General features: G+C 70.0%; 46 protein-coding genes and 2 pseudogenes (1 of these 48 running past the window's edge). 23 read left to right on the forward strand and 25 right to left on the reverse strand.

Annotated elements, in window-relative coordinates; all coding sequences use genetic code 11:
- Together cysN and cysD are read right to left on the reverse strand one after the other, a co-directional pair.
- Window positions 1-973: the 5' portion of a sulfate adenylyltransferase subunit CysN gene (cysN, locus tag G6N16_RS18320; RefSeq protein WP_083029124.1), read on the reverse strand. Its footprint begins 905 nt before the window's first position; the window shows 973 of its 1,878 coding nt (coding positions 1-973); it begins with the start codon at window positions 971-973; its stop codon lies beyond the left edge, outside the window.
- Window positions 973-1,902, reverse strand: coding sequence for a sulfate adenylyltransferase subunit CysD (gene cysD / locus G6N16_RS18325; RefSeq protein WP_083029125.1), 930 nt, complete (start codon window positions 1,900-1,902; stop codon window positions 973-975). Before cysD ends, cysN begins: the two co-directional genes overlap by 1 nt.
- A gap of 176 nt (window positions 1,903-2,078) precedes the next feature.
- Here cysD and G6N16_RS18330 point away from each other — a divergent pair, with 176 nt between their 5' ends.
- The 4 genes from G6N16_RS18330 to G6N16_RS18345 are packed head-to-tail and all read left to right on the forward strand — an operon-like array spanning window position 2,079 to window position 7,566.
- The gene (locus tag G6N16_RS18330; RefSeq protein ID WP_083029126.1) at window positions 2,079-3,056 is read left to right on the forward strand and encodes an oligopeptide ABC transporter permease OppB; all 978 of its coding nucleotides are present in this window, start codon (window positions 2,079-2,081) and stop codon (window positions 3,054-3,056) included.
- The gene (locus G6N16_RS18335; protein WP_083029127.1) at window positions 3,053-4,003 is read left to right on the forward strand and encodes an oligopeptide ABC transporter permease OppC; all 951 of its coding nucleotides are present in this window, start codon (window positions 3,053-3,055) and stop codon (window positions 4,001-4,003) included. The genes G6N16_RS18330 and G6N16_RS18335 overlap by 4 nt, the downstream gene beginning before the upstream one ends.
- Window positions 4,000-5,865 (forward strand): oligopeptide ABC transporter ATP-binding protein OppD, encoded by a 1,866-nt coding sequence (locus tag G6N16_RS18340; RefSeq protein WP_179961217.1) that lies wholly within the window; start codon window positions 4,000-4,002, stop codon window positions 5,863-5,865. Before G6N16_RS18335 ends, G6N16_RS18340 begins: the two co-directional genes overlap by 4 nt.
- 33 nt (window positions 5,866-5,898) lie before the next feature.
- A complete protein-coding gene (locus tag G6N16_RS18345; protein ID WP_083029128.1) occupies window positions 5,899-7,566 on the forward strand; it encodes an oligopeptide ABC transporter substrate-binding protein OppA in 1,668 nt (555 codons plus the stop codon).
- Window positions 7,567-7,569: 3 nt separating this feature from the next.
- Here G6N16_RS18345 and G6N16_RS18350 read toward each other — a convergent pair whose 3' ends face one another.
- From G6N16_RS18350 to G6N16_RS18360, 3 genes are read right to left on the reverse strand one after another with little or no spacing between them, the layout of a single operon-like run.
- Entirely contained in the window at window positions 7,570-8,829 is a 1,260-nt protein-coding gene (locus G6N16_RS18350; RefSeq protein ID WP_083029129.1) for an alpha/beta fold hydrolase, read from the reverse strand.
- A gap of 26 nt (window positions 8,830-8,855) precedes the next feature.
- The gene (locus tag G6N16_RS18355) at window positions 8,856-11,483 is read right to left on the reverse strand and encodes an AAA family ATPase (protein ID WP_083029130.1); all 2,628 of its coding nucleotides are present in this window, start codon (window positions 11,481-11,483) and stop codon (window positions 8,856-8,858) included.
- Window positions 11,484-11,514: 31 nt separating this feature from the next.
- Window positions 11,515-12,669 (reverse strand): metallophosphoesterase family protein, encoded by a 1,155-nt coding sequence (locus G6N16_RS18360; protein WP_268948452.1) that lies wholly within the window; start codon window positions 12,667-12,669, stop codon window positions 11,515-11,517.
- A 157-nt stretch (window positions 12,670-12,826) separates the two neighbouring features.
- On the opposite strand from G6N16_RS18360, the gene G6N16_RS18365 reads away from it, so the two are divergent.
- Window positions 12,827-13,357, forward strand: coding sequence for a SixA phosphatase family protein (locus G6N16_RS18365; RefSeq protein ID WP_083029206.1), 531 nt, complete (start codon window positions 12,827-12,829; stop codon window positions 13,355-13,357).
- Window positions 13,358-13,393: 36 nt separating this feature from the next.
- On the opposite strand, the gene G6N16_RS18370 is transcribed toward G6N16_RS18365, so the two are convergent.
- Both G6N16_RS18370 and G6N16_RS18375 read right to left on the reverse strand, forming a co-directional pair.
- A complete protein-coding gene (locus tag G6N16_RS18370) occupies window positions 13,394-13,948 on the reverse strand; it encodes a DUF3558 domain-containing protein (RefSeq protein WP_179961218.1) in 555 nt (184 codons plus the stop codon).
- Between the two features lie 8 nt (window positions 13,949-13,956).
- Complete coding sequence (locus G6N16_RS18375) at window positions 13,957-14,511, reverse strand: DUF3558 domain-containing protein (protein ID WP_110810703.1); 555 nt, start codon at window positions 14,509-14,511, stop codon at window positions 13,957-13,959.
- Window positions 14,512-14,621: 110 nt separating this feature from the next.
- Here G6N16_RS18375 and G6N16_RS18380 point away from each other — a divergent pair, with 110 nt between their 5' ends.
- Window positions 14,622-16,355 (forward strand): ABC transporter ATP-binding protein, encoded by a 1,734-nt coding sequence (locus tag G6N16_RS18380; protein WP_083029131.1) that lies wholly within the window; start codon window positions 14,622-14,624, stop codon window positions 16,353-16,355.
- A 65-nt stretch (window positions 16,356-16,420) separates the two neighbouring features.
- Window positions 16,421-18,304 (forward strand): ABC transporter ATP-binding protein, encoded by a 1,884-nt coding sequence (locus G6N16_RS18385; RefSeq protein WP_110810704.1) that lies wholly within the window; start codon window positions 16,421-16,423, stop codon window positions 18,302-18,304.
- Here the strand turns inward: G6N16_RS18385 and G6N16_RS18390 are convergent.
- Complete coding sequence (locus G6N16_RS18390; protein WP_083029133.1) at window positions 18,252-19,373, reverse strand: adenylate/guanylate cyclase domain-containing protein; 1,122 nt, start codon at window positions 19,371-19,373, stop codon at window positions 18,252-18,254. The genes G6N16_RS18385 and G6N16_RS18390 overlap by 53 nt on opposite strands.
- Before the next feature lie 33 nt (window positions 19,374-19,406).
- Window positions 19,407-20,804, reverse strand: a complete 1,398-nt coding sequence (locus tag G6N16_RS18395) for an amidase (RefSeq protein ID WP_083029134.1) — start codon at window positions 20,802-20,804, stop codon at window positions 19,407-19,409.
- Between the two features lie 56 nt (window positions 20,805-20,860).
- Between G6N16_RS18395 and G6N16_RS18400 the strand changes: the two genes are divergently transcribed.
- Window positions 20,861-21,280 (forward strand): HIT family protein, encoded by a 420-nt coding sequence (locus G6N16_RS18400; protein WP_083029135.1) that lies wholly within the window; start codon window positions 20,861-20,863, stop codon window positions 21,278-21,280.
- Here the strand turns inward: G6N16_RS18400 and G6N16_RS18405 are convergent.
- Together G6N16_RS18405 and G6N16_RS18410 are read right to left on the reverse strand one after the other, a co-directional pair.
- Window positions 21,277-22,326, reverse strand: coding sequence for an LLM class flavin-dependent oxidoreductase (locus G6N16_RS18405; RefSeq protein WP_083029136.1), 1,050 nt, complete (start codon window positions 22,324-22,326; stop codon window positions 21,277-21,279). The two genes, G6N16_RS18400 and G6N16_RS18405, sit on opposite strands and share 4 nt — an antisense overlap.
- 38 nt (window positions 22,327-22,364) lie before the next feature.
- A complete protein-coding gene (locus G6N16_RS18410; RefSeq protein WP_083029209.1) occupies window positions 22,365-23,207 on the reverse strand; it encodes a uracil-DNA glycosylase in 843 nt (280 codons plus the stop codon).
- Window positions 23,208-23,287: 80 nt separating this feature from the next.
- On the opposite strand from G6N16_RS18410, the gene G6N16_RS18415 reads away from it, so the two are divergent.
- The 3 genes from G6N16_RS18415 to G6N16_RS18425 all read left to right on the forward strand — a co-directional run bounded on the left by G6N16_RS18415 (window position 23,288) and on the right by G6N16_RS18425 (window position 26,711).
- A complete protein-coding gene (locus tag G6N16_RS18415) occupies window positions 23,288-24,520 on the forward strand; it encodes a multidrug efflux MFS transporter Tap (protein WP_083029137.1) in 1,233 nt (410 codons plus the stop codon).
- Between the two features lie 11 nt (window positions 24,521-24,531).
- Window positions 24,532-25,899: an FAD-binding oxidoreductase gene (locus G6N16_RS18420; protein WP_083029210.1), complete on the forward strand. Its 1,368-nt coding sequence runs from the start codon at window positions 24,532-24,534 to the stop codon at window positions 25,897-25,899.
- An 80-nt stretch (window positions 25,900-25,979) separates the two neighbouring features.
- Complete coding sequence (locus tag G6N16_RS18425) at window positions 25,980-26,711, forward strand: siderophore-interacting protein (RefSeq protein ID WP_083029138.1); 732 nt, start codon at window positions 25,980-25,982, stop codon at window positions 26,709-26,711.
- Window positions 26,712-26,741: 30 nt separating this feature from the next.
- Here the strand turns inward: G6N16_RS18425 and G6N16_RS18430 are convergent, their stop codons facing one another.
- From G6N16_RS18430 to G6N16_RS18445, 4 genes are read right to left on the reverse strand one after another with little or no spacing between them, the layout of a single operon-like run.
- Window positions 26,742-27,338 (reverse strand): TetR/AcrR family transcriptional regulator, encoded by a 597-nt coding sequence (locus tag G6N16_RS18430; protein ID WP_083029139.1) that lies wholly within the window; start codon window positions 27,336-27,338, stop codon window positions 26,742-26,744.
- The gene (locus tag G6N16_RS18435) at window positions 27,338-28,573 is read right to left on the reverse strand and encodes a cytochrome P450 (protein WP_083029140.1); all 1,236 of its coding nucleotides are present in this window, start codon (window positions 28,571-28,573) and stop codon (window positions 27,338-27,340) included. The genes G6N16_RS18430 and G6N16_RS18435 overlap by 1 nt, the downstream gene beginning before the upstream one ends.
- Window positions 28,574-28,604: 31 nt before the next feature.
- Window positions 28,605-29,738: an acyltransferase family protein gene (locus G6N16_RS18440; protein WP_083029141.1), complete on the reverse strand. Its 1,134-nt coding sequence runs from the start codon at window positions 29,736-29,738 to the stop codon at window positions 28,605-28,607.
- Window positions 29,738-31,909, reverse strand: coding sequence for a DEAD/DEAH box helicase (locus tag G6N16_RS18445; protein WP_234805704.1), 2,172 nt, complete (start codon window positions 31,907-31,909; stop codon window positions 29,738-29,740). The genes G6N16_RS18440 and G6N16_RS18445 overlap by 1 nt, the downstream gene beginning before the upstream one ends.
- A gap of 78 nt (window positions 31,910-31,987) precedes the next feature.
- Between G6N16_RS18445 and G6N16_RS18450 the strand changes: the two genes are divergently transcribed.
- On the forward strand, window positions 31,988-32,548 hold the full coding sequence (locus G6N16_RS18450; RefSeq protein ID WP_083029142.1) for an LppP/LprE family lipoprotein: 561 nt from the start codon (window positions 31,988-31,990) through the stop codon (window positions 32,546-32,548).
- Between the two features lie 23 nt (window positions 32,549-32,571).
- Window positions 32,572-33,918 (forward strand): annotated as a pseudogene (locus tag G6N16_RS18455) (FAD-binding oxidoreductase); the annotation flags it as partial.
- Window positions 33,919-34,069: 151 nt separating this feature from the next.
- Here G6N16_RS18455 and G6N16_RS18460 read toward each other — a convergent pair.
- Window positions 34,070-36,349, reverse strand: a complete 2,280-nt coding sequence (locus G6N16_RS18460) for an MFS transporter (protein ID WP_110810698.1) — start codon at window positions 36,347-36,349, stop codon at window positions 34,070-34,072.
- Between G6N16_RS18460 and G6N16_RS18465 the strand changes: the two genes are divergently transcribed.
- The 4 genes from G6N16_RS18465 to G6N16_RS18480 all read left to right on the forward strand — a co-directional run bounded on the left by G6N16_RS18465 (window position 36,270) and on the right by G6N16_RS18480 (window position 42,136).
- On the forward strand, window positions 36,270-36,467 hold the full coding sequence (locus G6N16_RS18465; protein ID WP_163787705.1) for a hypothetical protein: 198 nt from the start codon (window positions 36,270-36,272) through the stop codon (window positions 36,465-36,467). The two genes, G6N16_RS18460 and G6N16_RS18465, sit on opposite strands and share 80 nt — an antisense overlap.
- A 108-nt stretch (window positions 36,468-36,575) precedes the next feature.
- Window positions 36,576-37,346, forward strand: coding sequence for a hypothetical protein (locus G6N16_RS18470; RefSeq protein WP_083029144.1), 771 nt, complete (start codon window positions 36,576-36,578; stop codon window positions 37,344-37,346).
- Window positions 37,347-37,529: 183 nt separating this feature from the next.
- Window positions 37,530-41,204, forward strand: a complete 3,675-nt coding sequence (locus tag G6N16_RS18475) for a multifunctional oxoglutarate decarboxylase/oxoglutarate dehydrogenase thiamine pyrophosphate-binding subunit/dihydrolipoyllysine-residue succinyltransferase subunit (RefSeq protein WP_083029145.1) — start codon at window positions 37,530-37,532, stop codon at window positions 41,202-41,204.
- A 98-nt stretch (window positions 41,205-41,302) separates the two neighbouring features.
- Window positions 41,303-42,136 (forward strand): SDR family NAD(P)-dependent oxidoreductase, encoded by an 834-nt coding sequence (locus tag G6N16_RS18480; protein ID WP_083029212.1) that lies wholly within the window; start codon window positions 41,303-41,305, stop codon window positions 42,134-42,136.
- Window positions 42,137-42,184: 48 nt separating this feature from the next.
- Here the strand turns inward: G6N16_RS18480 and G6N16_RS18485 are convergent, their stop codons facing one another.
- Window positions 42,185-43,057 (reverse strand): glycine betaine ABC transporter substrate-binding protein, encoded by an 873-nt coding sequence (locus G6N16_RS18485; protein ID WP_083029146.1) that lies wholly within the window; start codon window positions 43,055-43,057, stop codon window positions 42,185-42,187.
- Complete coding sequence (locus G6N16_RS18490) at window positions 43,041-44,219, reverse strand: NAD(P)-dependent malic enzyme (RefSeq protein WP_083029213.1); 1,179 nt, start codon at window positions 44,217-44,219, stop codon at window positions 43,041-43,043. The genes G6N16_RS18485 and G6N16_RS18490 overlap by 17 nt, the downstream gene beginning before the upstream one ends.
- A gap of 138 nt (window positions 44,220-44,357) precedes the next feature.
- Between G6N16_RS18490 and G6N16_RS18495 the strand changes: the two genes are divergently transcribed.
- Window positions 44,358-45,452 (forward strand): magnesium and cobalt transport protein CorA, encoded by a 1,095-nt coding sequence (locus G6N16_RS18495; protein ID WP_083029214.1) that lies wholly within the window; start codon window positions 44,358-44,360, stop codon window positions 45,450-45,452.
- Window positions 45,453-45,473: 21 nt separating this feature from the next.
- Here G6N16_RS18495 and G6N16_RS18500 read toward each other — a convergent pair whose 3' ends face one another.
- From G6N16_RS18500 to G6N16_RS18525, 6 genes are all read right to left on the reverse strand, one after another.
- The gene (locus tag G6N16_RS18500) at window positions 45,474-46,085 is read right to left on the reverse strand and encodes a suppressor of fused domain protein (protein ID WP_179961219.1); all 612 of its coding nucleotides are present in this window, start codon (window positions 46,083-46,085) and stop codon (window positions 45,474-45,476) included.
- Window positions 46,082-47,263, reverse strand: a complete 1,182-nt coding sequence (locus G6N16_RS18505) for an ABC transporter ATP-binding protein (RefSeq protein WP_083029148.1) — start codon at window positions 47,261-47,263, stop codon at window positions 46,082-46,084. The genes G6N16_RS18500 and G6N16_RS18505 overlap by 4 nt, the downstream gene beginning before the upstream one ends.
- Before the next feature lie 2 nt (window positions 47,264-47,265).
- Window positions 47,266-48,096: a carbohydrate ABC transporter permease gene (locus G6N16_RS18510; protein WP_083029149.1), complete on the reverse strand. Its 831-nt coding sequence runs from the start codon at window positions 48,094-48,096 to the stop codon at window positions 47,266-47,268.
- Complete coding sequence (locus G6N16_RS18515; protein ID WP_083029150.1) at window positions 48,093-48,983, reverse strand: carbohydrate ABC transporter permease; 891 nt, start codon at window positions 48,981-48,983, stop codon at window positions 48,093-48,095. The genes G6N16_RS18510 and G6N16_RS18515 overlap by 4 nt, the downstream gene beginning before the upstream one ends.
- Window positions 48,980-50,413 carry an ABC transporter substrate-binding protein gene (locus G6N16_RS18520; protein WP_179961220.1) on the reverse strand — a complete coding sequence of 478 codons (1,434 nt, stop codon included), beginning with the start codon at window positions 50,411-50,413 and terminating at the stop codon, window positions 48,980-48,982. The genes G6N16_RS18515 and G6N16_RS18520 overlap by 4 nt, the downstream gene beginning before the upstream one ends.
- 110 nt (window positions 50,414-50,523) lie before the next feature.
- Entirely contained in the window at window positions 50,524-51,033 is a 510-nt protein-coding gene (locus tag G6N16_RS18525; RefSeq protein WP_083029216.1) for a YflT domain-containing protein, read from the reverse strand.
- A 195-nt stretch (window positions 51,034-51,228) separates the two neighbouring features.
- Here G6N16_RS18525 and G6N16_RS18530 point away from each other — a divergent pair, with 195 nt between their 5' ends.
- Window positions 51,229-51,720 carry a DUF4190 domain-containing protein gene (locus tag G6N16_RS18530; protein ID WP_083029151.1) on the forward strand — a complete coding sequence of 164 codons (492 nt, stop codon included), beginning with the start codon at window positions 51,229-51,231 and terminating at the stop codon, window positions 51,718-51,720.
- Here G6N16_RS18530 and G6N16_RS18535 read toward each other — a convergent pair whose 3' ends face one another.
- Window positions 51,721-52,725, reverse strand: a complete 1,005-nt coding sequence (locus tag G6N16_RS18535) for an HpcH/HpaI aldolase/citrate lyase family protein (protein WP_264026559.1) — start codon at window positions 52,723-52,725, stop codon at window positions 51,721-51,723. It lies immediately after the preceding gene.
- Between the two features lie 23 nt (window positions 52,726-52,748).
- On the opposite strand from G6N16_RS18535, the gene G6N16_RS18540 reads away from it, so the two are divergent.
- The 4 genes and pseudogenes from G6N16_RS18540 (at window position 52,749) to G6N16_RS18555 (ending at window position 57,655) form a co-directional block, all read left to right on the forward strand.
- On the forward strand, window positions 52,749-54,044 hold the full coding sequence (locus tag G6N16_RS18540; protein ID WP_083029152.1) for a magnesium transporter MgtE N-terminal domain-containing protein: 1,296 nt from the start codon (window positions 52,749-52,751) through the stop codon (window positions 54,042-54,044).
- 404 nt (window positions 54,045-54,448) lie between these two features.
- Window positions 54,449-54,862, forward strand: a pseudogene (locus G6N16_RS18545) (DUF1003 domain-containing protein); the annotation flags it as partial.
- A 306-nt stretch (window positions 54,863-55,168) separates the two neighbouring features.
- The gene (locus tag G6N16_RS18550) at window positions 55,169-56,443 is read left to right on the forward strand and encodes a lytic transglycosylase domain-containing protein (RefSeq protein WP_083029154.1); all 1,275 of its coding nucleotides are present in this window, start codon (window positions 55,169-55,171) and stop codon (window positions 56,441-56,443) included.
- 81 nt (window positions 56,444-56,524) lie between these two features.
- Entirely contained in the window at window positions 56,525-57,655 is a 1,131-nt protein-coding gene (locus G6N16_RS18555) for an Mrp/NBP35 family ATP-binding protein (protein WP_083029155.1), read from the forward strand.
- Window positions 57,656-57,671: the final 16 nt, after the last annotated feature.

Here is a 57,671-nt window from a genome sequence, read left to right on the forward strand (position 1 = left end):
CATCGAATTCGGTTGTGGCCGTGGGCTGGTTGTTGGGTCGGGCCAGCATGTCGCCGCGGGAGATGTCGATGTCGTCGGCCAGGCTGATCGACACCGCCATCGGCGGGTAGGCCTCCTGTACCGGGCCGGTGGGGCCGTCGATGGTGGTGATCCGGCTGGGCTTGCCGCTGGGCAGCACCACCACCTCGTCGCCCGGGCGCAGTACGCCGCTGGCGACGGTGCCGGCGTAGCTACGGTGGTCGGCGTGCTCGTGGGTCTGCGGCCGGATCACGTACTGCACCGGGAAGCGGGGGTCCATGAGGTTGCGGTCGCCGGCGATGTACACCTCTTCGAGGTGGCTCAGCAGCGCGGGCCCGTCGTACCACGGGGTCTTGTCACTCTTGGTGACGACGTTGTCGCCGGTCAGCGCGGACAGCGGGATGCTGGTGACGTCGTGGACGTCGAGCCGGGCGGCGAACGCGTGGAACTCATCGCGAATCCAGTTGAACCGCTCCTGATCCCAGTCGATCAGGTCCATCTTGTTGACGGCCAGCACGATGTGGCGCACACCCAGCAGCGACGCCAGGAAGGCGTGCCGGCGGGACTGCTCGAGCAGGCCGTGGCGGGCATCCACCAGCACGATGGCCAGTTGCGCGGTCGAGGTTCCGGTCACCATGTTGCGGGTGTACTGGATGTGACCAGGGGTGTCGGCGATGATGAATTTGCGCTTGGCCGTGGCGAAGTAGCGGTACGCGACGTCGATGGTGATGCCCTGCTCGCGTTCGGCCCGCAATCCGTCGGTGACCAGCGCCAGGTCGGTGTAGTCGTTGCCGCGTTCCTTCGAGGTGCGCTCGACGGCGGCCAGCTGATCCTCCATGACGGCCTTGGAGTCGAACAGCAGCCGGCCGATCAGGGTGGATTTGCCGTCGTCGACCGAACCGGCCGTCGCGATGCGCAGCAAGGTGGTGGCGGTATCCGGTGCAGCCGTGGCCATCAGAAGTACCCCTCTCGCTTGCGGTCCTCCATGCCGGCCTCCGATATCCGGTCGTCGGCCCGGGTGGCCCCGCGCTCGGTCAGCCTCGACACGGCGGTCTCGGCGATGATCTCCTCGACGGTGGCGGCGACCGATTCCACGCAGCCGGTGCAGGTGACGTCGCCGACGGTCCGGAACCGCACCGAGGTTTCGAACACCTCCTCGCCGTCGCGGGGCGCCATGAACCGGTGCACGGCCAGCAGCATGCCGTCACGCTCGAACACTTCGCGGGTGTGCGCGTAGTAGATCGACGGCAGCTCGATGCCCTCGGCGCCGATGTAGGCCCAGATGTCGTACTCGGTCCAGTTCGACAGCGGGAACGCCCGGATGTGCTCGCCCTTGCGGTGGCGTCCGTTGTAGAGGTTCCACAGTTCCGGGCGCTGCGCCTTGGGGTCCCACTGGCCGAATTCGTCGCGGAAGCTGAACACCCGCTCCTTGGCGCGGGCCTTCTCCTCGTCGCGCCGGGCCCCGCCGAAGGCGGCGTCGAAGGCGTTCTCGGAGATGCCGCGCAGCAGGGTGACGGTCTGCAGCGGGTTGCGCGACGGGCCTTTGTCGACGACGCGGCCGGCGTCGATGTCGTCCTGCACGCTGGCCACCACCAGCCGCACCCCGTGCCGATCGACCAGCATGTCGCGGGTGGAGATCACCTCGTCGAAGTTGTGGCCGGTGTCGACATGCATCACCGGGAAGGGCACCCGCCCCGGCGCGAAGGCCTTGATGGCCAGGTGCAGCATGACGATGGAGTCCTTGCCACCGGAGAACAGCAGCACGGGTCGTTCGAACTCGGCGGCCACCTCCCGGATGATGTGGATGGCCTCGGCCTCCAGCGAACGCAGATGACTGAGTTCGTAGTGACCGGCCACCGGTTGCGCGGCGGCGGGAGCGTTCATGAGGCGAATCTCCGTTAAGTTGGGTAAATTAACCAGGATTAATACCTGGCATACTTCCAGGGTCGCGGCCAACCGTCAAGCGAGCCCGGGGCGCGCCGAAACCCGTCCTGAGCAGCCTGTGCACCGGGTCATCTCATACCCTGTTGCTCATGCAGACCGGCCGGAGCACCCGCTAGATGACGAGGTTTCTGCTGCGCCGCCTGCTCAACTATCTGCTGCTGCTGGCACTCGCGTCGTTTCTCACCTTTGCCCTGACCTCGTTGACCTTCGCGCCGCTGGACGGCCTCGAGCAGCGCAGTCCGCGCCCTCCGCAGGCGGTGATCGACGCCAAGGCCGCCGAGCTGAACCTCGACAAGCCGATCCCGGTGCGCTACCTGGACTGGGCCGGGGGTGCGGTCCGCGGGGACTTCGGCACCACCGTGGCCGGTCAGCCGGTCGGCGAGGAACTGGGCCGGCGGATCGGGGTGAGCCTGCGTCTGCTGATCCTCGGCACCCTCATCGGCGCGGTGAGCGGCGTGGTGCTCGGCGCCTGGGGTGCGGTCCGCCAGTACCGGCTGTCGGACCGGGTGATCACCATGGTGTCGCTGCTGCTGCTGTCCATCCCGACGTTCGTCATCGCCAACCTGCTGATCCTGGCCGCACTGAAGGTCAATTCGATATTCGGCGTGCAACTCTTCGCGTTCATCGGCGAGACGTCGCCGGACGTCGTCGGCGGCGCCTGGGCACAGTTCGCCGACCGGCTGCAGCACCTGATGCTGCCGACGCTGACGCTGGCCCTGGGGGCGATGGCCGGCTACAGCCGCTACCAGCGCAACGCCATGCTCGACGTGCTGGGCCAGGACTTCATCCGCACCGCCCGCGCCAAGGGCCTGACGCGCCGGCGCGCGCTGTTCAAACACGGGTTGCGCACCGCCCTGATCCCGATGGCCACCCTGTTCGCCTACGGAGTCAGCGGCCTGGTCACCGGGGCGGTGTTCGTCGAGAAGATCTTCGGCTGGCACGGGATGGGCGAGTGGGTGGTCCAGGGCGTGGCCACCCAGGACACCAACATCATCGCCGCCATCACGGTGTTCTCCGGCGCGGCGATCCTGTGTGCGGGCCTGTTGTCCGACGTCATCTACGCCGCGCTCGATCCCCGGGTGAGGGTGCAATGAGCCAACCCCTCCCCGATGAGAGCCCGGCCGCGGCGTTCCCGGTGGACGCCGGGCCCGCGGACGTCGTCGCGCCGACGGCCTTCACCTCGCGGCGCGCCCTGGTGTGGCGCCGGTTCCTGCGCAACCGCCCCGCGGTGGCGGCCGTCGTCGTGCTGGTGGTGATGTTCGTCGCGTGCTACGCACTGCCGCCGCTGCTGCCCTTCAGTAACACCGACATGGACTACTACCACCTGCAGCAGCCGCCCACCCCGACGCACTGGTTCGGCACCAACGCGCTCGGCCAGGATCTGTTCGCGCTGACCCTGCGCGGGATGCAGAAGTCCATGCTGATCGGGTTGTGCGTGGCGGTGATCTCGGCGGTGATCGCCGCGACCGTCGGGTCGGTGGCCGGTTATTTCGGCGGCTGGCGCGACCGGGTGCTGATGTGGGTGGTGGACCTGCTGCTGGTGGTGCCCAGTTTCATCCTGATCGCCGTCGTCACCCCGCGCATCCGCGGGTCATCGACGATGCTCGCGCTGATCCTGCTGCTGGCCGCGTTCAGTTGGATGATCAGCTCCCGCATGGTGCGCGGCATGACGATGAGCCTGCGGGAGCGTGAATTCATCACCGCTGCCCGCTATCTCGGAGTACCGAGCCACCAGATCATCACCCGTCACATCCTGCCGAACGTCGCCTCGATCCTGATCATCGACACCGCGCTGAACGTCGGGCTGGCGATCCTGGCCGAAACCGGGCTCAGCTTCCTCGGTTTCGGCATCCAGCCGCCGGACATCTCACTGGGCACCCTGATCGCCGCCGGCACCCCGTCGGCCACCACCTTTCCGTGGGTCTTCCTGTTCCCGGCCGGCGTGCTGGTGGCGATCATCCTGTGCGCCAACCTGATCGGCGACGGCCTGCGCGACGCCGTCGACCCCGGCGCGCACACGCTGCGCGGAGGTCGCTCGTGAGCACCGCACCGCCGCTGCTGGAAATCACCGACCTGACGGTGCGCTTCCCCACCGACCGGTCCGTGGTGCACGCCGTGCGCGGGGTGAACCTTTCGGTGCAGCCCGGCGAGGTGGTGGCCGTCGTCGGCGAATCCGGTTCCGGAAAATCGGCGACCGCAATGGCCGTCATCGGGCTGCTGCCCGAATACGCGCAGGTCAGCGGCTCGGTGCGGTTGCACGGACGCGAGCTGCTCGGCGAGTCCGACACCGCGTTGTCGGCGGTGCGCGGCAAGGCGATCGGCACGGTGTTCCAGGACCCGATGTCCGCGCTGACCCCGGTCTATCCGGTGGGCGCGCAGATCGCCGAGGCCATCGAGGTGCACGACCCGGCCGCCCGTGGTCGCCGCGGCCGTGACGCGGCACGCCGGCGCGCGGTGGAGCTGATGGACCTGGTCGGCATCGTGTCCCCGGACAAGCGAGCCCGCGCCTTCCCCCACGAACTGTCCGGCGGGGAGCGCCAGCGGGTGGTGATCGCGATGGCCATCGCCAACGATCCGGACCTGCTGATCTGCGACGAACCGACCACCGCGCTGGACGTCACCGTGCAGGCGCAGATCCTCGAGGTGCTCAAGACGGCGCGCGACGTCACCGGCGCCGGGGTGCTGGTCATCACCCACGATCTGGGGGTGGTCGCCGAGTTCGCCGACCGTGCCGCCGTCATGTACGCCGGGCGCGCGGTGGAGACCGCACCCGTGCACACGCTCTACACCGACCGCCGGATGCCCTACACCGCCGGCCTGCTGGGCTCGGTACCGCGCCTCGACGCACCGCAGGGCACCCGGCTGGTTCCCATCCCGGGGGCTCCCCCGGCGCTGACCGCCGACGTCACCGGGTGCCCGTTCGCCCCGCGCTGCCCCCTGGTGATCGAGGCCTGCCGCACCGCCGAGCCCGGCCTGACGCTGCTTGCCGCCGACCACCGGGTGGCCTGCATCCGGGCCGACGAGGTCGCCGGCCGCAGTGCCGCCGACATCTTCGGGGTATCCACCGCCCCGGTCGGCCAACCCGCGGTGGCCACCGATGACGCGCCCGTCGTCGAAGTCCGGGATCTGGTCAAGACCTACCCGCTGACCAAGGGCGCGATCCTGCGGCGCAAGGTCGGCGAGCTGCGGGCGGTCGACGGGGTCGACTTCACCCTGCGGCGCGGCCGCACCCTGGGCATCGTCGGCGAATCCGGCTCCGGAAAATCGACCACGCTGCGCGAGATCCTGGAGCTGCGCGCCCCGCAGTCGGGGTCCATCGCGGTGCTGGGCACCGACGTCGCCACCCTCAACAACACGCAGCGACGCCGGCTGCGCGGTGACCTGCAGGTGGTGTTCCAGGACCCGGTCGCGGCGCTGGACCCGCGACTTCCGGTGGCCGATGTGATCGCAGAGCCGCTGCGCGCCAACGGGTTCGGCAAGAAGGAGACCGCCGACCGGGTCGGCGAACTGCTCGACCTGGTCGGGCTGCGCCGGGCCGACGCGGACCGCTACCCGGCGGACTTCTCCGGCGGACAGAAGCAACGCATCGGCATCGCCCGGGCGCTGGCGCTGCAGCCGCAGATCCTCGCCCTCGACGAACCGGTGTCGGCGCTGGACGTGTCCATCCAGGCCGGGATCCTCAATTTGCTGCTGGATCTGCAACAGCAGTTCGGCCTGTCCTACCTGTTCGTGTCGCACGACCTGGCGGTGGTCAAACACCTCGCCCACGATGTCGCGGTGATGTACCGCGGCACGATCGTCGAGCACGGGCCCGCCGAGGAGGTTTTCGGCAACCCGCGCCACGAGTACACCCGCGCCCTGCTCGCGGCGGTGCCGGGCAGCGACGCCCCCGCCTCCCACTAGCGCGAGCGAATGACGGGACTAGCATCGGGTGCCATGTGGCTACGGCGTGGTATCTACGCGATGCTGATCGGATCGTTGGCGTTGACCGGCTGTTCGGGCGGCACCACGACCCCGCCGCCGGCCGGCGGCACCTCCGAGTTGGGCAACACCGCCGACATCAACCCGCATCCGGTGTCCGACCTGCGCCAGGGGGGCAACCTGCGACTGCCGCTGAGCGGCTTCCCGTCGAACTTCAACACCCTGCACATCGACGGCAACGACATCGACACCAACCGCGTCCTCAAACCCACCCTGCCGCACGCGTTCCGGATCGCCCCCGACGGAACACCCTCGGTCGACACCGACTACTTCACCAGCGTCGAGCTCACCAGCACCTCCCCGCAGGTGGTGACCTACACCATCAACCCCAAGGCGGTCTGGTCCGATGGCTCCCCGATCACCTGGGAGGACATCAAGTTCCAGATCCAGGCCACCAACGGCAAGAACAAGGACTTCGCCATCGCCAACACCAACGGCAGCGACCGCGTCGCCTCGGTGACCCGTGGCGTCGACGACCGGCAGGCCGTGATGACCTTCGCCCACCCGTATTCGGAGTGGCGCGGCATGTTCGCCGGCAACGGTTCCCTGCTGCCGAAGGCGATGACGTCGAATCCGGCCGCCTTCAACACCGGGTTCCTGGCCGGCCCCGGTCTGGCCGCCGGGCCGTTCGTGGTGTCCAACATCGACCGCACCGCGCAGCGGATCACCTTGAGCCGCAACCCGAAATGGTGGGGGACCCCGCCGGTGCTGGACACCATCACCTTCACCGTGCTCGACGACTCCGCCCGGATCCCGGCGCTGCAGGACGGCACCATCGACGCCACCGGCCTGGGCACGCTCGACGAGATGTCCACCGTCCGCAACAACCCGCAGGTGGCCCTGCGACGCGCACCGGCCAATCAGTGGTCGCATCTAACCTTCAACGGCGCGCCCGGGGCGATCCTGGCCGACCGGGAACTGCGGCTGGCCATCTGCCGGGGCATCGACCGCAACCTGATCGCCAGCGTGTCCCAGCACGGACTCACCGACAACCCGGTCCCGCTCAACAACCACATCTTCGTGCGCGGCCAGCAGGGTTACCAGGACAACAGTGACATCGTCGCCTTCGACCCGGACCAGGCCCGCGCCGACCTCGACCGGCTCGGCTGGACCCTCAACGGCCAATACCGGGAGAAGGACGGCCGCCAGCTGGTGCTGCGCGACCTCCTCTACGACGGCCAGACGTCGAAGAACATCGGCCAGATCGCCCAGAACAGCCTGGCCCAGATCGGAGTGAAGCTGGAGCTGCTGTCCAAACCGGGCACCGGGTTTTTCGCCAAGTACGTCATCCCCGGCGATTTCGACGTCGCCCAGTTCGGCTGGTCCGGCGACGCGTTCCCGCTGTCCAGCCTGAACCAGATCTTCGCCTCCTCCGGCGAATCCAATTTCGGCAAGATCGGCAGCCCGGAAATCGACGCCAAGATCGAGCAGGTGCTCAACGAGCTCGACCCGGCCAAGGCACTGACGTTGGCCAACGAGCTGGACAAGATGGTGTGGGCCGAAGGTTTCAGCCTGCCGCTGACCCAGACCCCGGGGAATATGGCGGTGCGCACCAAGCTGGCCAACTACGGCCCGGCCGGGCTCGGCGACCTGGACTACACCACCATCGGCTTCCTGAAGTAGCGCTCATCGCCACCACCGGCCCGGGATCAGTTGCTCGGCGGTGCTGACGGCCGTCAGAGCGACGCCGGCCAGCCTGACCGACGCGTTGGCCGGCAGGGCATCGAGTTCGGCCCCGCGGCCGGCCAGCCCCACCAGGTCGGGCACCACCGACTCCCGGCCGGTGAACACCGTTTCGGCGACCCGCAGGGCGGCCCGTTCGCGGGTGTCAAGCAGGCTGTGCGCGGCCGTCGGCAGCGTCACCAGCACCGCTCCGGGGATCAACGCGGCCACCCGCGCGGCGATCGCCGGCGGAGTGGTCAGGTCCCGCCCGCCCGACAGCACCGCGGTGGGCCAGTCGAAGGCCGGCATCGCCGCCGGCAGATCGTAGGGCTCACCTTCGAAATCCGGTATGGCGCCGGGCATCAACTCCGCCCACCGATCCATGCCGGCCGACGGGTCCAGCGGCAGGCCATCGGGTCGGCCCAGATAGTCCAGCTCCCGGAACGCGATCCGGTTCACCAGGTCCATCTCGTTGTGGTACGGCACCACCCGCATGGCGACACCGCCAAGGTGCTCCAGGGCCCGCCACAGCACCGTCCGGCCGTCGAGCAACAGGTCCAGCTGGCGGCTCAGCGCCGCGGGCCCGCCCACCTCGTACACCGTCGCCGCCACCTGGGTGTGTGCGGAATCCCAGCGGCCGCTCGCCAGCAACCGATGCACCTTCGCCTGCAACTGCGCCCCCGCCGGCCCGGACGACGACAGCAGCACCGACCGGATCGCCGTGCGCACATCGATCATGTCGCGGGCGGACAGCACGGGTGAATCCAGCACCATCGCGGCGACCCGATCGGGGTGGCGCACACCGATACCGGCGGCCAGATAGCTGCCGTAGGACGTGCCGTAGATCGCGGCCTTGTCGACCCCGAGTGCGTCGAGCACCGCGGCGGCGTCGTTGACGACCTGGTCGACGGTCATCGCCTCCGGCGGCAGGTCGGCGCCGTCGTCGCCACACCGAGACAGGCCCACGCCGCGGTGCTCCATCATCACCACGTCGACGCCGCGCGCGGCCAGCGATCGCCGCAGACCGCGGTAGGTCTGCACCGACGCGACGCCGGGGCCGCCGGGGATCACCAGCAGCGGCACTTCCGACGGCGGGCCGCTGCGCACGTAGTACAGGTCGAAGCTCTCTCGGGCGTCCGGGGTCACCGGTCGGCGTACCGCGCCCACGTCCGGGTTCGCGGCCAGCCGCTCGTCGATCCGGCGCCGCAGAGACTTCCTCGCCATAGCGCCTCCATTGTGCTCCCGCTCAGTTAGGCGCTGAGTTCCACCCGGTGGGCGGTCGGCACCGAGTCGAACCGTGACGGCGAGCAGGTGAGAACGATGACCTGTCCCCCAGAGCCGGCCAGGTCGAAGACCGCCCCCATCCGGGACAGCCGCTGCGGGTCGGTGAACCCCAGCGCATCGTCGATGAGCACCGGGACGGCGTCATCCTGGCCGACGAGTGCGGCCACCGCCAGCCGGGTGAGGATGCCCAGTTGTTCCTTTGCCCCACCGGACAGGGATTCATAGGGCACCGTGGCGCCGTCCAGGGTGCGATTGCGGATCCGCAGATCCGGATCGATCTCGACCTCGAATGTCGGACCGAACACGCTGCGCCCCAGCCGCTGAACCTCGTTGCGGAACGGCTCGACGTAGCGCAGCTGGGTGTTGCTGCGGTGCCGTGTCATCACCGACCGCAGGGTCTGCACCGAACGGGCCCGGTCACCGATCCGAGCGTGGTCGCGGGTCGCGTGCTCCAGGGCCATCTCGGCGGCGTCGAGCCGGCTGGTACGTCCCTCGGTGCCGAACAGGGCCAGCTCGACGGTCACGTCCCGCAACGCGGCCTGCCGGTCGGTCAGCGCATCGTCGAGCTGATGCGCCCGGTCCTCGGCCGCATCCAGTTCCGCTGCCACCGTCTCCGGGTGCGCCGCGGCCAGTTCGAGCTGCAATCGATGCAGGTCCTGCTCGGCGGTCGATGCCGTCTCGGTCGCCGAAGCGGCGACCGCGGCCAGCTCGTCGTCGCCGCGTTCTGTTCGGGCCTGCGCCAGCCGGTGGTCGGCGGCGGTTCGCTCGACGGTCGCGGTCTGTACCGCGGCGAGGGCGACCGCGGCCTGCGCAACCCGCTCGTTGAGCCGCGCGGTCGCCTCGGCGGTGGCCGCACGGGCCACATCGAGCCGGCGGGTCGCGGCGGCGAGTTCGGCCGCCGCGGCCTCGGATGCCGCCCGGGCCTCCGCCAGATCCATGGGTTCCGTCGTGTCCGTCGGTGCCAGCTCCGCGCGCAGGACGGCGAGTTGCTCGCGCAACCGGTCCGGATCCTCGTCGGCGCACAGCCCGGTCACCGCGGCCCGCAGCCCGGCGCAGCGCGCGTCGAGTTCGCGACGCTCATCGTGGCGCGCGGCAGCGGCGACGACGTCGGCGACCCCGGCGGCGGCCAGGACGTCGGCGAGCCGGGTGCCAGCGGCGACCAGCCGGGCATGGCCCTCGGCCGCCGCGGCCGGTGGGGTGATTCGGATCGTCAGCCCACCGGGCACCCGGAGTTCGGTGGCCGCACCGAGGCGCATCGCCCGGGCGCTGCCCGGGGCCAGATGCAGCGGCGTGCCATCCAGCTCGACGTCGACATCCGTCTCTGCGGTCAGTTCCAGGCCGGTGGCGGTGACGTCGGCCTGCGCCTCGGCCGTCCGGACCGCGGAGTCGGCGGCTTCGATTTCCCGAAATCGACTGTCGGTCAGCGTGTTTACAGACAGCAGCGCCTCGGCCGCAGCCAGCTCGGCACGCGCGGCGTCGATTCGCTCCAGACGGCCGGCCAGCCGTTCGGCGTCGTCGCGGCGACGGAGCCGCTCCAGCTGCTCGGCCGCGGCCGCCGCGCGGGCGGTCACCGCGGCGAGCTCGGCGGCGGCCAGCTCGGCTTCCGCGGCGGCGGCGTCGGTGACCTGGCGGGCGGTGTCCTCGGCCTCGCCGGCGACGGTCGCGGCGGCACGGACGGCCCGCTCGGCGGTGCATCGCTCGGCGGCTTCGGTGCACAGCCGCAGCCGGTCGGCGTGGCCGGTCGCGGCGATGGTCGCCGTCGCACGCGCGGTGGTCGCGGCGGTCGCCGCGGCGTCGCACCGCCCGGCCAGTGCCGCCGTCGCGGCGGCTGCCTTCCGCGCGGCTGCCAGCCGGTCCGCGACCGCTTCCCGGTCTCCGCGCAGGGTGGTGATCTGCTCGGTCAGTTCGGCGTGGCTGTGCAGCCGGGCGTCGACCTCGGCGACGGCGGCGGCGCACCGGCCCACCTCTGCGCGGGCGGCATCCAGGTCGGCGATGGCCTTGGCCCACTCGCCGGTCGGCCGGCCGGTGGCGGTGAAGTAGCGGGCGTACTCGGCGTCGATGCGGTCCAGCAACGCGGGCTCGTCACCGGAGAGCACGGCCTCATCGAGGTCACCCGCGGCCAGGTCCAGGGCTCGGGTCAGGGCGTCGCAGGACGCCAAATCGACCGGGGCCGTCGAGGCCGACTGCAACACCCGCTGGGCCTGCCACAACCCGGTGTCCACGGTCTCGGCCAGGATCGCGCGCACCCGGTCGTGGGCCTCGTCTCCGGTCACCTGCTCGCGCGCGGGCGCCAACACCGTCAGACTCGTCTCGGCCTGCTTGTGGAACCGCTTGCGATACACGAAACGATAGGGGCCCGAGCTGATTTCGGCCTCGACCTCGGCACCGGCATCCAGATGCGTCGGCTTGACGGCCTTGACCTCTTTCTTGGTCGACCGGTCCTTGACCTCCAGCAGCAGATCCAGCGCCTCGATCATGGAGGACTTGCCGATCTCGTTCGCGCCGGACACCAGCGTGACGCCGCGCTCGGCGAAGGTGACCTCACGGCGGCCGATCCCCCGGTAGTTCGTCAGTGTCAACCGGTGAATGATCATCGCGCCACCCGCTCGCCCCGGCCCCCGGCGCTCATGCCGCGGCCCGCCCGGCCAGCCGCAGCAGCAATGCCAAGGCCCCCTGGGCGGCCTGGGCGTCCGCGGCGTCGGCCGAGCGCGCCGTCGCCACCAGCTCCTCGACCGCCGACGCCGTGAAACCGCCGAACCCCAGGTCGGTGAACTCGCCGTCGGCCGGCACCACCGCGAGGTCGCAGTGCGACTCCCACCGGCCCAGCCAGCCGAACAGCCGGGCGTAGCGATCCAGGCAGGCGTCCAGCCGGGCCCGGTCGGTCACCGTCAGGGTGCCGGTGAGCACCAGGCGCACGACGGTGCGTTCCTTGTCCGGCAGCTGGTCGAGGTTCAGGTCCAGGTCGGCGATGTCGCGGTCGTCGTCCAGGCGGCAGTCCAGCGTGACGAACCGCCACCGGCCCACCCGTCGGGAGTCCACGGTGACCCGACGCTGGGGCGCGGTCTCGTCGATATCGACGATCAGCACGTGGCCGGAGTCCGATTCGACGTCGTCGAAGTTGGTCACCTCGGGCGAACCGGAGTACCAGATCCGGCCGGTATCGCCCACCCGGGTGCGAGAGTGCTTGTCACCCAGCGCCACATAGTGGATGACGCCGTCGGCCAGCTCCCGCTCCAGCGGCCCGGTCCGGATCAGCGACGCCCGGCCGGGGTCCGGGTCGAGGGTGTCCACGCCGCCGTGGGCGACCAGGATCCGGGTGGTCCCGTCGGGCAGCAGGCCGTGCACCGCGGCGGTGGCGAGATCGGTGGTGGGGTGCTTGCTGCGCCACGGCGCGGCGACGATCTGCAGCCCGGGCCGGACGTCGAACACCCCGCTGCGGTCCAGCACGGTGACGTTCGGCGGACACTCGGCGTCGAACAGCGCGCTGGTGTAGACCGACGAGGCGTCCAGCTGGTCGTGGTTGCCCGGCAGCAGGTACACCGGGATCCCGATCGCCCGCATGGCCTCCAGTGAGGTGGACACCACCCGCGGATCGAGCTGGTTGAACTCGAAGACATCGCCGGCCACCACGACGAACTCCGCCCCGGTGTCTGCGGCGAGGTCACCGAGCTTCGCGACCGCCTCGCGGCGGGCCGCCGAGTAGCGCGGTTGCGCATCGCCGGCCAGGAAGTGCCGGGTCATGCCCAGCTGCCAGTCGGCGGTGTGCAGAAAGCGGGTCACGGTGGTGCCTTTTCGGTGCGGAGCGCCGTTCCCGGCGTCCTGGGTTTGCCTGTTGCGGGGAGTCTAAGACGGCCCACCGACAACTCCTCGGACCTCGCCCGGCCCGTTGCCCGGACCGCGCCGGACAACCCGGGTGGCCTGGGCCTACGCTGACGAGATGACCGACCGATCACGCACCCTCGTGCTGTTGCGGCACGCCAAGTCGGCCTATCCGCCCGGCGTCGGCGACCACGCCCGTCCGCTGGCCGCCCGCGGGATCCGGGAGGCGGCGCTGGCCGGCGACTGGCTGCGATCGGCGGCGGGACCGGACCCGGCGGTGCAAGCGGTGCTGTGTTCGACGGCCACCCGGACCCGCCAGACGCTGGAGCGCACCGGGATCGAGGCACCGGTGAGTTTCATCGACGACCTCTACGACGCCACCCCCGGTGCGGTCATCGAAACCGTCAACGGGATCGGCGACTACGGCCTCGGCGTGGACCCGCTCACCCTGCTGGTGGTCTGCCACGAGCCGGCCGTGTCGTCGACCGCGCTGATCCTGGCCGGCGCGCCCGGCACCGACGACGACGCCATCGACGAGATCACCTGCAAGTACCCGACCTCGGCACTGGCCGTCCTCCGGTTCGACGGCGACTGGTCGGCGCTGGAGCCGGGTTCGGCGGCCCTGACCACCTTCCACATCCCGCGGTAGGCGTGCGCAGGACCTGCTCAGGCGCGCAGGACCTGCTCAGGCTGCGGTTTGCAGGGACAGTTCCATCAGCTTGATGGCCTGACCGCAGGCGTCGACGCCGGGTGACTGTGGGTTGACCCACCAGCTGACGACGCCCTCGGCGTCACTGGCCACCCCGCAGGAACCGTTGGGATCGTTGGCCCGCATGACGATCGACGACACCCCGGCCACCGACCGGTTCTCGATCTTGTACTGCATCTGCTCGGCGACCTTGCGCTCGTTGTCGAGACTGCCCTGCTCGAACCACATCAGAGTGAGATCGACGATCACATTCGCCTTGTTGAGCAGCTGCCAGCGGCACACGGCCCCGACGAAGGTGCTCTGGATGTTCAGCGGGTCCGCGTCGACGGACTGCCCGATCAGCGTGTTGTCGAGCTTGTCGCATTCCTTGAGCAGATTCGGGTAGGTGTCCTGGGGCCGGCTGCCCCTGTCGCTGGCGCCGGCACGCATCGGGGTACCGGTGATCGCGCGGCTACAGGCACCCAGGGCGAACACGGACACCACGACGAGAACCGCGACCAGCAGTCGTCGCGCAATAGCGGGTGCGAACATGCGCGCGCTCATTTCGAGTTCACAATCGACTGTTTGGTCAGTTCCTTGGCGACGTCACACGGATCGGGGAACGGCTTGCTGGCGAAGCTGATCGACCATTCGATGAAGTCGTCGTCGAACTGAATGCCGATCTCGCACAGGGGGTTGTCCGCGTCGACGTCCGAGCCCTTGGCGATGAATCCGCTGTGGCCCTCGATGGTGATGTCCTCGGTGCTGGCCCGGGTGAGTTCCTCGGTCTTGCGTTCCCGGCCGATCGGGCTGCCGCGGTACCAGGTGAAGGAGAAGTGCGGGCCCAGGATTCCGCCGTTGACCAGCCACACGCAGCCTCCGGGGTTCTTGGCGGTACCGACCACCCCGGACACCTGGGTCAGCTGGGCGACCGTCTGGTCACTGATGCCACCGCACTCCGGGAAGAACGGACCGTGTTTGGCCTGCGCCGCGTCCGCCGGCGCGCCGCCGCCGGCCGGCTGCGCCGGGCCGTTGTCTTCCGAACACCCCGCGACCAGGGAAACGGCGGACACCGCGGCGAACAAGGCGGCGGCGAGCCCGGATCTCTTCGTCACCCCGTCACTGTAGCCGCAGCCGTTGTCCACGACGGGGAACACCGTACTGACCTGCCGTTATGGCGTGTCCATCAGATCGCGCCGACGCCGGGATGTGCGAGAGTAACGGGATGCTGACGGCGCTGGTGCTCCGCTACCTGCGGCCCTACCGGCGTCCGGTCGCCGCCGTCGTCGCGCTGCAGTCGATCACCACCCTGGCCGCGCTCTACCTGCCGACGCTCAACGCCGCGATCATCGACGACGGCGTCATCGTCGGGAACACCGCGGTGATCGTCCGGCTGGGCGCGGTGATGCTGGCGATCAGCGGGCTGGCGGTGGCCTGTTCGGTCGGCGCGGTGTTCTTCGGCTCCCGGGCGGCGATGGGCTTCGGGCGGGATCTGCGCGCCGCCGTGTTCGACCGGGTGACCGAATTCTCCCTCGCCGAAACCACCCGCCTCGGTCCCGCGACGTTGCTGACCCGGACCACCAACGACGTCGGCCAGATCCAGGCGCTGGCCCAGATGACGTTCACCACGCTGGTCACCGCGCCGATCATGTGCGTGGGGGGCATCGCCATGGCCATCCACCAGGACGCCGGGCTGGCCTGGATCCTGCTGGTCAGCGTTCCCGTGCTGGCGTTTTCCAACGGCGCGGTGGTGATCCGGTTGCTGCCGGTGTTCCGGCGGATGCAGACCCTGATCGACGGCATCAACCGGGTGCTGCGCGAGCAGCTGGCCGGGATCCGGGTGATCCGCGCCTTCGGCCGGGAGTCCTTCGAACAGGACCGATTCGGCGCCGCGAACGCCGAGCTGCGCGACACCGCCACCGCGGCCGGGGCGCGCCAGGCGTTGCTGCTGCCGATCGCGACGCTGACCATCAACATCTCCAGCGTCGCGCTGATCTGGTTCGGCGGCAAGCGCATCGACGCCGGTGCCATGGCGGTCGGATCGCTGGTGGCGTTCCTGTCTTACTTCCTGCTGATCCTGATGGCCGTGCTGATGACCACGATGTTCCTGACCGCGCTGCCGCGGGCCGCGGCGTGTGCCGAACGGGTCACCGAGGTGCTGGACACCGTCCCCGCCGTCTCCGAGCCCCCCGACCCCCGCGTCCCCGCTGGTCCCGTGACCGGCGTGCTGGAGTGCACCGACGTCGGCTTCGGCTATCCAGGAGCCGAGGAGCCGGTGCTGGCCGGGGTGAGTTTCACCGCGCTGCCCGGCACCACGACCGCGATCGTGGGTGGCACCGGGTCCGGCAAGTCGACACTGGTGGCGCTGCTGTCCCGGCTCTACGACGCCGATGCCGGCGGCGTCCGGCTCGACGGTATCGACGTCCGCGACTGGCCCACCGACTGTCTGTGGGCAGCCCTGGGTGTGGTGCCTCAGCGCGGCTACCTGTTCTCCGGGACGGTCGCCGACAATCTGCGCTACGGGCGACCCGATGCCACCGAGGAGCAGATGTGGGCGGCGCTGCGCATCGCCTGCGCCGAGGAGTTCGTCGCCGCCGATCCGGACGGGCTGGCGATGCCGGTGGCCCAGGGCGGCGCGAATTTCTCCGGCGGTCAGCGTCAGCGGCTGGCGATCGCCCGGGCGGTGATCCGCCGCCCCGCGGTCTACCTGTTCGACGACGCCTTCTCCGCCCTGGACGTGCACACCGACGCGGCGGTGCGCGCACGCCTGCGCGAGGCGGCCGCGGATGCGACGGTCGTCATCGTGGCCCAGCGCATCTCCACGGTCGTCGAGGCCGACCGGATCGTGGTGCTGCAGGACGGCAGGGTGGTCGGGCTCGGGCGCCACGAGCAGCTGCTCGACGATTGCCCGGCGTACCGGTCGCTGGCCGATTCCCAGGACCCGGCGGTAGCCCGGTGACTCCCCCGCTCCGCGGCACTCAGGAGAACTCCGGGGAACGCGCCCGCAACCTGTCGGGCACCGCCATGCGGATGCTGCGCCGGCTGGCGCCGATGCGGTTCACGGTCATCGCGATCCTGGCGTTGTCGGTCAGCGGGATCGCCATCACCGCGATCAGCCCACGGATCCTCGGGCACGCCACCGATCTGATCTTCGACGGGGTGATCGGCGCCCGGTTGCCGTCGGGCATCGACAAGGCCCAGGCGGTGGCCGAGGCGCGGGCGCGTGGCGATGCCAACCTCGCCGACATGCTGTCGGCGATGAACGTCGTTCCGGGGCGCGGGGTGGACTTCACCGCCGTCGCGCACACCCTGTCCTGGGCGTTGCTGCTCTATCTGGTTGCCGCGCTGTTGATCTGGATCCAGGCCAGGTTGCTCAACGTGCTGGTGCAACGCACCCTGGCCGGGCTGCGTACCGAGGTCGAAGCCAAGGTGCACCGTGTCCCGGTGCGCTACTTCGACTCCCGGCCGCGCGGCGAGCTGATGTCGCGGGTCACCAACGACGTCGACAACATCGCCGTCTCGGTGTCGATGACGGTCAACCAGCTGCTGTCCTCGATGCTCACCCTGCTCACCGTGCTGGTCATGATGGCCACCATTTCCCCGATGCTGACCGCGATCGCGGTGGTTTCGGTGCCGCTCACCTTGTGGGCCAGTCGCGCGATCACCCGTCGTTCCCGCAAACTCTTTGCCGCGCAGTGGCGCAACACCGGTCTGCTCAACGCGCACGCCGAGGAGACCTACAGCGGGTACGCCGTCGTGTCGACCTACGGGCATCGACAGGCGGCACGGGAACGCTTCGCCGAGCGCAACGACGAGCTGTACCGCTCGGGCCTGGGCGCACAGTTCGTCTCCGGGCTGATCGGGCCCGCCACCACGTTTGTGGGCAATCTGAGCTACGTGGTGGTCGCGGTGGTCGGCGGAGTCCAGGTGGCCACCGGCCAGATCACCCTGGGCGGCATCCAGGCGTTCATCACCTACGTCCGGCAGTTCAACCAGCCGCTGAGCCAGATCGCCGGAATGTACACTCTGCTGCAATCCGGGCTGGCCAGTGCGGAAAGAGTTTTCGAGTTCCTCGACGAGCCGGAAGTCGACGAGCCGGAGGAGGACGCCGACGGCGGGGGTGCCCCGCCGGGGCCCGCGGGCAGCGCACCGCGGATCGAGTTCTCCGACGTCGAGTTCGGCTACCGCAGCGGCCGCCCGGTGCTGCGCGGGCTGTCGCTGACTGCCGAGGCCGGCAGCACCGTCGGGATCGTCGGCCCGACGGGTGCCGGAAAGACCACCGTGGTCAACCTCTTGATGCGATTCTATGATCCAGACGGCGGCCGGATCTACTACGACGGCGTAGACATCGGCGACGTCGACCGGGCCGAGCTGCGCTCCCGGATCGCGTTGGTGAGCCAGGACACCTGGCTGTTCGACGGCACCATCGCCGACAACATCGGCTACTCCCGACTGGGCGCCGGGCGAGACGAGATCGAGGCCGCCGCACGGTCGGCGTTCGTCGATCACTTTGCCGCGACGTTGCCCAAGGGCTATGACACCGCGGTCGGCGAAAGCACGCTCAGCACCGGACAGCGCCAGCTGATCAGCCTCGCCCGCGCGTTCCTGGCCCACCCCGACGTCCTGGTTCTCGACGAGGCCACCAGTTCGGTGGACACCCGCACCGAACTGGCCGTCCAGCGGGCGCTGACCGAACTGCGCAGGAACCGAACCTGTTTCATCATCGCGCACCGGCTCTCCACCGTTCGCGACGCCGACGCGATCGTCGTCGTCGAGGGTGGACGGGTGGTCGAATCCGGTCCGCCTGCGGCGCTGCTGGCCCGCGGCGGCGCCTACCGCGACATGGTGCGCCGGGCTACTGCGCCGGTTCGACCCGACGAGCCCGATACACCTTCGTATCGCCGCTGATCCCTTTGAGCCGACGGGCGCCGGCGAACGACCAGGTGAGGTCGTCGCGATCGCCCACCTGCTCCCGGAATGCCTCGGTGACCAGCACCGTATCCGGCCGGGCGGCGCTGGTGACCCGGCTGGCCAGGTTCACCGGACTGCCGAACCAGTCCCCGGATCGGCCGACCGCCGGCCCCCACGCCAGTCCGGTGCGAAGCCGCGGCAACCCCTCCTCCGCACGGGCCGCATCGGAGAGGTCGAGCATGGCCTTCAACAACAACAGTGGATCCGGGGACACAACCATCACCGCATCGCCGATGGTCTTGACCAGCCGCACCGGCGGATCGACGACGTCGCGGGCGATGTCGAACAGCCGCAGCGCCATCTGCTCGATCTGCTCCGGCGGCATCATCTCCCCCAGCCGGGTGAAGTCGACCAGGTCGGCGAATCCCACGGCGATGTCCTCGGCGCCCGGGGGGACGCCCTGGGCGCGTTCCTCCGCGCTGACCGCCCGGGTCCGCAGCACGTCGCGCAGTTTCACCATGAGCAGGCCGGTCACCATCGGCCCGACCAGCGGCAGCGAGGACTCCAGCAGCGTCTCCGACCGCTGCGCGACGTCCAATTCCGTTGCACCGGGGCGGATCACCAGGTTCAGCGCGGCGTTGCGCATCAACTCGGCGACCGGCGCCATCCCCTCGGCCAGAGTGCGTACCGTGCGGACGAGTTCACCGGGGCTCACGCCGAGCCTGACGAACTCCGCGATCTGCACGGCCGCCTCGCCGTCGGCGCGCAGGTAGACCCGCTCGTCGGGACTGTCGGTGTGCGGCAGCCCGATCGCTCGCAGCAGTCGTTCGGTCAACGCCAGATCGAGGTCGGCCCGCTCGGCGACATCGCGGACGCTGACGAGTTCACCGTCGTCACCGAAGATCCGTCGGGACACCAACAGCGTCGGGGCCACCGCCGAACGGATCTGTTCGACGGAGACCCCCTTGGTCAGCAGCCAATCGACCAGTTCGGCCCGCTCGGCACGAGCCGGGCCGGTAAGCCCGTCGAGCAGACCGGATTCCTCAATCGTGTGATCGTCGGCCACGGTAGTCAACGTACCGCCCGGGTATCGATCGGATCAGCTGATCGACGGTCGCCGCTGCGCCCAGGGCCGGTCGGCCTCGATCTCGGCACTCAAGGCCAACAGGGTGGCCTCGTCGAACGGGCGCCCCACCAACTGGATCGACAGCGGCAACCCGGCGCGGTCCAGGCCCCACGGCAGCACCGCGGCCGGCTGACCGGTGGCGTTGAAGACGGCCTGGTACGGCACCCGCGCGGCGACCAGTGACATCGTCGTGACGCCGCCGAGCCGACGGTAGGCGCCGACCTTCGAGGGCCCGGCCGCGCACCCCGGGGTGATGACCACATCGACGTCGTCGAAGATCGTGTTGATCCGGGCGGCGATCTCCGATTCGGCGGCGCGGACTTTGGCGATCAGCCGGTCGGAGATCAGCTGGCCGATCCGGGCCACGCCGCGGGTGCGCGAGTCGAGGCGTTCGGGGTGCGGCAGTTCCTGGACGGCGTCGTACACGCCGCGGTACATCCGGGGCAGGAAGTGGCCGTACACGGCGAACGTCGGGTAGTCGATTTCCCGCTCGGTCACATCGTGGCCGAGTTCGCGTAGCAAATCGCCGGCCTGGGCGACGGCCGCGCGCTGCTCATGGTTGCGGTGCGCGGTGACCAACGGCGGAACCTGGGTGCTCAGTGCGATCCGCAGCCGCTTGGGTGGTTGCGCCACGGCGTGCAGGAACCCGCCATCGGGACCGGGCATGGCGGGGTCGGATGTCACGTCCAGGAACAGCGCCGCGTCCTCGACGGTCCGGGTCAGAGGTCCCAGGTGCGCCAGGCCGCACCAGCCGTCGGTCATCGGCGCGGTCGGTATGCGGCCGCGCTGAGGTTTGATGCCGTACAGCCCGCACCAGGTCGCCGGGATGCGGATCGACCCGCCCCCGTCGGTCCCCAGCGCGAACGGCGCGAGGCCCGCGGCGACGGCCGCCGCGCTGCCGCCGCTGCTGCCACCGGGGGTGCACGATACGTCCCACGGGTTGTGGGTGGCGCCGAAGGAGACCGATTCGGTGAACGGCCACACCATCATCTCCGGCACCGCCGTCTTGCCCAGGATGATCGCGCCGGCCTCGCGCAGTCGGGTCACCACCTCGGCGTCGGCGGTCGCCGCCGGGCCGTGCGCGTTGCTGCCGAAGCAGGTCAGTTCCCCGGCCACATCCGTGTCGTCCTTGATGGCGATCGGCACGCCGAGCAGGGGCGCGCTTTCCCCCGCATCGAGGCGTTCCTGTGCCGCGATGGCGGCTTCCCTGGCGTGATCCGCCATCACCGTCCGGTAGGACCGTAGTTCCGGATCGAGCCGGGCGATGCGCTCCAGGTACAGCTCGATCAGCTCCGGAGCGGTGATCTCACCGGCCGCCAGCAGCCGGGCCTGTTCTGCGGCACCGGCAAACGCCACATCGATGGAATCCATGGCCCGAACATTAGTCGCGGTATCTGGACGCGGGCCGGGCATCTACGGTGGTCGGCATGTCTTGTGTGTTCTGCGCCATCGTCGCCGGCGAAGCCCCGGCGGTCCGGATCTACGAGGACGACGACTACCTGGCGTTCCTGGATATCCGCCCGATGGTCCGCGGCCACACGCTGATCATTCCCAAGGATCACCACATCGATCTGACCGACACCCCGGCGCCGGTGCTGGGCGGGATGATCGCGCTCGGCCAGCGGGTGGCGCAGGCCGCCCGGGTCTCCGGTCTGCACGCCGACGGTAGCAACGTCGTCATCAACGACGGAAAGGCGGCGTTCCAGTCGGTGTTCCACATCCACCTGCACGTCGCTCCGCGTCGCTTCGGTGACAAACTGCGGTTCGCCAAGGGGATGCTGCTGCGCCGGGATCCGGACCGCGAGGAGTCGGGGCGGCTGCTGCGCGAGGCGATGGCGGGGCTTTAGAGCAGTTCCTTGGCCAGCAGTTCCAGCGTCTGGATCCGCGCGGGCGCCGTCGCCGGATCGGTACCGCGCAGCGCGGAGCCGACGGGGTTGATCATCACCTCGTCGACGCCGAACCGGTCGGCCAGTTTCCGCACTGCGTCGGCCGCCTCGCCGGGGGCGCCGACGATCGCGGCGGCGCGGGCGGCCTCGACCGTCGCTCGTTCGACGGCGGAGAGCGCCAGCGCCTCGGCGTCCTCGACGAGGTAGATCGGCCGGATCGGTTTGCCGGTCCGCAGCCACGACATCATGATCAGGTTCGGCAGCAGCAGGCGCTCGGCCTCCTCCCGGGTGGGCGCCACCGAAGCGTTGACGGTCAGGAAGGTCACCGGTTCGGGTGTGGTCTCCGAGGGCACGAACTCGTCGCGGTACACCGCCAGTGCCTCCGCGGTACCGTGCCCGGAGAAGTGGTGGGCGAACACGTACGGCAGGCCCTTGGCGGCCGCCAGGTGCGCGGAGTACATCGACGACCCCAGCAGCCACATCCGCGGTTGCCCGTCGGCGACCGGGGTCGCCTTGAGAACGTAGTCGTCCCGGGAGCGCAGCGCGACGTGGGCACCGTGCGGACTCATCAGCGCGGCCACCTCGTCGAGATAGTTCGGGAACTCGTCGATGCGGCGGCGTTCGGCCTCCACGTCGACGGTCCAGCCGCGCATTGCCGCCGAGGTCACCGGATCGGAGCCGGGCGCCCGCCCGATGCCGAGGTCGATGCGCCCGGGTGCGGCGGCCTCCAGCAGCGCGAACTGTTCGGCGACGGCCAGCGGGGCGTGGTTGGGCAGCATGACCCCGCCCGACCCGAGTCGGATGCGGCGGGTCTGGGCGGCCAGATAGGCGATCACCACCGGTGGGCTGGTGGCGGCCACCGGCGGCATGTTGTGGTGTTCGGCCAGCCAGTACCGGGTGTAGCCCAGGTCGTCGGCGGTCTGCGCGAGCGCCACGGTGGCCGCCAGCGCGTCCGCGGTGCGCTGATCGGAGCGCACCGGGACCAGGTCGAGAACGGAAAGCTGCATGCCGGAGTGCAACAACGTGGGTCCCGGAATGTTCCCGTTCAGCCGGCGAGCGTGATCGCGGTGGCCATCACGTCGTCGATCATGGCCGGGGTGAGGCGCCCGGTGAACATGTTCTGCTGGCTGGGGTGGTAGCAGCCGAGCAGCTTCACGCCGTCGAGATCGGCGACGGCCCCGTGGCCGAATTTCGGTTTGGGCCCGTCGAGCCGATCGGCGAGCATGTGCAGCGCGACCTGCCAGGCGAAGCCGCCCAGGGCGATCACCACGCGGACGTCGTCGGCGATCAGCCGCCACTCCGCAGCCAGCCACGGATCGCAGGTGTGACGCTCGTCGGGCGTCGGCGCATTGGCCGGCGGAGCGCAGCGCACCGGTGAGCCGATCCGGACGCCCGTCGCCGTCAACCCGTCGGCGGCATCGAGGCTCTCCGGGGCGCTGACCAGCCCGGCCCGATGCAGCGCCGCGAACAGCTGGTCCCCGGAGCGGTCGCCGGTGAAGATCCGGCCGGTGCGGTTCGCGCCGTGCGCCGCGGGCGCCAGGCCGACGATGAAGATGCCGGGGTGCTCGTCGCCCCAACCCGGCACCGGGCGACCCCAGTACGGCTGACCGGCGAACGCCCGGCGCTTGTCGACGGCGACCTGCTCGCGCCAGGCGACCAGCCGCGGGCAGGCGCGGCACACGCTGATCTCGGCGTCCAGTTCGGCCAGGGTCGATGCCTTGCGGGCCCGTCGTGCCACCGCGGCCTTGGTGGTGGTGACCGGGGTGGTCACGTCCGCCGGGTCGCCGGGCCAGCCGGCACCGGGCGGCACCGGCGAGGCGAAGAGCTCTTCGGTCCGCGGGTGCGGCAGCAACCGGGGCTGTGCCTCCGTCAGGGGCTGTGGGTCCATCACGGTTGATTGTGCGCCCGTGCTCTGGGCGGGAAAACGGCTGGCCCCGGGTGATCGCGGCGGCTTAGCCTTCTCCTGCCATGAAACGCACCCGACGTCCGCTGCTGCTGTTGCTGTTCGCCACCCTGGCCGCCGGCGCCGGCAACGGCGTGACGATCGTCGCCTTCCCGTGGCTTGCCTTGCAGCGCAACGGTTCCGCAGCCGACGCCGCCGTGGTGGCGATGGCCGGAACGGTACCGCTGCTGGCGTCGACGCTGCTGGCCGGCGCCGCGGTGGACTACCTGGGCCGGCGACGGGTGTCGATACTTTCCGATGCGTTGTCCGGCCTGTCGGTGGCGATGGTTCCGCTGCTGGCTCTGCTGCTCGGCGATGGCGCGATCAACGTGGTGTCGCTGTCGGCCCTGGCCGCCCTGGGCGCGGTCTTCGATCCGGCCGGAATGACGGCGCGGATATCGATGGTGCCCGAGGCCGCCGAGCAGGCCGGCTGGTCGCTGGACCACGCCAACAGCGGCTATCAGGCGGCGTTCAACCTCGCCTATATCGTCGGGCCCGGTATCGGTGGGCTTCTGATCGCCACGCTCGGCGGGGTGCAGACCATGTGGGTGACCGCGGTGCTGTTCGCGGCGGCGATGCTGGCCGTCGCGGCGATCCGGCTGGCCGGGGCGGGCCTCCCCGACCGGGCGAAGCTGCCCGACCGGCTGTGGCCGGGGATCGTCGAGGGGCTGCGGTTCGTCTGGCACAGCCGGGTACTGCGCACGCTGGCCGCGATCGATCTGATCGTCAACGGGCTCTACGTACCGATCGAATCGGTGCTTTTTCCCAAGTACTTCACCGACCGCGACGAGCCTCGGCAGCTCGGCTGGGTGCTGATGGCGCTGGCCGCCGGAGGTCTCGTCGGGGCGCTCGGATACGCCGTGACCTCGCGTTACCTGGCTCGTCGCAGCACGCTGATCGTCGCCACCCTCACCCTCGGAGCGACGACGGCGGTGATCGCCTTCCTGCCGCCGCTGCCGCTGATCCTGGCGCTGTCACTGCTGGTCGGTCTGGTTTACGGGCCGATCGGGCCGATCTACAACTATGTGATGCAGACCCGGGCTCCGGCGCAGCTGCGCGGGCGGGTGGTGGGCGTGATGGGATCGCTGGCCTATGCCGCGGGACCGGTCGGCCTGATCGTCGCGGGCCCGCTGGCCGACGCCGCGGGGCTGACGGTGACCTTCCTGGCGCTGGCCGTGCCGATGCTGGTGGTCGGGTTGGTGTCGGTGGTATTGCCGCAGCTGCGGGAGCTGGACTCGCCTGCTCCAGACGGTCCGTAGGATTGCGTTCCGTGTCCAATCCGCAGATCACAGCCCTGATCGCCGAATTGCCCGACGGCGTCGTCGTCACCGACCCCGACATCGTGGCGTCCTACCGACAGGACCGCGCCGCCGACCCGGATGCCGGCACCCCGATGGCAGTGGTGCGCCCGTCCAACACCGAGCAGGTGCAGACCGTGTTGCGCTGGGCCACCGCCCACCGCATCCCGGTGGTGCCGCGTGGTGCGGGCACCGGCCTGTCCGGCGGCGCGACGGCCGTCGACGGCGGGATCGTGCTGTCGACGGAGAAGATGCGCGATATCACCGTCGACCCGGTGACCCGCACCGCGGTCGTGCAGCCGGGGCTGCTCAACGCGGAGGTCAAGGCGGCCGTCGCCGCGCACGGCCTGTGGTATCCGCCGGACCCGTCGTCGTTCGAGATCTGTTCCATCGGCGGCAATATCGCGACCAACGCCGGCGGGCTGTGCTGCGTCAAATACGGGGTGACCACCGACTACGTGCTCGGCTTGCAGGTGGTGCTGGCCGACGGCACCGCGGTGCGCCTCGGCGGTCCGCGGCTCAAGGACGTCGCGGGCCTGTCGCTGACCAAATTGTTCGTCGGCTCCGAGGGCACCCTGGGCGTCATCACCGAGGTGACGCTGCGGCTGCTGCCCGCTCAGCCGGCGTCCAGCACGGTGGTGGCTACCTTCAGCTCGGTGCGTGCGGCCTGCGACTCGGTGGTCACCATCACCGGGCGGATCCGCCCGGCCATGCTGGAGTTCATGGACGCCGTCTCGATCAACGCGGTCGAGGACAAACTCCGCATGGGGCTGGACCGTTCCGCCGCGGCGATGATGGTGGCGGCTTCCGACGAGCGCGGCGGCGCCGGTGCGGCCGACGCCGAATACATGGCCGAGGTTTTCGCCGAATACGGTGCCACCGAGGTGTTTTCGACATCCGACCCGGCCGAGGGCGAGGCGTTCGTCGTCGCCCGCCGGTACGCCATCCCGGCTGTCGAGGCCAAGGGTGCGCTGCTACTGGAGGATGTCGGTGTGCCACTGCCGGCCCTGGCCGATCTGGTCGCTGGGATCGAGGCGCTGGCCGCGCACCGCGACTTGGTGATCTCGGTGATCGCCCACGCCGGCGACGGCAACACCCACCCGCTGATCGTGTTCGATCCCACCGATGCCGACATGACTCGGCGCGCGGAGCTGGTGTTCGGCGAGATCATGGATCTCGCGGTCGGCCTGGGCGGAACCATCACCGGTGAGCACGGTGTCGGCCGGCTGAAGAAGCCGTGGCTGGCCGGTCAGATCGGGCCCGAGGCGATGGAGCTGAACCGCCGGGTGAAGAGAGCCCTGGACCCCGACGGCATCCTCAACCCCGGCGCCTTGATCTGAGACCTGGTCGCGCGCGCAGGGACCGAACCACCAGCCCCAAAGTAAGGGTACCCTTACTGTAAATTCGGGAAAGGGTGGCGATGGCGCAACACAGCACCTCACGCGGGCTGACCGGGTCGCTCGTGCGCCTGTGCGGCGGCGACGACCACACACTCACGGTGACCGGTCGCACCCAGCTCACCCCGCACTACCTGCGACTGCATTTCGACTCCGGTTCGCTGCTGCGGTCGCGCCCGGTGCACCCGACGATGTGGGTCCGCGGCTGGTTCCCCGACGGTCCCAAGGTGCACCAGCGCGGTTACACGCTGGTCAACCCGGATCCGGCCGGTGGCACCGTCGACATCGACTTCGCCATGCACGACGGCATCGCCACCCGCTGGGCACGTCACGCCGCACCCGGGGACACGCTGGAGGTCACCGTGCTCGGCAGCAGCTTCGCCCTGCCGCGCCCGGCTCCGGCGGGCTACCTGTTGGTCGGGGACACCGCATCGCTGCCGGCCATCAACTCGCTGCTGGCGGCCGTCGGCGAGACGCCGGCGTGGGTGTTCCTGGAGGCCGCCCACGATGACGATCGGGAGCTTCCGGTGCAGATCCCCGCCGTTGCCACCGGGACCGAAGTCTTCTGGGTGGACCGGCGCGACGACGGGCAGGTCCTCGTCGACACGGTCCGCGACAGCGCCTTCGACGCATCGGATCACTTTGCCTGGGTGGCGTGCGACACCCGCACCACCCGTCGCGTCGCCAAGATCCTGCGAGAGGAATTCTCGGTGCCACGCAACCAGATCAAGGCCCAGGCCTACTGGGCAGCCTGACCCCGTCGGCACGAATCAAGCGGCGGGCGGCTACCGAGTCGCCGGGGCCGGCAGCAGAACCGGCACCAGGAATTCCTCGATCATCGCGCGTTCCTCATCGGCGTCGCGCCCGGGCATGATCAGCAACGACGTCAGCGCGCGCAGCAACCAGCGGGCGCGTCGGTCGACGACATCGGCCGGTCCGGGAGCGCCGAGCGTCGTGACGAACGCGGTGGCCATCGCGACGATCACCGCGGACCCCTCGGCGATCTCGGCGCCCAGCGGCGGGCCGGCCGCGGCGAACCAGGACCGCAACGCCGGGTCGGCGCGCACCAGGTCCAGCGCGTGCAGGAATCCGGTGGTCAGCCGACGCCGCGGATCGTCGATTCCGGCGAGCTCAATTCCGAGGCGGCGGTGGACTTCTCGCGCCTGCCGGTGCACGTAGGCCGCGTGCAGGGCCTCGCGGTTCTCGAAGTACCGGTATAGGGTCGCCCTCGAACACCCCGCCGCCCGGGCGATGTCGTTCATCCCGACCGTCGCCGGGCCTTGGCGGGCGAACAGTTCGCCGGCCGCGGCCAGGATGCGTTCGGCACCGAGTTCGCCGCGCGATCCCGACAGCCAGTCCCCGCGACGTGCGGCCCCCGTCATCAGAGCACCGTGAACGGGACCGACAGCGGACGTCGCACGTAGCCACCGCCGGCCCAGGTGATTCCGTCCTCATCGACGCTGAATTCCGGGCAACGAGACAGTAATTCGGTGAGTGCGACGCGCGATTGCATCCGTGCAGCCGCCGCCCCGAGACAGTGGTGCGCACCGTGGCTGAAGGTGAGGATGTTGCGCGGATTGCGGGTGACGTCGAGTTCACCGGCGTCGGGACCGTACTGGCGTTCGTCGCGGTTGCCCGAGCCGTAGAGCAGCAGCACCTTGCGCCCCGCCGGGATGGTGGTGTTCTCAACGGTGACATCGCAGGTGGTGGTGCGGGCCAGACCCTGTACCGGTGAGGTGAGGCGCAGGAACTCGTCGACGGAATCCGGTATCAGATCCGGGGTTTCGACCAGCAGTCGGCGTTGATCGGGTCGCTGGTGCAACAGTTGCACGGTGCCGCCGAGCATTCCGGTGGTGGTGTCGTTGCCGCCGGTGACCATGGTGAAGGTGAACGCAAGGATGGCCAGGTTCCCGGCCAGGTCGGCGTCGTCGGCACCGACGCCGCCGGCCACCAGATGCGAGACGGTGTCGTCGCCCGGGTCGGTGCGGCGACGGGCGATCAGCCCGGTGAAGTAGCCCATCATCTCGCCCAGGGCCGCGCCAAGGGTCTCCAGCGCCGATCCGATGCCGCCCTCGGAAGTGTTGGCGGCGACGATCGCCTCGGTCCAGCCGTCGAACTGGTCGCGGTCCTCCTCGGGTACCCCGAGGTAGTGCGCGACGACCATCGACGGCAGCGGCTTGAACAGTTCGGCGACGATGTCCCCGCCGCCGTTGGCGCGCAGGCGTTCCAATCGCTGCACCACGAATGCGCGGACCTTGGGTTCGACCGCCTCGACCTGGCGCGGCGTGAATCCACGGGATACCAGTCGCCGGAACGCGGTGTGCGCCGGCGGGTCCTGCATCACCATCGGCGGGTTGTCCTGCAAGCCGATGAGTTCGAGTTCGCGGTAGTTGACCGTCAGCCCGGACGCCGAGGAGAACCGCTGGTGGTCGCGTGCCGCGGTGAAGATGTCCTCGTGCCGGGACAGCACGTAGTAGTCGTCCTCGGGGCGGTCGGCGGGGACGACGCGGTGGACGGGGTCGTGGTCGCGCAGCGCCCGGTACATGGGCCAGGGATCGGCCCAGCTGTCGGCATGGCAGAGCTCAAACCGCGCCTCGTGAGACACACCAGTTATCATGTCTCAGTATTGGGGCGTTTGACGGGAAATGTCAATGACGGACGTCGACGGCGCTCGGCACCGGTGTCTCGTCGCGCACCCGGGTGAGCCGGTGCAGCAGCCAGGCCACCGGAATGGTCAGCGCCATCGTGGTGAAGAACAGCTGCGTCATCGAACCGGTGTAGACCGGCTTGTGCAGGATCTCGACCATCGCGATCTCCATCAGCACCAGGTGCACCAGGAAGATCTCGTAGGAGATCTCACCGAGCCAGACCATCGGCCGGCTGCCGAGAAACGCCGCGTACCAGCCCCGGTTGCCCAGTGCCAGCGGCGCGATCAGCAGCACCGAGATGATGGCGTAGAAGGCGATCTTGAACAGCGCCTCGTAGAGCTGTTTGGGCGACGTCGTGGGCTCGCCGGCGATCGGCGTGGAGACCACCAGGTAACACAGCAACGCCAGCGGCACCGCGACGAATCCGTACCCGCGGGCTCGCACCTGGGCCAGCACGGTCAGCACCATCCCGCCGAGGAACCACACCAGATACGTCGGCGGCCACAGCCGGGCAGCCTCGGGCAGCCAGTCGACGGTGTGGAACAGCACCAGCCAGGCCGGGGAGATCAGCGAGAGCGCGCCGATGCCGGCCAGCAGCAGCCCCGGACGCCATTGACGACGGCACAACAGCACCATCAGCACATAGGCGATGGTTGGCAACAGGATGTAGAACCCGACCTCGACGGCCAGGCTCCACATCTGGGTCATCCCCTGATGCAGGAAATCCGAATAGTTTTCGGTGTAGATCTGGGTGAGGGTGAGGTTGCGCAGCAGCCCCATCCAGGTATGGCCGGGATTGGGCTGCACATCGCGGAAGTGATAAACGATGTAGGCGGCGATCACCGTCACCGCATACGGCGGCATGATGCGGCGCACCCGGTGCCAGGCATAGCGCCGCAGCGACGGGTCCGGTCCCCCGGTGGCGGCGGCCTTGACCCACGGCCGGAACAGCAGATAGCCCGACAGCGCGAAGAAGATCGGCACACCGATCTCCATCCGGGACAGAAACAACCCCCGGTAGTCGGTGGTGTAGTTACCCGTCGTGTAGGCGGCGTGGGTGGCGACGACCAGCAGCGCGGCGACCGCGCGAATGCCCGTCAGCGAGTCGACCCGCTGGGACACCGGCGCGAACATCAGTGCTTCTTGTTTTTGAACGATTTCTTGTCCGGTTTGCCGTCCTTGGACCACGGCGCCTTGCCGCCCCGGCCGGCCCGCTCGCCTGCACTCGAGCCGGAGCCCGACGACCAGTCGGACTTGCCGGAGCCCGACGACCAGTCGGACGTGCCGTCCTTGTGGTGGCCGCGTTTGCCCGAAGCACCGCGGTCCCGATCCTTGCCGCGGTCCCGGTCGCGATCCGGGCCCCGGCCGCCGTCGCGGCTGAACCCGCCGCCGGTGTCGGGGCGCAGGTTGATCGGCACACCCTGGATACGGGTGTTGCGCAGCGCCTTGACCGTCTCCGGCGGCAGCTTCGGCGGCAATTCCACCAGGGAGAAGTCCATCCGGATGCTGATGTGGCCGAAGTCGCTGCGGTGCAGACCGCCCTCGTTGGCCAGTGCGCCGACGATGGCACCGGGCATCACCTTGTGCCGTTTGCCGACGTCGATGCGGTAGGTGGCGTAGCCCTCCCCCGGGCGGCGCACCGGGCCCCGATCGGAACCGTCGCGCCGGTCCCGCTCGCGGCGCGGCGGCGGGGGCGGCTCGGGGGACATCAGGAATTCCCCACCGTCGCGGGTCTGCAGCGCCAGCGCCGCCGCGATATCGGCCATCGGGACGTCGTTCTCGCGCTCGTAGTCCTCGATCAGCCGGCGGAAAAGCTCCAGGCCGGGGGCGCTGAGCGCCGAGGTGATCGAGTCGCGGAACTTCGCGACGCGCTGCGCGTTGACGTCGTCGACGGTCGGCAGCTCGGCCTCGACCAGCTTGGACCGGGTGGCCTTCTCGATCGCCTTGAGCAGGTGGCGTTCCCGCGGTGACACGAACAGCACGGCGGTACCGGACCGTCCGGCGCGACCGGTCCGGCCGATGCGGTGCACATAGGACTCGGTGTCGTGCGGGATGTCGTAGTTGAGCACGTGGCTGATCCGGTCGACGTCAAGACCGCGGGCGGCGACATCGGTGGCGACCAGGATGTCCAGGCCGCCGTCCTTGAGGGCGGTGATGGTGCGTTCCCGCATGGACTGCGGGATGTCGCCGTTGATTGCCGCGGCAGAGAATCCGCGGGACCGCAACCGGTCGGCCACCTCCTCGGTGGCCTGCTTGGTCCGGACGAAGACGATCATCGCCTCGAACGGTTCGGTCTCCAGGATCCGGGTCAGCGCATCCATCTTCCGGGGTCCGGCGACCTGGATGTAGCGCTGCGAAATATTCTCCGCGGTGGCGGTTTTCGCCTTGACGGTGACCTCGACCGGGTCGTGCAGATATTTGGTGGTGATCTTGCGGATGGCCGGCGGCATGGTGGCCGAGAACAGGGCGACCTGCTTGTACTCGGGGGTGTCGGCCAGGATCCGCTCGACGTCCTCGGCGAAGCCCATCTGCAGCATCTCGTCGGCCTCGTCGAGCACCAGGTAGTCCAGCTTCGACAGGTCCAGGGTGCCGCGCTCCAGGTGGTCGATGACCCGCCCGGGGGTGCCGACGACGACCTGCGCGCCGCGGCGTAGTCCGTTGAGCTGCACGGTGTAGGACGAGCCGCCGTAGATCGGCAGCACGGTCAGGCGCGGCAGGTGCGCGCTGTACCGGCCGAACGCCTCGGCGACCTGCAGCGCCAGCTCTCGGGTCGGCGCCAGCACCAGGGCCTGGGTGGCCGAGCTGGTCGGGTCGATCTTCGACAGGATCGGCACCGCGAACGCCGCGGTCTTGCCGGTGCCGGTCTGCGCCAGCCCGACGACGTCGGATCCGGCCATCAGCGCCGGGATGGTGGCGGCCTGGATCGCCGACGGGGTCTCGTAGCCGACGTCGGTCAGCGCGCGCAGCACGTCGGGGTGGATCCCGAGGTCGGCGAAGGCGGGTTCGCCGTCGAGCGCGGGAGCCGCAGCGGGTGCGACGGCTGCGGGTTCGGGTGCGACGGGCTCGGGTGCGACGGGCTCCGGCGCCGGCTCTTCGGCAACGGGCTCGTCGGCAACAACGGGCTCATCCGCCACGGTCTGAGGTTCGACGGGCTCGGCCTCAACGGCCGGGGCGGGCTCGGCCTCAACTGCGGGCTCAACGGCCTCGGCGGGCTCGGCCTCGGTGGCAGGCTCAACGGCCTCGCCGGGTTCGGCCGGCGGGGCGGACACAGGTTCGCCGGGAAACTCCGGCTGGGACTCGGTCATCGGGGCAAAAGTCTAGTCGCAGCCCAGGCCGTCCCGCCCCCTCGGTGAGAAACCGGTGACAGCCGGTAACCTGCGGCGGTGCGTTACTTGCCGGCCGCGACCTCCCTGGCGGCACTGCTGCTGGTCGGGTTGACCGGCTGCGGCTCCGGTGACTCCACCGTCGCCATCACCCCGGAACCGACGTCGACCGCCGCGGCGGCACCGGCTTCTCCGTCGGCCGCCGCTCCCGCACCCGCGCCCACCACCAAGGCGGGCGCCCCGGACCCGTGCGCGGTCAACCTGGCCGCACCGGCGATCGCGCGGGCGGTCTCCGACCTGCCCAAAGACCCGCGCAGCGGACAGGGCTGGAACTCCGAGCCGCTGGCCGGCAACTACAACGAATGCGCGCAGCTGTCGGCGGTCATCGTCAAGGCCAACACCAACTCCGCCAACCCGAATACCCGCGCCGTGCTGTTTCACCAGGGCAAGTTCATTTCCTCGGGCGCACCGGACACCTTCGGCTTCAACGGTCTCGACGCGTCCCAGAGCACCGGGGACACCGTCGCGCTGACCTATTCCAGCGGCGTCGGCGGACTCAGCTCGACGGTCAAGTTCCGCTGGAACGGGTCGGCCGTCGAACTCGTCGCGAACACTCCCTGAGCGCTCCCCTCTAACCTGATCCGGTGACCGTTTCCGTCCTCGACGAGCTCGCCACGGTGGTCGGGCCGTCGTTCCTCAGCACCGATCCCGACGTCCTGGCCGGCCGCAGCGTCGACCACACCGGCCGCTACACCGGCCGGGCCAGCGCGCTGGTGCGGCCCGGTTCGGCCGAGGAGGTCGCCGCCGTGCTGCGCTGCTGCCGCGACGCGGGCGTGCACGTCACCGTGCAGGGCGGGCGCACCTCGCTGGTCGCCGGCACTGTGCCCGAGCACGACGACGTGTTGCTGTCCACCGAGCGGCTCATCGAGATCGGCGCCGTGGACACCGTCGAGCGCCGGGTCCGGGTGGGAGCCGGGGTGACCGCCGCCGCGCTGCAGGCCGCCGCGCACGCGGCCGGGCTGGTCTTCGGGGTCGATCTGGCGTCGCGGGACACCGCAACCCTGGGCGGCATGGCCTCGACCAACGCGGGCGGGTTGCGCACCGTGCGCTACGGGAACACCGGCGAGCAGATCCTCGGCCTGGACGTGGCGCTGCCCGACGGGTCCCGGCTGCACCGGCACAGCGACGTGCGCCGCGACAACACCGGCTACGACCTGTCGGCCCTGTTGGTCGGCGCCGAGGGCACCCTGGGTGTCATCACCGCGCTCGACATCCGGTTGCACCCCGCGCCGCGGCACCGGGTGACCGCGATCGCGGGGTTCGACACCCTGGGCGAGCTGGTCGACGCCGGCCGGATCCTGCGCGACGTGGAGACGATCGCGGCGCTGGAGCTCATCGACGCGCGCGGCGCCCAGATTGCCGCCGACCGGCTCGGGGTGCCCGTTCCGGTTTCGGCGCGCTGGATGCTGCTGATCGAACTGGCCGGCGACGACGACCAGACCGCGCGGCTCGCGGATCTGCTGGAGCAGCTGCCGCTGGCCGGCGAACCTGCCGTCGGTATCGACGCGAGCTCGTGCGCGCGGCTGTGGCGGGTGCGCGAATCCGTCAACGAGATCCTGGCCGCATTCGGTCCGCCGCTGAAATTCGATGTGTCACTGCCACTTTCGCAGGTACAGCCGTTCGAGGAGGCGGCTGCGGAGCTTTTGGCGCGGGAGGTGCCCGACGCGATCCCGGTGTTGTTCGGACACGTCGGCGAGGGCAACCTGCACCTGAACGTGCTGCGCTGCCGACCGGAATCCGAACGTGCGCTGTACACGCAGATGATGGATCTCATTGCGGCCCACCACGGCAACGTCAGCTCCGAGCACGGCGTGGGCAGCCGAAAGCGCGACTATCTGTCGCTGGCCCGCGATCAGGTCGACATCGCGGCCATGCGCACGATCAAGTCGGCGTTCGACCCGGACGGCTACCTCAACGCCGCCGTGCTGTTCCCGGGCGGTTCGGCGAGCGCGGAGGAGCCCGCGGGGCCGACGCTGGCCGGATCCGACCATCAATGCGGTGGAGGTGGCGCGAGCGAAGCGAGTGCCGGCGGAGCCGAAGCGACACCGGGACCGTCCGCAAACAATCCGGGCTAGAAATCGCTTACGCGTCGGGCCGGTAGTGGCGGCCGGAGACCTGCGGGTTGACCGGTTCCTCACGGTAATGACGGTTGGCTCGCGGTCCGGCGGCCGAATGCCGGCCGCTCGCCTGCGGATCGACGTACTCGTGCGGCGCGGCCGGGGGCGCGACCGGCGGCGCCTGCCAGGAGTACCTGCCGACGAACCCGTTGTTGACCAGCTCTTCGGGAGGCAGATCGATCGGGTCGAACAGCGGATCGGGTCGGCGCGCACCGTCGGGGGACACCCGGATCGGCAGCGGCCCGGTGTCCGGGTCGAGCTCCGGTTGCGCCTGCACCGGTGGAACGGGCACGACCTCCGAAACCGACTCGTAGGTCAGGTCTTCCGCGTAGGCCGCGTCTTCGTCGGTCACGACATCCTGATAGACGGCGTCCTCGTACACGACCTCGTCATGCACGACGTCCTCATACACGACGTCGTCATACGCAACGTCTTCATGCCCGACGTCGCGGTAGGTGACGTCCTGGTACTCGACGTCTTCGTAGACCAGGTCGGGTTCCACCGCGTATTCCGGCTCCACCGCGTATTCCGGCTGTGCCGACGGGATTCCGCCGCGGCGTGCGTCCAGCAGGTACTCGACGTAGCCGTCGTCGTCATCGGCGTGGCTGTAGTCGGCCGGGTAGCGGTCCCGGACCGGGTCGGCCGCCGGCGGGCTGCCGGTACCGGCCGGATCGCGCCAGAACGCCGCGGCGTCGGCGAACGCGCCCAGCGGCATCAGTTCCTCGGTGTTGGCCTCCGGCGGCGCGGACGTGTCCGCGTCGGCGCGGTAGCGGCTCCACAGCACGGCCGCTCCCCCGCCGAGCAGCAGCGCGGCCAGCACCCCGAACAGCGCGACGAACGCGGGCAGCAGCATCGACTGCGAGTAGGCCGTGGCGAACGGCGTCAGCAGCGGCGCGGGCAGCTGCTGAGCGGAGGTCCCGGAGTCCGGCGGTCCGCCGCCGGCCATCCCGGCGGGCAGTTCCGCGGCGATCCGGGCGCTCATGAACGCCGCCATCATCGCGCTGCCCAGTACCGATCCCAGCTGCCGGGTGGCGTTGTACACCCCGGAGCCGGCGCCGGCGATGTCCGGCGGGAGTTTGCGGGTGGCGGTCGCCGCCAGCGGCGACCAGATGAACGCCATCCCGACGCCGAGTGCGATGAACGGCAGCACCAGTCGCCAGACCGGCGTGGTCGGCGTCATCTCCACCGACAGCCAGGTCAACCCGATCGCCAGGGTTGCGAACCCGAACCCGACGACGGGCACCGGGTGTGAGCGGTCGATGATCCGGCCGACCCACGGCGCCAGCAGGCCGCTGGTCAGCGCCATCGGCGCGGTCAGCACCGCCGAACCCGTCGGGCTCAGGCCCATCACCTGCTGCGCGTAGAAGTACAGCGGCAGCACCATCGCGGTCACCGCGAAGCCGATCACCGCCACCCCGATGGCCGACAGCGAGAAATCGGGGTCCCGGAACACCCGCAGCGGCACCAGCGGCTCGCCGGGATTGATCGACTGCCAGTAGACGAACAGGGCCATCACGCCGCAGCCGGCGATGATCATCAGCCAGATCAGCGCCGACCAGTGCTGGGATTGTCCCTCCTGCAGACCGAAGACGATGAGGAACATGGCCAGGCCGCTCAGGAACACCCCGAGCAGGTCGAACCGGTGCCGTTCGGTGGGCAACGTCGGGATCAGCCAGGCGCCGACGGCCAGGCCGATCACCCCGATGGGCACGTTGACGAAGAAGATCCACGCCCAGCCCAGGTGGTCGATGATGACGCCGCCGGCCAGCGGTCCGACCAGCGTGGCGACCCCGGCGGTGGCGCCCCACACGCTCATCGCGACTCCGCGCCGGTAGGCCGGGAAGATGCGGGTGATCGTCGAGAGGGTCTGCGGGGTCAGCAGCGCCGCGCCGATGCCCTGCACCACCCGGGCGGCGATCAGCATCTCGATCGAGCCGGACAGGCCGCACCACAGCGAGGCCGCGGTGAACACCGCCAGGCCGCCCAGATAGAGGTTCTTGGGGCCGAACCGGTCGCCGAGCCGGCCGGCCAGCAGCAGCGGCACGGCGTAGGCCAGCAGGTAGGCGCTGGTCACCCAGATGACCCGGTCGTACTGGCCGGAGATGTGCAACGACTGCATCAGGGTGTCGTTGGCGACGGCGACGATGGTCGAGTCGACGAGGATCATGAAGAAGCCGATCATCATCGCCCACAGGACCGGCCACGGGTTGTGCCTGGCCTTCGATCTCGCCGCTGGAGTCGTCATCGTCACCTCGTTTCGGTCCGCCGACGATCCCGAGATCGGCGCCGAAAATCCGGCTGCGCCGTCGAAAAGTACCGGTCGCGACGATACGCAAACCCTCGTTGGCATCACAACCGGGTAGCCGACCGGGAGCCCGGTCACAGGGCCGTGGGGCACGGCTGACCAGCACGATCGCCGAAGTGGGTTAGCCTGGTCGGGGTCCGGTCACAACGCCGACGGAGGCACGCCCATGTTCACCCGCAAGTCCGACAAGCTGCCTGCTCCGGTGACGGATCAGTCCGCGGAGCCGACCCCGCCCGGCACCTCGGCCAAGCTGCTGTCCTATCTGCTGGAGACCAGCGCACGGCTGCAGGGACCGGCAATCCGGGCCTACGTCGCCCGGCTACGGCGCAAGCACCCCGACGCCAGCCCGGCCGAGATCATCACCCGCATCCACCGGCACTACCTGGCCACCGTCGTCGCCAGCGGCGCGGCGATCGGCGCCGCGGCCATCCTGCCCGGCATCGGCACCCTGGCCGCGCTCGCCGCGGTCAGCGGCGAGACGCTGCTGTTCCTGGAGGCCACCACGGTGTTCGTGCTGGCGACCGCGGAGGTGCACGGCATCACCGCCGCCGACCGCGAGCACCGCCGCGCCCTGGTGCTGGCGGTGCTCACCGGTGAGGACGGCGAGCACGCGGTGGCCAACGTGCTGGGCTCCGGCCGGATCCGGGGCGCCTGGGTGACCGAGTCGACCATGGCGCTGCCGCTGCCGGTCATGACGCAGCTCAACTCGCGGATGATGAAGACGTTCGCCAAGAAGTGGGCGCTCAAGCGCGGCGCGGTGACGGCCGGGAAGGTGCTGCCGATGGGCATCGGCGCCCTCGTCGGTGCGGTCGGCAACTTCCTCATCGGCCGACGGTTCATCAAGAACGCCGACGCGGCGTTCGGCCCGGCTCCGGAGCGCTGGCCGGGCGCGCTGCGGGCGCTGCCGGACGTCACCGTGGAGAGCCTCGGAGCCTGACCGGCATCCCGGATTCCGGCCGTCGCGCGTCTGTTTTCTCCACTGTCGGAAGTGACCGCACCCGACCAGCCGGGAGGGGCTAGCCTGGACACCGGCGATGACGCCGGTGCGGTGCCACCGCGTCGGCAACGGAGTCTGTGGGCAGTCCGAACCGGTTGATATGAAGCGAGGCGAGCAGCGGCCGTGAGCAGCACGAGTTCACCATTCGGCCAGAACGAATGGCTGGTCGAGGAGATGTACCGCAAGTTCCGCGAGGATCCCTCCTCGGTTGATCCGAGTTGGCACGATTTCCTCGTCGACTACGAGCCTGAGCCCCTGGCCGGCAACGGGGCCGCGCCGGCCTCCGCCGCGGCGGCCTCCCCGGCACCGACAGCAGCACCCGCCGCACCGACACCCGCCGCACCGAGCCCCGCGCCCGCAGCACCCGCGCCGAGCCGGCCGGCCGCTACGGTGGCAGTCGCCGACGACGACTCCGCGCAGGTGCTGCGCGGCGCGGCCGCGGCCGTCGTCAAGAACATGAACACCTCGCTGGAGGTGCCGACCGCGACCAGCGTGCGGGCCATCCCGGCGAAGGCGATGATGGACAACCGCATCGTCATCAACAATCACCTCAAGCGCACCCGCGGCGGCAAGATCAGCTTCACCCACCTGCTGGGCTACGCGATCGTGCAAGCGGTCAAGTCGTTCCCGAACATGAACCGGCACTTCGCCGAGATCGACGGGAAGCCGAACACGGTGACCCCGGCGCACACCAACCTGGGCCTGGCCATCGATCTGCAGGGCAAGGGCGGCAGCCGGTCGCTGGTGGTCGCCGCCATCAAGAACTGCGAGACGATGAAGTTCGGGCAGTTCATCGCGGCGTATGAGGACATCGTGCGACGCGCCCGCGACGGCAAGCTGACCGCCGAGGACTTCTCCGGCGTGACGATCTCGCTGACCAACCCGGGCACCCTGGGCACCGTGCACTCGGTGCCGCGGCTGATGGCCGGGCAGGGCGCGATCATCGGCGCCGGAGCCATGGAGTACCCGGCGGAGTTCCAGGGCGCCAGCGAGGAGCGCATCGCCGAGCTCGGCATCGGCAAGCTCATCACCCTGACCTCGACGTATGACCACCGGATCATCCAGGGTGCGGAGTCCGGCGACTTCCTGCGCACCGTGCACCGGCTGCTGCTCGCCGACGAGTTCTACGACGAGATCTTCTACGAACTCGGCATCCCCTACGAGCCGGTGCGCTGGCGTACCGACAACCCGGATTCGATCACCGACAAGAACGCCCGGGTGGTCGAGCTGATCGCCGCCTACCGCAACCGCGGCCACCTGATGGCCGACATCGACCCGCTGCGGCTGGACAAGACCCGGTTCCGCAGCCACCCCGACCTCGACGTGCTGACCCACGGCCTGACGCTGTGGGACCTGGACCGCGAGTTCAAGGTCAACGGGTTCGCCGGCAAGGAGTACAAGAAGCTGCGCGACGTGCTGTCGGTGTTGCGCGACGCGTACTGCCGGCACGTCGGCGTGGAGTACACCCACATCCTCGAGCCCGAGCAGCAGCGCTGGCTGCAGGAGCGGGTGGAGGTCCGTCACGAGAAGCCGACGGTCGCGCAGCAGAAGTACATCCTGAGCCGGCTCAACGCCGCCGAAGCCTTCGAAACCTTCCTGCAGACCAAATACGTTGGCCAGAAGCGCTTTTCGCTGGAGGGCGCGGAGACCATCATTCCGATGATGGACGCCGCGATCGACCAGTGCGCCGAGCACGGCCTCGACGAGGTGGTCATCGCGATGCCGCACCGCGGCCGGCTCAACGTGCTGGCCAACATCGTCGGCAAGCCGTACGCGCAGATCTTCAGCGAGTTCGAGGGCAACCTGAACCCGTCGGAGGCGCACGGCTCCGGCGACGTGAAGTACCACCTGGGCGCCACCGGCACCTACATCCAGATGTTCGGCGACAACGACATCGAGGTCTCGCTGACCGCCAACCCCAGCCACCTGGAAGCCGTGGACCCGGTGGTGGAGGGCCTGGTGCGGGCCAAGCAGGACCTGCTGAACAAGGGCGACGGGCCCGAGGGTTTCTCGGTGATGCCGCTGATGCTGCACGGGGACGCGGCGTTCGCCGGCCAGGGTGTGGTGGCCGAGACGCTGAACCTCGCCCTGCTGCGCGGCTACCGCACCGGCGGCACCATCCACATGATCGTCAACAACCAGATCGGCTTCACCACCGCGCCGGAGAGTTCGCGTTCCTCCGAGTACTGCACCGACGTGGCGAAGATGATCGGCGCCCCGATCTTCCACGTCAACGGCGACGACCCGGAGGCGTGCGACTGGGTGGCGCGGCTGGCCGTCGATTTCCGGCAGAAGTTCAACAAGGACGTCGTCATCGACATGCTGTGCTACCGCCGCCGCGGGCACAATGAGGGCGACGATCCGTCGATGACGCAGCCGGCCATGTACGACGTGATCGACCACAAGCGCGGTGTCCGCAAGACCTACACCGAATCGCTCATCGGCCGCGGCGACATCTCGATCAAGGAGGCCGAGGACGCCCTGCGCGACTACCAGGGCCAACTCGAGCAGGTCTTCAACGAGGTCCGGGATTTGGAGAAGTACACGCCGGAAGCCAGCGCCTCGGTGCGCGACGAGCAGTTGCTGCCGCAGGGGCTGACCACCGCCGTCGACAAGTCGCTGTTGGCCCGCATCGGCGACGCCCACCTCGGGTTCCCGGACGGTTTCACCGTGCACCCGCGAGTGCAGCCGGTGCTGGAGAAGCGCCGGGAGATGGCCTACGAGGGCAAGATCGACTGGGCGTTCGCCGAGCTGCTGGCCCTGGGCACGCTGCTGGCCGAGGGCAAGCTGATCCGTATGTCGGGCCAGGACACCCGCCGCGGCACCTTCACCCAGCGGCACGCCGTCATCATCGACCGGCACACCGGCGAGGAGTTCACCCCGCTGCAGCTGCTGACCACGGGCGAGGACGGCACCCCGACCGGGGGCAAGTTCCTCATCTACAACTCGGCGCTGAGCGAATACGCCGCGGTGGGCTTCGAATACGGCTATGCCGTCGGCAATCCCGAGGCCCTGGTGTTGTGGGAGGCGCAGTTCGGCGACTTCGTCAACGGTGCGCAGTCGGTGATCGACGAGTTCGTCAGCTCCAGCGAGGCCAAGTGGGGCCAGACCTCCGATGTGGTGCTGCTGCTGCCGCACGGTCACGAGGGCCAGGGTCCCGACCACACCTCCGGTCGCATCGAACGGTTCCTGCAGCTGTGCGCCGAGGGTTCGATGACCGTCGCGCAACCGTCCACCCCGGCCAACTATTTCCACCTGCTGCGCAGGCACGCGCTCGACGGGATCCACCGCCCGCTGATCGTGTTCACCCCGAAGTCGATGCTGCGCAACAAGGCCGCGGTCAGCGACGTGAAGGACTTCACCGACCGCAAGTTCCGCTCGGTGCTGGAGGAGCCCGTCTACGAGGAGGGCATCGGCGACCGCACCAAGGTGACCCGGATCCTGATGTGCTCGGGCAAGCTGTATTACGACCTGGCCGCCCGCAAGGCCAAGGACGGTCGTGACGACGTGGCGATCATCCGGATGGAGCAGCTCTACCCGCTGCCGCCGCGTCGGCTGGGACACATCCTGGACCAGTACCCGAACGTCAGCGAGTACTTCTGGGTGCAGGAGGAGCCGGCCAACCAGGGTGCGTGGCCGACGTTCGGCTTGGCGCTGCCCGACCTGCTGCCCGACGGGCGGCTGCGCGGCATCCGCCGGATCTCCCGGCGGGCGATGAGCGCGCCGTCGTCGGGGTCGTCGAAGGTGCACGCCGTCGAGCAGCAGGAGATCCTCAACGAGGCGTTCGAGCGAGCGTAGCGAGCGAGAAGGCCTTCTTTCGACCTCCACCCGTCGGGTCCGGTACCGCCGGTATCGACTAACCTGATCTCAGCCAATCCAACCGTTCAGGAGTGTTCATGAAGGGCTTCGCCGGCAAGGTCGTCGTCATCACGGGTGCGGGTTCGGGCATCGGCCGCGCGCTGGCGCTGGAGCTGGCCCGTTCCGGCGCGAAACTGGCCATCAGCGACCTCGACACCGAGGGCCTGGCCGAGACCGAGCGGCTGGTCCACCAGATCGGCGCGCCGGTCAAGGCCGACCGGCTCAACGTCACCGAGCGCGAAGCGTTCCTGCTGTACGCCGACGAGGTCAAGGCCCACTACGGCGTCGTGCACCAGATCTACAACAACGCCGGCATCGCCTACAACGGCGACGTCGAGGACACCACGTTCAAGGATCTCGAGCGGGTGATGGACGTCGACTTCTGGGGTGTGGTCAACGGCACCAAGGCGTTCCTGCCGTACCTGATCGAGTCCGGCGACGGCCATGTGATCAACGTGTCCAGCCTGTTCGGCATCTTCTCGGTGCCGGGTCAGGCCGCCTATAACGCCGCGAAGTTCGCCGTTCGCGGGTTCACCGAGGCGCTGCGCCAGGAGATGCTGTTGCACAAGCGGCCGGTGGCCGTCACCTGCGTGCATCCGGGCGGGATCAAGACCGGCATCGCGCGCAACGCCACCCACGCGGAGGGCATCGACGCGCAGTCCCACGCCGAGACCATGGAGGTCTTCGAGAAGCGGGCGCTGCGGATGAGCCCGGATCGCGCCGCCGAGATCATCCTGACGGCGGTGCAGAAGAAGCAGGCCCGCGTGCTGGTGGGCGCGGACGCGAAGCTGCTGGACATCATCGTGCGGATCACCGGATCCGGCTACCAGCGGGTGTTCGCCACGGTGGGCAGCAAGCTCATCCCGCGCTGACCCGCGGATCGGCCACTCACCGCGGCGGGTACGACGGCCTCGGCGGGCTCAGTGCCCCTGGGCGCCGATCGGGTTCTCGGCCAGCCAGTCCTGGGCCAGGGCCTGCGGATCGGCGCCGGTCGCCAGGGCGCCGCGCATCTTGGTCAGCGCGGCGGTGTCGAGCACGCCGGCGACCTCGTTGAGGGCGACGACCTGCTGGGGTGCCAGTTCGTTGCGGCGGTAGAGCGCCACCCCGTTCTCCGCGCGGATCAGCGCGGGCTTGCCGTCGGTCAGCAGCACCACGTCGCCGGGTGTCGTCGGGTCCGCGGTCGTGGTCCACGCCGCGTTGACGGTTCCCGCCCGTAGCGCATCGAAAAGCGCCGGGACGTCGGCGAATTCGGCGGACGCCGGGAGCTTGCAGCCGCCCAGCGCCGTAGGTACGACGGTGCCGCGGACCTTGCCGGGGCGGGCCGTCGCGCATCGCTTGGCCAACCCGGCGAGTTCCTTGCCGTTGGTCTTGGCGGTGGCCTTGGTGACCGCCAGCGCCGGTTTGTCCTCGGCCGCGGTGGTGTAGTCACCGGCGGTGACCCCCTCGGGCAGCACGCCGATCATCGCCTTGTACACCTGCTCGTCTCCCCGGCCGGCGACGCCGGGCGCGAGCCGGGTCAGCACCGCCCCGGTGCGGCCGGGAACGATCGTCGCCGCACCGGAGTCCAGCTCGGCCAGCGGATCGGCGAACGTCTGCACCCGCACCGGCGTCCCGTAGTAGCGCAGCGCGGCGGCGTACACGTGGGCCAGCAGCAGCGAATCGGGGTCGGCGGCGTCGGCGCCGATGACCAGTTCCGGCGCCGGTGGCGGCGGGGTGGACCCGCACGCCGTCAGCAGCGCCGCCAGAACCGCCGCGATCAGCGCGACGCGGCGGCGGTTACTCGGAGTCCTCATCGACGGCGGCGGCCACCGCGGCGGCGACGGCCGGACCGACCCGCGGATCCAGCGGGCTGGGCACGATGTGGTCGCGGGCCAGGTCGTCGCCCACCACGGCGTGGATGGCCTCGGCGGCGGCCACCTTCATCCGCTCGGTGATCCGCCGGGCGCCGGCGTCCAGCGCGCCGCGGAACACCCCCGGGAAGGCGAGCACGTTGTTGATCTGGTTGGGGAAGTCGCTGCGCCCGGTGGCCACCACCGCGGCGGTGCGCCGCGCGACGTCCGGGTGGATCTCCGGGTCCGGGTTGGACAGCGCGAACACGATGGACTCCGGCGCCATGGTGGCGATCAGGTCCTCGGGCACCACGCCCGCGGAGACACCGAGGAACACGTCGGCGCCGGCCAGCGCCTCGGTCAGGCCGCCGGTCAGGCCGCCGGGGTTGGTGCGCGCGGCCAGCTCGGCCTTGACGCTGTTGAGGTCGGTGCGCCCGTCGTGCACGATGCCCTTGGAGTCCAGCACGACGACGTCGCGGATGCCCGATGCCAGCAGGATGTTGGCGCAGGCCACCCCGGCCGCGCCGGCGCCGGAGATGACGACCCGCAGTCGGGTCATTCCCCGGTTCAGAGCCTTGGCGGCGCCGAGCAGTGCGGCGAGCACCACGATCGCGGTGCCGTGCTGGTCGTCGTGCATGACCGGGCAGTCCAGCGCCTCGATGACGCGGCGTTCGATCTCGAAACAGCGCGGCGCGGAGATGTCCTCCAGGTTGACCGCGCCGAACGTGGGGCGCAGCCGGATCAGCGTCTCGACGATCTCGTCGGGGTCCTTGGTGTCCAGCACGATCGGGATCGAGTCGAGCCCGCCGAAGGTCTTGAACAGGGCGCTCTTGCCCTCCATCACCGGCAGTGAGGCGGCCGGGCCGATATCGCCCAGGCCCAGCACCGCGCTGCCGTCGCTGACGACGGCGACCAGCCGGCTGGCCCAGGTGTAGCGCTTGACGAGGGTGGCGTCGGCGGCGATCGCCCGGCTGACCTGCGCGACGCCCGGGGTGTAGGCGATCGACAGCGCACGCTGGGTGTCCAGCGGCGACTTGAGCTCGACGGACAGCTTGCCCCCGAGGTGTGCGTCGAAGATTTCCTCGTCACCGATCGCGAGATGGGGATTGTTCACCTGTTCAGCCACGGCGTCAGGGTACGCCACCGATTTTGCGCAGTTTCAGGCATCAATCGGTTTCGCATATCGACCGGTTTCGCGTGCGGCGCCGTGCGGTTAGCATTGCCCGCGGAACACCGCCGGGTCCCGCAACAGCAGGAGGTGCCGATGCCTCAGTTCCGCGCCCGGCCGCCGTCGCGTCTGCACGTCCGCGCCGCCGAACCCGAGTTGCCGCCCCTGCACGTTCCGGTGGCCCGGGCCACCGTCGACTGCGCGGTCTACCTCGAAGGGCAGCGCCTGCCGGGCAAGTACACCCATGTCGCGGCCGCCGAGAAGGTGCACGAGCTGCGCACCGAGGGCCGCAACGCGTTCGTCTGGATCGGGCTGCACGAACCGGATCATCACCAGATGGACGCTGTGGCAAAGGTTTTCGACCTGCACCCGCTGGCCGTCGAGGATGCGGTCAACGCCCACCAACGGCCGAAGCTCGAGCTCTACGACAAGACCCTGTTCCTGGTGCTCAAGACGGTCAACTATGTGCCGCACGAGTCGGTGACACTGGCGCGTGAGATCGTCGAGACCGGTGAGATCATGGTGTTCGTGGGTGGCGATTTCGTCGTCACCGTCCGCCACGGCGAACACAGTGGCCTGGCCGGGGTGCGCCACCAGTTGGAGAGGCTGCCCGATCAGCTGCGGCTGGGGCCGTTCGCCGTCATGCATGCCATCGCCGACCACGTCGTCGACAGCTACCTGGACGTCACCGCGCTGATGGCCGTCGATATCGACGCCCTGGAGGAGGACACCTTCTCCCCCGACACCCGCACCGACGTCGCCCCCATCTACCTGCTGAAACGGGAGGTCCTGGAACTGCGCCGCTCGGTGGCGCCGCTGACCACGGCTTTTCGCAAGCTCGCCGACGATTACCAGCCGCTGCTGTCCAAGGAGGTGTTGCGCTACATGCGCGACGTCGCCGACCACCAGACCCAGGCGGCCGACCGGATCACCGGATACGACGAGATGCTGACCTCACTGGTGCAAGCGGCACAGGCCAAGGTCGGCATGCAGCAGAACACCGATATGCGCAAGATCTCGGCGTGGGTGGCGATCGCGGCGGTGCCGACCATGGTGGCCGGCATCTACGGCATGAACTTCGACGTGATGCCCGAGTTGCACATGACCTGGGGCTATCCGACGGTGCTGCTCACCGTCGCCACGGTCTGCGCCCTGCTGTACCGCAGCTTCCGGCGCCGTGACTGGCTGTAGCCCGGACTGCTCAGGCGCGGCTCAGCGGGCCGGTTCGCCGGCCGGGCGGGTCACGTCGGTGACGTCGACGCCGTCGGCCGCCCACGCCGCCCGCAGCGCGTCGGCGCCCTTGAGGCGCACCCAGGCGGCCTCGGTCGCGGTGATCGGCACGGCCCGCAGAAAGCACACCGGATCGCACGGCGGATCCAGCTCCAGATCGTCGATGTCGCTGGGCTCCAACAGGAATGCGCTGAATACGCCGGTGCCCGGCGCCGCCTCCCACAGGGCCGAGCCCAGGTCGATCAGGGCGTCGGGCCGCAGGATCACGCCCTCGACGGCGGGGGTGGCGGCCAGCAGGGCGACCGCGCGCGCCAGGCCCGGGGTGGCGACGGTATCGCGCAGCCGCACCAGCACCTCGGCGCGCGGGCCGCGCAGCGGATCGGCGGCCACCGCGGTGGGGTCGGCCATCGGGTAGCGCGAACATCCCAGCGAGACGTAGTCGTACCCGCCGCCGGGCGCGGAGCCGAACCGCAGCACGTCCATGCGTTCCAGGCCGAGGAAGGTCACGCTGGCGCTGGTCGGTTCGGCCGTGACGCCGGCCGCGGCGAAGTGATCGGTCAGGTGCGCCCGCACCCGGGCGAGCACATCGCTCACCAGCTCACCGGGATGGTCAGGTTCAGCCCGGTGTCGGCGTCGAACAACGCCACCTTCGAGGTGTCCAGCGCCAATTCCACCGGGCCGCCGGCGACGGCGGTCGACGCCGCCGACACCCGGGCGACGAAGTCGTCGGGCCGCGCCGAGTCGGCGTCCAGCACCGCGAGCTGTTCGGCGCGGGCCACCCCGGAATCGGTACGGAAGTGCAGGTACTTGTCGGCTCCCAGGGACTCCACCCGGTCGGTGGTGACGGTGAAGGTGAGCGCCTTGATCCGCTGGTAGGCGTCGATCTGCGCGGCGTCCTCGAGGTGTTCGGGCCGCACCCCGGCCACCACGGCGCGCGGCGTCGGGTGCATGGTCATCGCCTCCAATGCCTCGGCGCTGAGCGTGATCTCGCCGAAGGGCAGTTGTACGCCCATGTCGGTCAGCTGCGCGGGGAAGAAGTTCATCGACGGCGAGCCGATGAATCCGGCGACGAACAGGTTGATCGGGCGTTCGTAGAGTTCGGCGGGGGTGCCGACCTGCTGGATGACCCCGCCGAGCATGACGACGACCCGGTCGCCGAGGGTCATCGCCTCGGTCTGGTCGTGGGTGACGTACACCGTGGTGACGCCCAGGCGTTGTTGCAGCCGGGCGATCTCGCCGCGCATCTGCACCCGCAGCTTGGCGTCGAGGTTCGACAGCGGCTCATCCATCAGGAACGCCTTGGGCTTTCGCACGATGGCCCGCCCCATGGCGACGCGCTGGCGCTGCCCGCCGGAGAGCTGGGCGGGTTTGCGGTCGAGCAGTTCGGTGAGGTCCAGGATCCGGGCGACCTCGCCGACCTTGGCCTCGATCTCGGCCTTGGGCCGCTTGGCCAGGGTCAGCGGGAACGCGATGTTGCCGCGCACCGTCATGTGCGGGTACAGCGCGTAGGACTGGAACACCATGGCGATGTCGCGGTCCTTGGGGGCGCGGTCGTTGACCCGCTGCCCGTCGATGTAGAGGTCCCCGGAGCTGATCTCCTCCAGGCCGGCGATCATGTTGAGGGTGGTCGATTTCCCGCACCCCGACGGGCCGACCAGGATGACGAACTCGCCGTCGGCGATGTGCAGCGACACGTTCCGGACGACGTCGCGGACACCGCCCTTGCCGTCGGGATAGCTCTTGGTCACCTCGGAGAGCACGATCTCTGCCACGACTATCCTTTCACCGCACCGGAGGTCAGGCCGGCGACGATCCGTCGCTGGAAAATGAGCACGAAGACGATGATCGGTACCGTGATGACCATCGCGCCGGCGGCGATCGATCCGGTGGGTTCCTCGAATTGCGAACTGCCGGTGAAGTTTGCGATCGCCACCGGTGCGGTGATGGCCTGCGGGGTGGCGGTCAGCGACAGTGCCAGCAGCAGGTCGTTCCAGGCGAAGATGAACACCAGGATCGCGGCGGTGACGATGCCCGGGGTGGCCAGCGGGGCGATCACCCGGCGGAACGCCTGCGCGGGGGTGGCGCCGTCCATCTTGGCGGCCTTCTCCAGCTCCCACGGGATCTCCCGGAAGAACGCCGACATGGTGTAGATGGCCAGCGGCAGCGCGAAGGTGATGTACGGGATGATCAGCCCCGGCCAGGTGTCGAACAGCCCGATCTGGCGCCACACGTTGAAAAGCGGTGTCACCAGGGAGATCTGCGGGAACATCGCGATCAGCAGCGCCATTCCCACCAGCAGCTTCTTGCCGGCGAACTCCAGCCGGGCCACCGCGTAGGCGGTCATCCCGCCGACGACGACGGCGATCACCGTGGTGATCAGCCCGATGCCGATCGAATTGAGCAGTGCCGCATCGAATCCGGCGCCGCCGGTGAAGATCGCCCGGTAGTTGGCGAAGGTGATCGACGACGGGATCAGCCGCCCGTCCTTGACCGAGGACGTCGGCTTGAGCGACAGCGACAGGATCCAGGCGACCGGCAGCAGCGCGTAGACCAGCACCGCCAGGTTGATCAGCGACCAGCCGGCCACCCGTGAACCGCTCCTCACCGCAGGTCCTCCGATCCCGGGGCCGCGGCGCCGAAGATCCGGATGAAGATGAACGCGATCAGCGCCACGCACAGGAATACCAGCACGCTGATGGCCGAGCCCAGGCCGAGTGAAAAGCCTTTGAACAGATTGTCGTAACCCAGGATCGACACCGACCCGGTGTTGTTGGCGCCGCCGGTGAGCACGTAGATGTTGTCGAAGATCCGGAAAGCGTCGAGGGTGCGGAACAGCAGCGCCACCAGGATCGCCGGTTTCATCACCGGCAGCGTCACCCGGACCAGCCGCTGCCACGACCCGGCGCCGTCGATCGCGGCGGCGCGGCCCAGATCCTCGGGCACCAGGGCCAATCCGGCCAGCAGCAGCAGCGCCATGAACGGCGTGGTCTTCCACACCTCGGCCAGCACGATGATCGCCAGCGACGGCCACTGGTGGGTCAGCGGCGCCGACCCGTCGGGCAGCAGGTTTGCCAGATAGCCGGTGCCCGGTGTCCAGGCGTAGTACCAGCTGTAGGACGCGGCGACGGTGACGATCCCGTACGGGATCAGAATCACGGTGCGCACCAGGCCTTTTCCGAACAGCGTCCGGTGCATCACCAGTGCCAGCGCCATGCCCAGGACGAATTCGATGGCCACCGACACCACGGTGATCGCGGTGGTGACGCCCAGCGCGCTCCACCAGTAGCCGTCGGTCAGCACGGTCGCGTAGTTGGCCAGGCCGACGAAGTGCCGCTCGCCGGGCAGCGCCAGGTTGTAGCTCTGCAGGCTCAGCCACACCGCGTAGCCGATCGGGTAGGCGGTGACGGCGAGCATCAGCACCACCGCCGGGGCGATCAGCCAGTAGGCCAGCCGCCGCTGGGCCTTGCGGTCATCGGTGTGGGTGGCGGTCACGGGATCAGCCCCTTGCCGTCGATGGCGCGCTGCACCTGTTCGGCCAGCGCGTCGGCGGTGTGTTCGGGGTTGATGTCGCGGATCGGGGACAAGGTGGCGGCCATCCGCATGGACACCGCCTGGTAGGCCGGGGTGGCTGGGCGGACCGCGGCGGTGGTCAGCTGGTCGCGGATGATGGCGTACTGCGGGTACTTCGCCTGGAACGCCGGATCGTCGTAGAGCGAGGCGCGCACCGCGGGCAACCCGCCCTCCACCGAGGTGAACCGCTGGTTGTCGGTGCTGCGCAGGCACCGCAGCGCCTCGAACGCCTCGGCGCGGTGCCGGGTGGTCTTGGCGACGGCCAAATTCAGTCCGCCGATGGTGACCCGGGCGGGTTCGCCGTCGATGACGCTCGGATACGGCGCGAAGCCGAACACCTGCCGGCTGGCGGTGTAGGCGGTGTCGAACTGTTCGTCGCTGGGCGAGAACGAGCCGGTTGCGGTGATGGCGCCGGTCAGGCTGGGGTCCTCGTCGAGTTTGAGGAACGGCACCCCGCCCTTGACGGCGTTCTCCAGCATCGAGGGCAGCACGAACGGCCAGTTGACCTCCAGTGCCGCTTTGCCCTGTTCGAGTGCCAGGCGGGCGGTGCCCTCGTCGGACTGGGTGATCGACGGGTCCGCACCCGGTGCGGTGGCCACGTCGCGCATGATCTGCAGCGCCCGGACGGTGGCCGCGCGGTGTTCCGGGGTGTCGGTGAGGGTGACGGTCTTGCCGTCGTCGGAGAGCACCCGGCCGCCGGCGCTGACCAGCAGGGTGTTGAACCACACCACCAGGCCCTCGTACTGCTTGGCCTGCACGGCGATCCAGCTCGGCCCGCCGTCGCGGTAAAGCCGGCCGGCCTCGGTGAGCATGTCGGCCCAGCTGGCCGGCGGGGCGTCCATCAGGTCGGCGCGGTACCAGAGCAGCTGGGTGTTGGTGGTGATCGGCGCGGCGTAGAGCCGGCCCTGCCAGGTGGCGGTGGCCAGCGGGCCGGGCAGCGTGTCAGCGGTGGCGTCGTCCTCGGCGAGCCCGGCCGGGTCGTCGGTCAGCGGCAGCGCCCAGCCGGCCTCGGCGAACTCGGCGGTCCACACCACGTCGAGGGCCATCAGGTCCAGCGTGCGCTCGTTGCCGGTGAGCCGGCGGGCCAGTTGCAGCCGCTGGTCGTCGGCCCCCTTGGGCAGGGTGACCTGCTTGATCCGGAACCGGCCGTCGAACGTGTCGTTGCAGTGCGCGGCGACGGCGGCGAACGTGTTGGCGTCACCGGCCGGTGTGTAGAAGGTGACGACCGTGCGGTCGTCGCCGGATGCGCAGCCGGTGAGCGTCGCCGCGGCGGTGACGAGCGCCACCGGCACTGCCAGTGCGCGGGCCAGCCGCCGGCGGGCGGGCGCGCGGCGCGCGGCGTTGGCGACCAAGACTCATCCCCTCGTGGGCTGCGGCCGGTTTTCGGCCGCGCCAGGAACGCTAAAGGTCGGGCCACCGACTCCGCAACACTCTTCCCACCCGCACCAGGCGTCGCGGACGGTTACACCTGCAGATGCGCCAGCATGTCGCGGGCGCGTTCGGCGTTGCGCGGATCGCACAGCACGTCGTAGCGCCCCGCCACCAGCTGCATGGTGGACCGGAAGTCCCGGGTGCCGCGGGTTGCCGCGTACGGGACCGCGGCGGTGATCAGGCCGAACACCACGCCGGCGAGGATGCCGGCGACCAGCGATCCGGCGAAGTTGGCGTTGAACATGCCCAGGATCAGGCCGATGAACATGCCCAGCCAGGCTCCGGTGACCACCCCGCCGCCGAGTACCCGGGGCCAGGTCAGCCGGCCGGTCACCCGCTCCACCTGCATCAAATCGACGCCGACGATGGTGACCTGCTCGACGGGAAACTGCTCGTCGGACAGGTAGTCGACGGCGCGTTGGGCCTCGGCGTAGGTCGGGTAGGACCCGATGGGCCAGCCCTTGGGCGGGGTCGGCAGGCCCGGCAGCTGGCCGCGGCCGCCGGCCTGGCCGGGTTGTCCGGATTGGAATGGGCTGCTCACGGCTACCATTGTTCCCAACAGCCGGGGCCTTGTCACACCGGCCGGGCAGATTCATCGGCGATCGCCCCGGCGCCCGAACTCAAAGAATGCCGGACCGCGCCGGCCGCCCTCCCAAGACTGCCGCAGCATACCCACCCCGGGCGTGCGGAATAATCGTCCGCAACGTAGACCGCGTATCGACCCGAAGGACCCGCAATGACCACTCCCCCGTATCCCGGCGGCGACGGGTTCTCCGTGCCCGGTGCCACCCCGCCGGTCTCCAGCCCGCAGCCGATCGACTACCCGGGCAGCTACAGCGGCGGCTACGCGGCCCCGGCGCCGTATCCGGCACCGTCTTACGCCCCGCCGTCGTACCCCGCTCCGTCCTATCCGGCCCCGTCGTACCCCGGCAGCTACGGGGCCCCGGCGCCGTACGTCGACCCGTACAACCCCTACGGCGCACCGCCCTCGCGCGGCACCAACGGCATGGCCCTGGCCTCGCTGATCTGCGGTGTGTCCGGTTTCGCGACCTGCGGCGTGAGCGCCGTGGTGGGGCTGATCCTCGGCATCATCGGGATGAACCAGATCAAGCGCACCGGCGAGGACGGCAACGGGATGGCGCTGACCGGCATCATCCTGGGCGGCCTGGCCGTCGCCGGGTGGATCGTCTACCTGATCATCTTCATCGCCGCGGTCGCCGCGAGTTAGTTACGCCGGTGGGGTGAACCGCTCCCCGGTGCGGGTCATCCCGGCCGCGCGTCCCTTGCCGGCGATCACCAGCGCCATCTTGCGGCTGGCCTCGTCGAGCATCTCGTCGCCCAGCAGGACCGCGCCGCGGTGGCCGCCGGCCTGCGATGTCGAGTACTCGTAGGCCTCCAGGATCAGCTCCGCCCGGTCGTAGTCGGCCTGGCGCGGGCTGAAGATCTCGTTGCCGGCGGCGATCTGGTCGGGGTGCAGCACCCACTTGCCGTCGTAGCCCAGCGCCGCGCTCTGTCCGGCCACCCGGCGGAACGCCTCGACGTCGCGCACCTTGAAGTACGGGCCGTCTATGGCGGCTTTGCCGGCCGCGCGCGCGGCGATCAGGATCGCCATCAGGATGTGGTGGTAGGCGTCGCCGACGACGTAGCCCTCCGGCTGCTCACCGACGACCAGGGTGCGCATGTTCAGGTTGGCCATCAGGTCACCGGGCCCGAGGACCAGAGCGCCGACCCGCGGGTGGGCGGCGATGGCGTCGAGCTGGCGCAGACCGGCGGCGTCCTCGATCTGGGCGTCGATGCCGATCCCGCCCACCGGCAGGCCGTGCTCGCGCTCCAACTGGCCCAGCAGCAGGTCCAGGGCGTGCACGTGGCTGATATCGGACACCTTGGGCAGCACGATCACGTCGATGCGGCCACCGGCGGCCGCCGCGCCGCCGACCACCTCGACGACGTCGGCGTAGGTCCACGGGGTGGTCCAGTCGTTGCAGCGGAAACCCAGCAGCGGGCAGTTCCAGCCCGGTTCGGCCAGCGCGGCGGCCACCTCGGGGCGCGCGGCCGCCTTCGCGTCAACGGCCACCGCGTCCTCCAGATCCAGGAAGATCTCGTCGGCGGGCAGCGTCTTGGCCTTGTCGATCATCTTGCGGCTGCTACCCGGAACCGACAGGCACGTCCGCCGCGGGCGGGCCAGCCGATCATCGAGGGCGGCGTTGGGCAGGGGTCGGTGCTCGCTGTTCACGATTCACTCTTACCCTTTCAGTCATGGCGGCGGTCAACAGGGTCTATGCGGCGCAGTTGGCGGGCCTGGTGGTGCTCGGTCCCGACGGCGAATCACTGGGCCGGGTGCGCGATGTGGTGATCTCCATGAGCATCGTCCGGCAGCAGCCGCGGGTGCTCGGCCTGGTCATCGAGATGCTGACCCGACGGCGGATCTTCGTCCCGATCCTGCGGGTCACCGCGATCGAGCCGCACGCCGTCACGCTGAACACCGGAACGGTGTCGCTGCGCCGGTTCGCCCAGCGCCCCGGCGAGGTGCTGGTGCTGGGCCAGGTGCTCGACACCCGGGTCCGGGTCGACGACCCCGAGCTGCCGCAGCTGGTCGGCCAGGACGTGCTGGTGGTCGACCTGGCGATCGAGCCCAACCGGACCCGCGACTGGATGGTCACCCGCGTGGCGGTGCGCGGTATCCGGCGGCTGCGGCGCGGTGCCGTGCACGTGGTGCGCTGGCAGAACGTGTCGGGCCTGACGCCGTCGGGACTGGCGATGCCCGACCAGGGGGTGGCCCAGCTGCTGCACCAGTTCGAGGATCAGCGTCCCATCGAGGTCGCCGACGCCATCCGCGAGCTGCCGCCCAAGCGGCGCACCGAGGTGATCAACGCCCTCGACGACGAACGCCTCGCCGACATCCTGCAGGAACTGTCCGAGGAGGAGCAGTCCGAGCTGCTGCTCCAGCTGAACACCGAGCGGGCCGTCGACGTGCTGGAGGCGATGGACCCCGACGACGCCGCCGACCTGCTCGGTGTGCTGAACCCGACGCTGACCGAGCTGCTGCTGACCCGGATGGATCCCGAGGATTCCGACCCGGTGCGACGGCTGCTGGCGCACTCACCGGACACCGCCGGCGGTCTGATGACGACCAGCCCGGTGACCATGGCTCCGGACACCACGGTCGCCGAGGCGCTGGCCCGGGTGCGCGACCCGGACCTGACGCCGGCGCTGGCGTCGCTGGTGTTCGTGGTGCGCACCCCGACGGCCACCCCGACCGGCCGATACCTGGGCTGCGTGCACCTGCAGCGGCTGCTGCGCGAACCGCCGGCCAGCCTGGTCAGCGGCATCCTCGACGACGACCTGCCGACCCTGTCGCCGGGCCAGTCGCTGACGTCGGTGACCCGGTATTTCGCCGCCTACAACCTGGTCTGCGGGCCGGTGATCGACGAGCAGGGCCACCTGCTCGGTGCGGTCACCGTCGACGACCTGCTCGACCACCTGCTGCCGCCCGGCTGGCGCCACCAGGAAGACGAAGCCGACCTTCAGCGAGCGGCGGGGCCGGCGCAGTGACCAACCCAGCGAGCCGACGAAGCGGAACGCGGAGCACACCGCGTCCCCTGCCAGTTCCACCCACGACCACCCCGAAGCGGGGGGCGGAGCGTTCCGCTGAGGAGCGAGCGTGACCAACCCAGCGAGCCGACGATGCGGAACGCGGCGCACACCGCGTCCCCTGCCAGTTCCACCCACGACCACCCCGAAGCGGGGGGCGGAGCGTTCCGCTGAGGAGCGAGCGTGACCAACCCAGCGAGCCGACGATGCGGAACGCGGCGCACACCGCGTCCCCTGCCAGTTCCACCCACGACCACCCCGAAGCGGGGGGCGGAGCGTTCCGCTGAGGAGCGAGCGTGACCAACCCAGAACCCACCCGCGGGCGGCGGATCGACACCCCGCGGACCTCCCGTCGTCCGCGGCTGATGCTCCTCAACGTCGACGCCGAGGCGGTCGGCAAGTTCAGCGAGTCCATCGCCCGGTATCTGGGCACCGGTCGCTACCTGATGTGGCAGACGATCTTCGTCGTCGTCTGGATCTTCTTGAACCTGGTCGCGGTGTTCGGCCGCTGGGACCCGTACCCGTTCATCCTGCTGAATCTGGCGTTCTCCACCCAGGCCGCCTACGCCGCGCCGCTGATCCTGCTGGCGCAGAACCGCCAGGAGAACCGAGACCGGGTGTCGCTGGAGGAGGACCGCCAGCGCGCCGCGCAGACCAAGTCCGACACCGAGTTCCTGGCCCGCGAGCTGGCGGCGCTGCGGTTGGCCGTCGGCGAGGTCGCCACCCGCGACTATCTGCGCCGCGAACTCGAGGAGCTGCACGAGCGGCTCGACGCGCTGCCGGTCGGTCCGGCACCGGCGGTCAAGAAGCGGCGTAAGAAGGCCGGCAAACCGCGTCCCGCGGCGCCGGCCGCCCCGCCCGCCGATACCGACGAACTCGATCACGACGTCGAGGCCGATGAGACCTCGTCGTCGCCCGACGACAATCCACCGCTGTCGACGTGGCTGCCCGAGGCGTAGCGAACGACCGCGGCGCGTGACCGGAATGTGACCATTGCGGTCACAGGGGTAACTTGAGTCTGTACAGTGACACCGTTCACACCATTTCGCCGGCTCCCTGACCGGCAAGAGAAATAGGACGGCCTCGTGCACATTGGGGGAAGGTCAGGTTCGCGTTCCGCGCCGACCGGTGCCGTCAAACCCGCTCTGCACAAAGTCCGCGCGCACGCCGCCGAAATCCTCGGGGCAACGCTGCTGGCGCCGGTCCTGCTGGTCGCGGCGACGGGTTCGACGGGTCCGCAGGCCCCGGCCTCGGCGGCCGTCGACGCCGACGTCACCGCACTGGCCGCGGTGCTCTCTCCCCCGCCGAACACCACCGCCGGACCGGCCGTCGTCGCGATGGCCCGCACACCGGAGAAGTTCCGCTTCGCCACCTCCGCGGTGTCGGCACCGCCGCCGGCCGCCGTCGTCAAGGCCATCGGGTCGATGCGGATCCCGGCGATGGCGCTGGACGCCTACCGCAACGCCGAGTCGATCATGGCCCGCTCCAACCCCGGCTGCGGGGTGAGCTGGAACCTGCTGGCCGGCATCGGACGCATCGAGTCCGCGCACGCCAACGGCGGCGCCACCGACGTGCGCGGCACGGCGGTGAACCCGATCTACGGGCCCACGCTGGACGGGTCCCTGGCCGGCAACGAGGTCATCGTGCAGTCCGTGTCGGCCGGCCGTGTCACCTACGCCCGGGCGCTGGGCCCGATGCAGTTCCTGCCCGGCACCTGGTCGCGCTACGCCTCCGACGGCAACGGCGACGGCATCGCCGACCCGCAGAACGTCTACGACGCGTCGCTGGCGGCGGCGCGCTACCTGTGCAGCGGCGGGATGAACCTGCGCGACCAGAACCAGGTCGTCACCGCGATCCTGCGCTACAACAACTCGATGGCCTACACCGCCAACGTGCTGGGCTGGGCGGCCGCCTACGCCACCGGCGTCGAGCCGGTGAACCTGCCGACCATCGGCGGCAGCACCCCGCCGCCGATCTCCGACAGCCACCTCGACGCCGGCAACCGTGGCCTCGGCCCGGGCACGGTGACCGAGTTGGCGTCGGCGACCGATCCGCTGGCGCACCAGCATTCCGACGTCGCCAACCAGCTGTCGGTGCCCCCGGGCCCGACGGCACCCGGTGAGAACACCGCGGTGACCGGGCGCTGCGCGGTGTTCTGCCTGGAGGGCGCCTCGACGCCCGCCGCGCCCGCTGCGCCGGCCGGCCCCACCAACGGACTGTTCGCCCCCGAGCCGGTGAGCGAGCCGGCACCGCTGGCTCCGTTCAACTCGTTCGCGCCGCCGCCTGCGCCGGAGCCCGAGCCGGTGCTGCCAGTGGCCACCGGGCCGGCGCCGGGTCCCGCGCCCGGCCCGGCCAACTGATCCCCGCTGAGTCCCGGGCGCTCGTCGCCGCGGTGACCGGTCCGGGGCCGATATCGCCCCGGGACTAGACTCGATTGCGTTATGTCCGATAGCACCGAGGCCGGCCTCGAGCCCGCCATCCGCAGCGCCCTGGCCAAGGTCATCGACCCCGAATTGCGCAGGCCCATCACCGAACTCGGGATGGTCAAGAGCGTCGAGGTAGCCCCCGACGGGGCGGTCGCCGTCGGCATCTACCTGACCACCTCGGCGTGTCCGAAGAAGACCGAGATCTCCGAGCGAGTGCAGGCCGTCGTCGCCGACGTGCCCGGTACCGCGTCGGTGAAGGTCACCCTCGACGTGATGAACGACGAGCAGCGCTCCGAACTGCGCAAACAGCTGCGCGGCGACGCCCCCGAGCCGGTCATCCCGTTCAGCCAGCCGGGCAGCCTGACCCGGGTGTACGCGGTGGCCTCCGGCAAGGGCGGGGTCGGCAAGTCCAGCGTCACCGTCAACCTGGCAGCCGCGCTGGCCGCGCGCGGATTGTCCGTCGGGCTGCTCGACGCCGACATCTACGGCCATTCGGTGCCCCGGATGATGGGCACCGACGACCGGCCCACCCAGGTCGACTCGATGATCGTGCCGCCGGTGGCCCACGACGTGAAGGTCATCTCGATCGCGCAGTTCACCTCCGGGAACACCCCGGTGGTGTGGCGCGGGCCGATGCTGCACCGCGCGCTGCAGCAGTTTTTGGCCGACGTGTACTGGGGCGATCTGGACGTGCTGCTGCTGGATCTGCCGCCGGGTACCGGCGACGTCGCGATCTCCATCGCGCAGCTGATCCCGGGCGCGGAGATCATCGTGGTGACCACCCCGCAGCTGGCCGCCGCCGAGGTCGCCGAGCGGGCCGGCGCCATCGCCGTGCAGACCCGTCAGCGGGTGGCCGGCGTGGTGGAGAACATGGTGGACAGCCCGACGCTGAAGATGTTCGGCGAGGGCGGCGGCCGTCAGGTCGCCGAGAGCCTGTCGCGCACGATGGGCGTCGACGTACCGCTCTTGGGCCAGGTGCCGCTGGACCCGGCGCTGGTGGCCGCCGGTGACACCGGGGTGCCGCTGGCGCTGTCCTCGCCCGACGAGGGCGCCGGCGCGTCGCTGAACAAGATCGCCGACGCGCTGGCGGCGAAGAAGCGCGGGCTGGCCGGCATGTCGCTGGGCCTGGACACCACTCGGCGCTGAGCGGCCGATTAGCGCA

The sequence above is a fragment of the Mycolicibacterium insubricum genome (assembly GCF_010731615.1).
Lineage (GTDB): Bacteria > Actinomycetota > Actinomycetes > Mycobacteriales > Mycobacteriaceae > Mycobacterium > Mycobacterium insubricum.

Bases quoted from the DNA above. Each gene is read 5' to 3' on its own strand.
- cysD (WP_083029125.1), bottom strand. From the start codon at position 1,902: ATGAACGCTCCCGCCGCCGCGCAACCGGTGGCCGGTCACTACGAACTC.
- G6N16_RS18330 (WP_083029126.1), top strand. From the start codon at position 2,079: ATGACGAGGTTTCTGCTGCGCCGCCTGCTCAACTATCTGCTGCTGCTG.
- G6N16_RS18335 (WP_083029127.1), top strand. From the start codon at position 3,053: ATGAGCCAACCCCTCCCCGATGAGAGCCCGGCCGCGGCGTTCCCGGTG.
- G6N16_RS18345 (WP_083029128.1), top strand. From the start codon at position 5,899: ATGTGGCTACGGCGTGGTATCTACGCGATGCTGATCGGATCGTTGGCG.
- G6N16_RS18350 (WP_083029129.1), bottom strand. From the start codon at position 8,829: ATGGCGAGGAAGTCTCTGCGGCGCCGGATCGACGAGCGGCTGGCCGCG.
- G6N16_RS18355 (WP_083029130.1), bottom strand. From the start codon at position 11,483: ATGATCATTCACCGGTTGACACTGACGAACTACCGGGGGATCGGCCGC.
- G6N16_RS18365 (WP_083029206.1), top strand. From the start codon at position 12,827: ATGACCGACCGATCACGCACCCTCGTGCTGTTGCGGCACGCCAAGTCG.
- G6N16_RS18370 (WP_179961218.1), bottom strand. From the start codon at position 13,948: ATGTTCGCACCCGCTATTGCGCGACGACTGCTGGTCGCGGTTCTCGTC.
- G6N16_RS18380 (WP_083029131.1), top strand. From the start codon at position 14,622: ATGCTGACGGCGCTGGTGCTCCGCTACCTGCGGCCCTACCGGCGTCCG.
- G6N16_RS18385 (WP_110810704.1), top strand. From the start codon at position 16,421: ATGCGGATGCTGCGCCGGCTGGCGCCGATGCGGTTCACGGTCATCGCG.
- G6N16_RS18395 (WP_083029134.1), bottom strand. From the start codon at position 20,804: ATGGATTCCATCGATGTGGCGTTTGCCGGTGCCGCAGAACAGGCCCGG.
- G6N16_RS18400 (WP_083029135.1), top strand. From the start codon at position 20,861: ATGTCTTGTGTGTTCTGCGCCATCGTCGCCGGCGAAGCCCCGGCGGTC.
- G6N16_RS18405 (WP_083029136.1), bottom strand. From the start codon at position 22,326: ATGCAGCTTTCCGTTCTCGACCTGGTCCCGGTGCGCTCCGATCAGCGC.
- G6N16_RS18410 (WP_083029209.1), bottom strand. From the start codon at position 23,207: ATGGACCCACAGCCCCTGACGGAGGCACAGCCCCGGTTGCTGCCGCAC.
- G6N16_RS18415 (WP_083029137.1), top strand. From the start codon at position 23,288: ATGAAACGCACCCGACGTCCGCTGCTGCTGTTGCTGTTCGCCACCCTG.
- G6N16_RS18425 (WP_083029138.1), top strand. From the start codon at position 25,980: ATGGCGCAACACAGCACCTCACGCGGGCTGACCGGGTCGCTCGTGCGC.
- G6N16_RS18430 (WP_083029139.1), bottom strand. From the start codon at position 27,338: ATGACGGGGGCCGCACGTCGCGGGGACTGGCTGTCGGGATCGCGCGGC.
- G6N16_RS18435 (WP_083029140.1), bottom strand. From the start codon at position 28,573: ATGATAACTGGTGTGTCTCACGAGGCGCGGTTTGAGCTCTGCCATGCC.
- G6N16_RS18440 (WP_083029141.1), bottom strand. From the start codon at position 29,738: ATGTTCGCGCCGGTGTCCCAGCGGGTCGACTCGCTGACGGGCATTCGC.
- G6N16_RS18445 (WP_234805704.1), bottom strand. From the start codon at position 31,909: ATGACCGAGTCCCAGCCGGAGTTTCCCGGCGAACCTGTGTCCGCCCCG.
- G6N16_RS18465 (WP_163787705.1), top strand. From the start codon at position 36,270: ATGAAGAAGCCGATCATCATCGCCCACAGGACCGGCCACGGGTTGTGC.
- G6N16_RS18460 (WP_110810698.1), bottom strand. From the start codon at position 36,349: ATGACGACTCCAGCGGCGAGATCGAAGGCCAGGCACAACCCGTGGCCG.
- G6N16_RS18470 (WP_083029144.1), top strand. From the start codon at position 36,576: ATGTTCACCCGCAAGTCCGACAAGCTGCCTGCTCCGGTGACGGATCAG.
- G6N16_RS18480 (WP_083029212.1), top strand. From the start codon at position 41,303: ATGAAGGGCTTCGCCGGCAAGGTCGTCGTCATCACGGGTGCGGGTTCG.
- G6N16_RS18485 (WP_083029146.1), bottom strand. From the start codon at position 43,057: ATGAGGACTCCGAGTAACCGCCGCCGCGTCGCGCTGATCGCGGCGGTT.
- G6N16_RS18495 (WP_083029214.1), top strand. From the start codon at position 44,358: ATGCCTCAGTTCCGCGCCCGGCCGCCGTCGCGTCTGCACGTCCGCGCC.
- G6N16_RS18530 (WP_083029151.1), top strand. From the start codon at position 51,229: ATGACCACTCCCCCGTATCCCGGCGGCGACGGGTTCTCCGTGCCCGGT.
- G6N16_RS18540 (WP_083029152.1), top strand. From the start codon at position 52,749: ATGGCGGCGGTCAACAGGGTCTATGCGGCGCAGTTGGCGGGCCTGGTG.
- G6N16_RS18555 (WP_083029155.1), top strand. From the start codon at position 56,525: ATGTCCGATAGCACCGAGGCCGGCCTCGAGCCCGCCATCCGCAGCGCC.